The sequence below is a fragment of the Actinacidiphila sp. bgisy160 genome (assembly GCF_057707815.1).
The window spans coordinates 1-55,748 of record NZ_JBYIQW010000027.1; the positions used below are offsets into that span (position 1 = coordinate 1).

Here is a 55,748-nt window from a genome sequence, read left to right on the forward strand (position 1 = left end):
CCCGCCTTCCTCCGGAGAGTGGGGACATCACACCCCTCGGCGCGTAAATTGGGATGCGAAAGGTGCCAATCCGTGTGAACACGGAACGCGCGGAGGTGAGGGGAACCCGCATGGCCTCGGTGACCCGTAAGGCGCGGAGCGTCGAGCACACCGCGGAGAGCCTCCAGGAGGACCTGCTCCGTCTCGAGGCCCAGAGGCAGGCCCTGGAGAGGGAACTCGCGGCGGTCGTGGCGCACCTCGGTTCGGTGCAGCGGGCCCTCGGCGCGCTCCAGGCGGTCATGCGCACCCCCGCGCCCGCCGCCGCTCCCCCGGACGCCGCGGCCCTCTCGCACACCGGCAGGACGTACGGGCGGCTGACCGAGCAGATCATGGACTTCTTCGAGCGGACCGGTGACACCGAGGTGCGTGCCCGAGACGTCGCCGCGGCCCTCGGCCGTGACGGCGACAGCGGCAGCATCAACGCCGTCCGGAGCACACTGGACCGCCTCGTGGGCGCCTCGCGTCTCGACCGCGCGGGCCGTGGCCTGTACCGGGCGCACCGGTCCTGAGGCCGCGTCCCCGGCCGGGGTTCCACATTCTTCGAACATTCGGGTTATCGTGGGCGTATGGCGGACCAGCATTCCCAGGAGGCGGGCGAGATGAGCCTGCCCCGCGTCCTTTCCGCGCTCAGCGATCCGACGCGGATCGGGATCGTGCGGGTGCTGGCCGACGGCAGGGAACGCGGCTGGGGCCAGCTGCGGGCGCCCGTCGCCAAGTCCACGTTGAGCCACCATCTGAAGATCCTGCGCGAGGCCGGCATCACCCGCACCCGCCAGGAGGGGACCCGCTGCTACGTCACGCTGCGTCGAGCCGAGCTGGACGAACGGTTCCCCGACCTGACCCGCGCCCTGCTCGCGGCGGCCGACGCCGAGGACGTCGGCGAGGTCACCGTGGTCGAGCCGTAGTGCGGGGCACTCCGTTGTTGTTCCGCGTAGTCACCGCGTGTGTTCGCCGTACTAATCTGTGTGCGCGGACATTGGTCCCCAGCGGCCGGGAATGAGAGGACACATGGTCTCAGCAGCGCACACGACCGAGGATCTCCAGGTCACGGCCGGAGCTCTGCAGGGAGAACTGCAGCGCCTCGAGCTGCAGAAACAGGCGCTCGAACGGGAGCTGGCGGCGGTGGTCGCCCACCTGGGATCGGTGCGCAGGGCTCTCGGCGCCCTCAGCCACCTGGCGGTCGAGTCTCCCACCGCGCTGGACGCGGGCGGCCAGGCCGAGGGGCGGCAGCCCGCCGTCATGGAGGAGGGTGTGGCCGAGGAGACCGGACACGCGGACGAGGACGGCGCCGATGGCGGCACCGCGGAGCGGGCCGCCGCTTCCGTGGCGGCCGGTTACGGCAGGCTCACCGAGCAGATCCTGGAGTACCTGGCCACCATGGGTGGGTCCGAGGTGCGGGCCCGAGACGTCGCCGCGGCCCTCGGCCGGGACGAGAACGCCGGCAGCATCAACGCGGTGCGCAGCACGCTCGACCGGCTGGTGGGCGCCTCCAGGGTCCAGCGCGCCGGGCGCGGCCTGTACCGGGCCGCCGTCTGACGACTCGGGATCGCGTGACACCGGCGGATCGCTGTCACAATCGGGCCGGCTGACCTGTCGAGAGTGTGCTTGACCGGCGCACCGCGCCGGGTGGGCGGCCGCGGGAGGGGGTTTCCCCTGCCCTCCTCCTGCGGCCGCTCCCGTCTCGACCGGCAGATCCGCCTGGAAGGGCAACCATGCACCCGAACACCGATGGCGTCCCCGACGTGCGGGCGATCGTGACGTCCCTGGCCGCCGAGGCCGCATCCCTGGAGGCGCGCGTCCGCCGGCTGCGCGAGGAGATCACCGAGGTGAACGCCCGGCTGGCGGCCGTGGACGACACCCTTCGCCGGCTGCCCGGCCTCGCTCTCCCGAACGTGATCGACGAATGAAGCACCCTGGCGCCTCGTCCGTAGACTGACACTGTGAAACAACCTGTGAAGAGTGTGAACGCTTCCGTCGTACCCGCCATCCTCCCCCGCCCCGCCGACGGCGCCGGCGGGCCGCTCGCCCCGGGCACGCACACGATCACCGTCGACCACGAGGGCGCCGCCGCGGCACAGCGGTACCACGTCGCGGGCTCCGGCGGCCCGGTGTGCGTGGCCCACTCGGGCGGACCTGGCATCGGCTGGGAGTACCTGCGCATGCCGCTCCTGGAGCGCGTGCTGACGATGGTGTACGTGGAGCCCGTCGGCACCGGCGCGTCCGGACGCCTGCCCGACCCGCGCGACTACACCCTGGCGACGTACACGCACTTCCTGAACGGTGTGATCGAGCACCTCGCGCAGCCCGAGGTGACGCTGCTCGGCCATTCGCACGGCGGCTTCGTCGCCCAGCAGTACGCGCTGGAGCACCCGGGGCGCCTCGACTCGCTGGTCCTGTACGACACTTCCCCGGTGACCGGCGAGGAGTTCTGGGCGTCCGCCGTGGCCAACATGGAGGGGTTCGCCCGCCGGCACGCCGCGGAGCACCCCGAGGTGGCCACCTACGCCGAGAAGCTGACCACGCCGCTCGGCCGGCTCGACGACGACGGCGCGACCGACTGCCTCCGGACGATCATGCCGGCCTACGTCGTCGACTACTGGGGGCGCGAGGATGAGTTCGGGCCCGCGCGCGGGTCGCTGCGCATGTACGCCGAACCCTCGCTCGGAGAGGGCCCCGCCTTCGACGTCCGGGAGCGGCTGTCCACTGTCACGGTGCCCACGCTGGTGCTGGTCGGTGCGGACGACTTCATCTGCGGACCGCGGTGGGCGCGGATGATCCACGAGCGGATCCCCGGTGCGCGGCTCGCCGTCCTCGAGGAGACGGGCCACCTGGCGCACGTCGAGCGCCCCGGGCAATTCACGCAGGTGGTGGCCGACTTCGCGCTGGAGCACGCCGGCCGGTAGCGGCCCGGGGGCGATGACCGCCCGGTACCGCTCTGCAAAGGTCTCTTCGCGGGACCCGCCACCGCCACGCAGTTCGCCGGCCGCCTGGGCCGGGATTCCGCTGGGCGGCCTGCTCGGCGGCGCCGCCGTGGCGGGCGTGGGTCTCGGACCGGTGCTGGTGGCCACGGGTGTCGTGTACTTCCTCACGACCAATCTGGCGGGTCTGCGCCCGGAATGGCGTGAGATGGACCGCCACCGCGGCAAAGGACGCGCCGGACCGGTCCGTCCGGCCGCCCCGTCGGACGCTCCCCGGTCGGCCGCGTAGGAAGCGTTGTTCCGGTCACCTGCCGATGCGCGCGTGACGTGGCCGCCCCCGGCCGGCGATCCGGCCGGGGGCGCGGGAGGGCGTGGCCGCGCCCGGTTCAGCGCCGGGGCAGGTGATACGGCTCGTGCGTCGCCCGCACAGCCGGTACGACCAGGCCGTCCACGTACTGCCGGACCAGGCGCGGGCACTTCTCCTCGGTGGCCCGCCAGGTGGTTCCCGGGAGCGGGCGGCCGAGCTGCGACACGATGGCGAGGACGTCCTCGGCGGTCACATCGTCACGCACCCGCCCCGCCCGCTGGGCGCGGGACAGCAGTCGCCACGTCGCGGCGACCACACGGGCCCGGGGTCCGGCACCCGCCGCCTGCCCGACCGCGGCCCCTTCGGGCAGGCAGTACAGGGCGGCGGGCCGCGCGGACGCCAGGGTCTCCAGGAAACCGCGAAGCGCGACCAGGGAATCGCTCGTGGACAGCCGCGCCTCGGCGGCCGCGGCCACGGCCGCGATCTCCTCGGCGACGTCGGTCAGCAGTTCCTCACGACTGCCGTAGTGGCGGTAGAGCGTCGCGTTGCTGACCCCGGCCTGACGGGCTATGCGGTCCAGCGACACGCCCGCGCCCTGTTCGGCGAGCAGGTCACCGGCGGCCGTGCGGATCCTGCGGCGGTTGCGCGCCGCGTCCGCGCGCAGTCCTCCGAAGCGCGCTCCGCACTCCCGCGGGGCTCCGCCGTCCCGCGCCGGAGCGGTCACCCGCCGGTCCGCGACGGGCGCGGGGCGCGCAGGTGGGCGCGCCGGGCCAGTTCCTCGTCCTCGACCAGGGTGAGCATCGGCTGCCCGGGCGCGCACAGCATGGTCACGACGAACCGGGTCCGCGCGTCCGTCAGGGCGTTGCCGTCCTGGTAGTGGATCACGTCGCCGCCCGGTTCCCAGAAGGTCTCACCGGCCCCCACGATCCGCTCCGGCTCGCCTTCGAGCTCGAACCGGACCGCGCCTTCGAGCACGTACCCGAAGGCCGGTCCCGAGTGGCGGTGGGGCGGGGTCCCCGGGTCGCCGGGTGGCCACTCGACGGCGATCGTCATCCCTGAGGCGCCCTCGGGGATGAAGGGCGGCTTGGCGTCCTGCAGCATCGTCACCGCCGTCTTCCAGACCTCCGACCGCGGCCGCTCGTTGCTGCTGCCCTGTGTCTCCTTGTCCGACACTGCGCTGCACCTCCATGGTTATGCCCGAATTGAGAGGAAATGACGATAGGCCGCCGTCTCGCGCGGCCGATGTAGCGGCATCGAGCGCCGGTGGCCGGCGTCGCCTCTTCCGGGCGGACGTAGCTGCTCCCTCATACGACCGGACAGCACCCGCTTGTGTGACGTCCCCCTCGTTCCCGCCCCACCGCTCGGAAGGGGCGCCCGCCGGTGGTGTCACAACGACGGCACCGGCGCGGTCACAGCAGGTGGAGTGGCCGGCCACGCCGTCACGAGGACACCGCAGGGGTCGCCGGCCCCCGCGGGCGAAAGGTCCACTCGCCCACCGCCGGCCGCCGTCCGCAGGTCCTCCCCCGCGCCGGCCGCCCGGCCTTCCCCCACGCCCCGACAGAAAGGCCGCCATGAGTGATCCGGCGCAGGCCGCGCAGTCCCCCTCGACCAGCCGGCCCGACCGGTTGCCCGACCGTGACGCCGAGGAGACCGCGGAATGGCGGGAGTCGCTCGACGCCGTCATCCGGCACGCCGGGCCCGACCGCGCCGCCTACCTGCTCAACCGCGTCCACGAGTACGCCACGGCGTCCGGGGTGCCGGTCCCGGGGCTGCTGTCCACGGAACCCGTCAACACCGTCCCCGCCGCCGCTCAGCCGGACTTCCCGGGCGACCTCGCCATGGAGTCCCGGATCACCGCGCTCAACCGGTGGAACGCGGCGGCCATGGTCACCCGTGCCTCCCGTCTGGGTCTCGGGGGCCACATAGCGACGTACGCGTCGGCGGCCTGGCTCTACGAGGTCGGCTTCAACCACTTCTTCCTGGGCAAGGAGGGCCCCGGGGGAGGTTCCGGCGACCAGCTGTACGTGCAGGGGCACGCGTCTCCCGGCATCTACGCCCGCGCGTTCCTGGAGGGGCGGCTGGGCGAGGGGCAACTGGACGGCTACCGCCGCGAGGCCGACGGCCACGGTCTGCCGTCCTACCCGCACCCCCGGCGGCTGCCGTGGCTGTGGGAGTTCCCCACGGTCTCCATGGGGCTGGGCCCGCTCGCGGCCGTCCACCAGGCCAGGTTCAACCGCTATCTGCACGCCCGGGGCATCAAGGACACCTCCGGGTCGCGCGTGTGGGCGTTCCTCGGGGACGGCGAGGTGGACGAGCCCGAGTCGCTGGCCGCGCTGGCGCTCGCCGCGCGCGAGGGTCTGGACAACCTGACCTTCGTCGTCAACTGCAACCTGCAGCGCCTGGACGGGCCGGTGCGGTCGAACTCCAGCATCGTGCGGGAACTCGAGGGCCGGTTCCGCGGCGCGGGCTGGCACGTGGTGAAGTCCCTGTGGGGCGCGGCCTGGGACCCGGTGCTGGCGCAGGACGCCGAGGGGGCGCTGGTGCGGCGGCTCGGCGAGGTGCCCGACGCGCAGATGCAGACGTACGCGGCGCGGGACGCGGCGTACGTACGCGAGCACTTCTTCACCGGCGAGGCTCTGTCCCGCATCGCGGCCGGCCTGACCGACAGCCGGATCACCGAGCTGTTCACCGAGTCGCGGGGCGGTCACGAGCCGCTGAAGGTGTACGCGGCCTACCGAGCCGCCGCGGAGCACCGGGGCGCGCCGACCGTCGTCCTCGCCCAGACCGTCAAGGGGCACACCCTGGGCGCGGACTTCGAGTCGCGCAACGCCAACCACCAGATGAAGAAGCTGACGATGGCGCAGTTCCGCCGGATGCGCGACACGCTGGAACTGCCCATCCCGGACAGCGCGCTGAGCGGCGACCTGGTGCCCTACTGGCACCCCGGCGAGGACTCCGAGGAGGTGCGGTACCTGCGGGAGCGGCGGGGCGCCCCGGGCGGTCCGGCGCCGGTGCGGAAGGTGATCGCCAAGCCGCTGAAGCAGCCGCCCGCGGACGCCTTCGAGGCCCTGCGGAAGGGTTTCGGCAAGCAGGAGGTCGCCACCACCATGGCGCTCGTGCGGCTGGTCAAGGACCTGATGCGCGACCCGGACACAGGGCGGCGCTGGGTGCCGATCGTCCCCGACGAGGCGCGGACGTTCGGCATGGAGTCCCTCTTCCCGTCGGCCGGGATCTACTCGCCCGACGGCCAGACCTACGAGCCGGTCGACGCCGGCCAGTTGCTGCACTATCGCGAGGCCGAGAACGGGCAGCTGATCGACGAGGGGATCACCGAGGCCGGGTCGCTGGCGGAGTTCACGGCCGCCGCGACCTCGTACGCCACGCACGGCGAACCCATGATCCCGTTCTACATCTTCTACGCGATGTTCGGTTTCCAGCGGACGGGCGACCAGTTCTGGGCCCTGGCCGACCAGTTGGGGCGCGGCTTCGTCGTCGGCGCGACCGCGGGCCGGACGACGATGACGGGCGAGGGCCTGCAGCACGCCGACGGGCACTCGCACCTGCTGGCGTCCACCAACCCCGCCGCCGTGAGCTACGACCCCGCGTTCGCCTTCGAGATCGCGGTGATCGTCAGGGAGGGGCTGCGGCGGATGTACGGCGACCGGTCCGAGGACATCTTCTACTACCTGACGGTCTACAACGAGTCGAAGCGGCAGCCGGCCATGCCCGAGGGGCCGTCGGTCGAGGAGGGGATCCTGCGGGGCATCTACCGCTTCCGGCAGGCGGCGGATCCCGCTGCCGGGCCGCGGATCCAGCTGCTGGCCTCCGGCACCGCGATCCACTGGGCGCTGGAGGCTCAGGAGCTCCTCGCGTCCGAGTGGGGGGTACGGGCCGACGTCTGGTCGGTGACCTCCTGGACGGAGCTGCGCCGCGACGCGCTCGACGCCGACCGGCAGCGGCTGAGCGGTGAGGAGCGCGTCCCGTACGTGACGTCGGCGCTGTCGGGAGCGCCCGGGCCCGTCCTGGCGGTCAGCGACTGGATGCGGCAGGTGCCCGACCAGATCAGCCAGTGGGTCGAACAGGACTACTCGTCCCTCGGCACGGACGGCTTCGGCCTGTCGGACACCCGGGAGGCGGTGCGCCGCTACTTCCGGGTGGACGCCGGGTCGATCGTGGTGGCCGCCCTGGACCGGTTGGCGCGCACCGGAGCGGTCACCCCGCGGACGGTGGAACAGGCCCGCCGCCGATACGGCTGGCAGGACTGACGCGCCCACCGGGGGCGCGGACGTCTCCGTGCCCCCTCGGGCCCTCGGCGTGAACGTCGCCGAGGGCCCGCCCGGCGCGGGATCACTGCGGCTGTCCCGGCCAGTGCCGCCGCACGGCCCCGCGGGGCCGCGGCTGCCGGGACGACCGAGGCGACGACCGCGAGCACCGCGCATGCGCCCACGGCCGCGCCGACGGCCGTCCACGGCAGTTCGACAGGGCTGCTCACCGACAGCAGGGCCAGCGCGCACCGCATTCCGGCGAGGTTGACCGCGGCGACGGCCAGGCCCAGGAGCGCGCCGACCGCGACCACCGCCAGGGACTCGGCGCCGACCAGTCGCAGCACCTGGCGTTCCGTGGCCCCGGCCAGCCTCAGCACGGCCAGCTCGCGGACCCGGTCGGAGGTGGCCATCACCATGGTGTTGACCAGGGAGATGGCGGTGTAGAGCAGCGCGATGCCGAGGACGAGCAGGAGGCCGAGCCGGGTCGTGCGGTCGCTCTTCGGCCGCGCGGCGGCGAGCCACTCCTCCCTGGTGAGCACCCGGCCGCCGGCGGGCTCCACCGCCTCGCGCAGCGCGACGGCCACCGCGCCCAGGTCGGCGCCGTCCGCCAGGGCGACGTCCACCCGGTCGACGGGGGCGCCCGGGGCGTTGGCGGGGGTGACGTAGACGCCGTTGCCGCCCGTGCCGGTGGCCATCACCGCCGCGATGCGCAGCGTTCTGCTCGCGCCGTTTCCCAGCCATACCCGGACGCTCTGCCCGACGGAGTGCCGTTCCCATTCCTCGTTGACGACGATCGACCCGTCGTCGAGGTCGGTGACCTTGCCCGCGACGAGCGGCAGTGAGGTGGTGGCGGCCAGGGCCCCGGGGTCGGCGGCGTGCGCCTCGGATCTGATCAGTGCCGGACCGTCCTCCAGGGCGTACACCTGGCTCGACGCGCTCGGTGACACCTTTGTCCCGGCGATGCCGCGCAGCCGTTCCAGGGTCCGGGTGCCGAAACCCGTGCCGCCCGGTGCGGTGACCACGTAGGCGGCGGTGGTCCGTTCGCGCGCCTGCCCGGCCTCGGCCGCGTCGAGGGTGGCGCCTGCGCCGAGCAGCGAGCCCGTGAGGGCGACCATCACCAGTACGGGCGAGGCGACCGCGGCGGTACGGCGCACACTCGCCGCGGCGTTCTCACCCACGAGCATGCCGGCCGCGCCGGGCAACCGGCCGAGAGCCCGGGCGAGCATCCGGGTCAGCGGGCGCAGCAGGACGGGTGCGAGCAGCGCGGCAGCGGTGATCAGCAGCATCGGCCTGCTCACGTACGTCTTGCGGTGCAGCAGGTCGCCGGGGTCCCCGGCCAGCGAGAGGCCGAGGGTCACCACCGCGGTCAGCAGCAGCCCGGCGCCGGCCAGCCGACGGCCCCAGGTCATCGCCCCGCTGTCCACGGCGGCTTCGCGCAGCGCCTGCGCGGGGCCGGTGCGGCCGGCCCGCCACGAGGCCGCGGCAGCTCCGCCGAGGGCGACGAGCAGACCCGTCCAGAAGGCCACGTGGTAGGGCCAGGTGTGGTCACCGACGGTGAACCAGCCCGGTGCCAGTCCGCCGTCGACCACCGACGCGGCCAGCCACGGCGCGGCGTACCCGCCGAGCGCGCAGCCCGCCGCCGAGGCGAGGACGCCGACCAGCAGGGCCTCGGCCAGCACCATCCGGCGGAGCTGCCACGGGGTGGCGCCCGCGGTGCGCAGCAGCCCGAACTCGCGGCGGCGCTGGGCGACCGCGAAGGCGAACGTGGACGCCACGACGAACACCGACACGAAGGCGGCGACGCCGCCGGCGGTGCCGAACAGGGCGTTCAGCGCGGTCACCGCCTCGGCGTCCCGGCCCGGGTCGGCGTCGGCGTACCTGCGGTCGTTGCCGGTGAGGACCCGGGCGCCACTGCCGCGGACGGTGTCCCGCACCGCCGAGGCGTCCGCGTCGACCCCCAACTGCGTGCTGACGGGGCACAGCCGGGCGGCGCGCGCGTCGGTGTAGAACACGGCGTGCTCGAACCCGCGGTCCGCCACGGTGCCCACGACGCGGACGGTGCCCCGGTCGGTACGGACGCGCTCGCCCGGCGCGGCCCAGCCGCCGGTCACGACGACCTCGTCGGCGGCACGGGGCCCGCGTCCCGCGGTGAGCCCGTACGAGGCGAGTGCGGCCGTGGACCAGGGGTGCCCGACGAGGCCACCCGGTCCGCCCTCGGCGCGTACGGGGAAGGCACGGTCCTCGACGACCCTGCCGAGCGCCCGCAGCCCGGCCACGGTCGCGGCGGGCACGGCACGCGGCCGGGCGAGCGGCTGCGTCCGCTCGCCCTTGGTCGTGGGCACGCGCAGGGTGTCCTGACCGCGGACCACGACGGGCGCCGCCGCGAAGCGCTCAGGCCCGCGCTCGGGCGCGTCCTGGGTGGAGGCGAGGACCAGGCCCATGACGGCCAGCAGTGCGACCCCCAGCGACAGCGCGACGAAGCTGCCGGCGAGGGCGACCCAGCGGGTGCGCAGGGTGTGCAGGGCGACGGTCAGCACGGCACGCCCTCCAGCCCGGTCATGCGCGCCGCGATGTCGTCGGCGCCCGCCCCGGCCAGTTCGCCGTTGACGCGGCCGTCGACAAGGAACACGACACGGTCGGCGTAGGAGGCGGCCACCGGGTCGTGGGTGACCATCACGACGGTCTGGCCCTCGCGGTCGACCATGCCGCGCAGCAGGGTCAGCACCTCGCGGCTGGTCCGGGAGTCCAGGGCGCCGGTCGGTTCGTCGCCGAACAGCACCTCGGGGCGGGTGATCAGCGCGCGGGCCAGGGCGACGCGCTGCTGCTGTCCACCGGACATCTGCGACGGCCGGTGCCCGGCCCGGTCGCCGAGGCCGACCTGCCGTAGCACCTCGCGGACCCGTGCCCGGGAGGGCCGGCGGCCGGCCAGTCGCAGGGGCAGGGCGGCGTTCTGCTCGGCGGTCAGCGACGGCAGCAGGTTGAACGCCTGGAAGACGAAGCCGATGCGGTCGCGGCGCAGCAGGGTCAGCCGGGTCTCGCCGAGCGTGGTCAGGTCGGTGTCGCCGAGCAGGACCGATCCCGAAGTGGGCCGGTCCAGGCCCGCGGCGCACTGCAGCAGGGTGGACTTGCCCGAGCCGGAGGGCCCCATGACGGCGGTGAAGGAGCCCCTGGGGAAGGCGAGGGAGACCTCGTCCAGGGCTGTCACGGCGTTGTCGCCGCAGCCGTGCCGCCTGGTGACGGAGCACAATCGGATGGCGTCGTCGTTCATCTGTCCCCACTCGTTCGGTGCCGTTTCTCCCCCGCGCCCGGCGGGGCGGAGCGCTCCGGGACGCGGCGCATCCCGGACGACTCCACGAAATCCCGTGAGGCGGCCCCGGCGCAGTGGGGCAGGGGCGAGAGTCGGGGTAGGGCCAGGCATACCCCCGGTCCTCCCCCTGGGCGGATGGTCCGGGCCCGCGCCGGGGTCCTACGGTGATCCGCATGCATCCCAGGAATGTGTGGCAGGCGTTGTCCGGACGCGGCTTCCTGCTGTCCGCGTGGCCGTGGCGCTCGCTGGCGTACCTGCTGACCGGGGTGGTCGCGGGCGCCGTCACCCTCGTGGGGATCGTGACCGCGGCGGCCGCCGGGGCGGCCCTCACCGTCGTCCTGGTGGGCCTGCCGCTGCTCGTCCTCACCGCGCTCGCGGGTCTTCCCGTCGCGCTGCTGGAGCGGGCCCGCCTGCGCCTGGTCGACGGGGATCCCGCGCCGGGGCTTCATGTGCCGCCCGTCAGGGGAGGGCTGTGGGTCTGGCTGACCACCCGGCTGCGGGAGCGGGCGACCTGGCGGGAGCTCGGTCACGCCCTGCTGTTCGCGGGCCTGCTGTGGCCGGTGGACGCCCTGGTCGTCACCGTCGCGCTGGCGGTGCCGCTCTCCCTGGCCGCCACTCCGGTGCTGATGGCCACCGTCGGGAAGGGCCACGAGGCGAAGGTGCTCAAGCAGTGGACGGTCACCACCTGGCCGGCGGCGTGGGGCACGGCCGTCCTGGGGCTGCTGCTGCTCGTGCTCGGCGCCTACGTCCTGGGCGTCGCCGCGGGCGCCCGGGCCGGGCTCACCCGGCTCCTCATCGCTCCTCACCACCGCGACCCGGGCGCCCGCATCCTCGAACTCGCCCGCTCCCGCGTGCGACTGGTGGACGCGTTCGAGGCGGAGCGGCGCAGGATCGAGCGGGACCTGCACGACGGGGCGCAGCAACGCCTGGTCGCGCTGACCGTGGCCCTGGGGCTGGCCCGCCTGGACGCGCCGCCCGGCCCCCTGGCCGACCAGCTCGCCAAGGCCCACGAGGAGGCGGGCAGGGCGCTGGAGGAACTGCGCGAACTCATCCACGGCATCCACCCAAGGGTCCTGGCCGACTACGGCCTGGCGGCGGCCGTCGCCGACGCCGCCGACCGCTCGGCCGTCCCCGTCGACGTGCATCTGGACCTGCCGGGGCGGCTGCCCCGGGCGGTCGAGGCCGCCGCGTACTTCGTGGTCCGTGAGGCTCTCGCCAACGTGGCCCGGCACAGCGCCGCCGACCGTGCGGAGGTGAACGGCGGGCACCGGGACGGGCGGCTCTTCCTGCAGGTGCGCGACGACGGCCGGGGCGGCGCCGAGCCCGGGGCGGGCAGCGGGCTGACCGGGCTCGCCGACCGGGTGTCGGTGCTGGATGGCAGACTCTCCCTGTCCAGCCCCGTGGGCGGACCGACCCTGCTGCGTGTGGAGATTCCTTGCGAGTGGACCGAGCGCTCCGCGTAGTGCTGGCCGAGGACAGCGTGCTGCTGCGGGACGGGCTGACCGGCCTGCTCGAGCGCTGCGGGCACCGGGTCGTGGCCGCCGTGGGCGACGCCGGCGCGCTGGTCGCGGCCGTCGACGAGCACTCCCCCGACGTGGTGGTGACCGATGTCCGCATGCCGCCCGGTTTCCAGGACGAGGGTCTGCGGGCCGCGGTGCGGCTGCGCCGGGAACGGCCCGCCCTGCCCGTCCTCGTCCTCAGCCAGTACGTGCAGCGCGCCTACGCCGCCGACCTGCTGGACTCCGGCGACGGAACGGGCCTCGGCTACCTGCTGAAGGACCGGGTCGGCCAGGTCGAGGAGTTCGTCGAGGCGCTGTGCGAGGTCGCGGCCGGCGGTACGGTCGTCGACCCCGAGGTCGTACGGCAGTTGCTGCGCCACCGCCGCGACCCGCTGGAGCGGCTCACCCCGCGCGAGCGGGAGGTGCTGGCGCTCGTCGCGGAGGGGAGGTCGAACGGCGCGATCGCCCGCCAACTGGTCGTCTCCGAGGCGGCCGTCGGCAAGCACATCGGCAGCATCCTCACCAAGCTCGATCTCCCCCCGGCCGACGAGACCCACCGCCGGGTCCTGGCCGTGCTGGCCTACCTGCGGGCCTGAGCACCGGGACGGGCAGACCCGTCGTCAGGCTCCGGCCGGCTCAGCCGCGGCGCGTGGCGGCGGGCGCCGGGGTGGTGAGGATCAGGGCTGGGGTGAGGGCGGTGGCCGCGACGAACAGGGCTGCGCGGGTTGGCCTCATGGGTGTGTCGCCTCCGGGGTCGAGCTGTCCGTCCCCGGATTCTCACCGCCTCGCGTCACCGCGATCACCTTCAGGCGTCGGCGGACTTCGCCGCCCGGTGGTTGCCGTGACGGCCGGTACCCGCGCGCGCGGAGGCCAGGTCCAGTTCGGCCCAGACGACCTTGCCGTCGGCCGCCGAACGGGACCCCCAGCGGCGGGAGAGCTGGCCGACCAGGAAGAGGCCGCGGCCGTTCTCGTCCATGTTGCGCGCGCCGCGCATGCGCGGTGCGCAGTGTTCGGCGTCGAAGACCTCGCAGGTGAGGACCTGGTGCTGGATCAGGCGCAGGCCGATCGGGCCGGCGCCGTGGCGGACGGCGTTGGTGACCAGTTCGCTGACGATCAGCCGCACGGAGTGCTCGAGCCCGCCCAGGCTCCACGCGTCCAGTTGACCGGCCGCCAGCTGCCGGGCGCGGCGGACGGCGCTCTCGTCGGCGGGCAGCGTCCAGGAGGCGACCTGGGCCGCGTTGAGCGACCGGGTCCGTACCAGGAGCAGAGTGACGTCGTCCGAGGGTGCCTGCGCCGGAAAGCTCGCCGTCGCACGCGTGCAGAGCTCCTCCAGGGACCGCCCCGGTTCGGCGAGGGCGGCGCCCAGGCGGTACATCCCGTCCTCGATGTCGCCGTCGCGGCTCTCGATCAGGCCGTCGGTGTAGAGGGCGACGAGGCTTCCCTCGGGCAGTTCCAGTTCCACCTCCTCGAAGGGATCCCCGAGGCCGATTCCCAGCGGCGCTCCGGTGGGGAGCTCGGGGAAGGTGACCCGGCCCTCGTCGTCGACGATGGCGGGCGGGGGATGCCCGGCCCGGGCCATGGTGCACACGCGGGTGGCCGGGTCGTAGACGGCGTACAGGCAGGTGGCGCCCACGACGGCGGGCGTCTGGTCCGTGGGGTCGGCGTCCTCCTCGACCAGTCGCTGGACGGTGTCGTCGAGGCGGGCCAGCAGTTCGGCGGGAGGCAGTTCCATGTCGGCCAGCGTGCGCACGGCGGCGCGGAGCGTGCCCATGGTCGCGGCGGCGTGCAGACCGTGACCGACCACGTCCCCGACGACGAGGGCGACCCGGGCGCCGGAAAGCGGGATGACGTCGAACCAGTCGCCGCCCACGCCGTGGTCCATGTCTGCGGGCAGGTAGCGCGAGGCGGTCTCGACGGCCGTGCCGCCCTTCAGGCGGCGCGGGAGCAGGTTGCGCTGGAGGGTGAGGGCCGCGGTGTGCTCGCGCGCGTACTGGCGCGCGTTGTCCAGTGCCACCGCGGCGCGCGCGACGAGTTCCTCGGCCAGCAGCAGGTCGACCTCCTGGAACGGCTCCGGGTCCTCGGTGCGGATGAACAGGGCCACGCCCAGCAGGGCACGCCGGGCGCGGATCGGGACGACCATCAGCGAGTGGACGCCGTTCCTGCGGATCCTCGCGGCCAGGGTCGGGTCGTCGTCGATCCAGATCCCCGGAGCGGTGTCCAGGATCGGCTCCAGGTGGGACCTGCCCGTGCTCAGGACGGCGGCGAACGGTGAGCGGGGCGGCACGGGGACCGGCTCGCCGCGCACCCACGCGGATTCCGGGACACCGTGGTGGATCGAGGCCAGACCGGCACGTCGCAGCACGGGAAAGCGCCTACCCGCCGGGTCGACGCGCGCCGCCGGCCCCTCGCTGAAGGGCACCGACTGCTCCAGGTCCACGGCGACGTAGTCGGCGAGCAGAGGCACGGCGAGGTCGGCCAGTTCCTGGCTGGTCTGCATCACGTCCAGGGTGCTGCCGAGCCGCGCACTGGCCTCGCCCACGGCTGCCAGGCGCTCACGCGCCAGCCTGCTCTCGACGACGTCGGCGCTGATGACGCACACACCGAGGGATGTGCCGTCGGCTCCCTGCAGGCAGTGGAACGACGCCGCGAACGGGTGCTTCCGGCCCTTGCTCACCGGCAGCCACGTCCGGTATTCGTGCACCTTGGTGGTGCCGCTCTTCAGCACCTGCCGCATCACCGCTTCGAGCGCGCCGGCCTTGGGCCCGGCCAGCACGTCGACGAACCGCCGTCCCAGTCGCCGGTCGCACGGGACTCCGTCGTGTTCCTCCATCACCTCGTTGACGAAGACGCAGCGCAGCTGCTGGTCACGGATGACGACTCCGATGGGCGCGCGGGCGAGGAGTGGCCCCCATGCCGACCCGCTCATCGCGTCCCCGGGCAGCGCGCCGGTGTCGGTCAGGGTCGCGAGCCAGCGCGTCGCCCCGTCCTGCCCCTGCAGCATCGTGATCCGCAGGCAGACCTCGATCACACGGCCGTCCCGGTGGGACACCGCCGCCGTGCCCGGCCAGCCGTTCCGGGCACGGCACTGTTTGACGAAGGCCGACATCGACGGAGCCTCCCCGAAGGACGGCAGCACAAGTACGGCGGGCAGGCCGACCACGTCCCCGGCGGTGTATCCGACCAGGCTCTCCGCGGCCGGCGTCCAGGCGGCCACGGTCCCCCGCTCGTCGAAGACCGCGAACGCCGAGTCGGATATCCCGGGCGTGTTCACATGCTTACCAAGTGCCACCGCATCTGTGCAGGTCATAGAAGTCCCGTCCTCAGGCAGGCCGGGCGAAATGCCCGATTTGCTTCTTCCGGGGTTCTGACAGGACAACGTCCGGATCTGTGACAGCGCCGCACTCGTCACAGCCCCAGGCGCCGCACGCGGCGCCTGTCATCACACGTCGGCGGGAACCCCCGCGGACGCTATGTCGCCGGTCTGCGCCCAGACGGTCGTCGCGCCGTCCTCGTGCACGGTGCGGATCGGCACTGAGGTGTGCGACAGGATGGCGGAGATCCTCCCGTCACCGGGCAGGACGAGGCCGTAGACCTCCTTCCACCCGGCACTGACGGCCCGGTGCCCCAGGTCGCGCAGAAGGCGGCTGCCGAGCCCGCTGTTCTGCCAGGCGTCCTCCACGAGCAGGGCCGCCTCCGCGTTCCCCCGGTCGGGCATCAGGTGCCCCACGGCCACGATGTCGCCTGCCGGTTTCTGTACGCCCAGGTGCACGGCCCCCGGCTTGGCCAGCAGGGCGCTCAGGTAGGACCGGGGATCGCCCATCGCCCTGTGGTAGCGGTTCCACAGGGTATCGGCCGAACATCTGAGGTGCATGGCCACGGCGCGTTCGAGGTCCTGGGGACCGAGTTCCACGACTCGGGGCCCGTCCCCCCGGGCCGTCACAGCGGGAACCACAGGCCGGCCTCCTCGGCCTCCTCCTTGCCGATGGCGAAGACAGCGATGTCCTTCTTGCGGGCTCCGCCCTGCGGAGGCAACCCCGCCACCAAGGGGTGGTCCCCGTCGCCGACCAGCGGCCTGCCGTGTCCGCCGGAGCCCGAAACGGACTCAAAGTACTCGGCGTTGACCTCCGTGTACCGCGCCCACTCCTGAGGGAGGTCGTCCTCGTGGAAGATCGCCTCGACCGGGCACACCGGCTCGCACGCCCGGCAGTCCACGCATTCGGCGGGGTTGATGTAGAGCGTCCGGCCGCCCTCGTAGATGCAGTCCACCGGGCACTCGGCGACGCAGGCCCGGTCCTTGACGTCGATGCAGGGCTGCGCGATGACGTAGGTCACCTTCTGCTCCTTGGCCGCGGCGGGGACGACGACCGGCGGTCGGCTGCCCCGGGCGTCCTTCGGTCAGCGGTATGACCGGAACTGCCCTGACGTTGTGACAACGACGCCTGCCGGGCGGCCGGGCGACACGACGGCTGTGTCACACAACGGGGTGTCCCGCGGTCAGATGGTTGACTCTCCGTACATGGTTCGCAGCATGCGACATCGAGATGAGGTGCATCGTGTCCCCTGAGAACACGTTCGTGATCGTCGGAGGCGGTCTGGCCGCGGGCAAGGCGGCGGAAGCGCTGCGGGAGAACGGCTACGACGGCCGGCTCGTCCTCATCGGCGACGAACAGGACAGGCCCTACACTCGCCCGCCACTGTCCAAGGGCTATCTGCTCGGCAAGGAGACACGCGACTCGATCTTCGTCCACCCCGACGACTGGTACGACAAACACGAGGTCGACCTGCGGCTGGGCACGACGGTGACCGGGCTCGACGCGGGGGCCAAGGAGGTGGAGCTCGACGGCGGGCGCCGCATGCCGTACACGAAGCTGCTCCTGGCCACCGGCTCCACCCCGCGCCGCCTGCCCGTCCCCGGGGCGGACCTGGACAACGTGCTCTATCTGCGCCGCGTGGGCGACAGCGAGCGGCTCAAGGCCGCGTTCACCGCGGGCGCCCGGATCGTCGTCATCGGCGGCGGGTGGATCGGCCTGGAGACCGCCGCGGCCGCCAGGCAGGCCGGGGCGGAGGTGACGGTTCTGGAGGCCGAGGAACTGCCGCTGCTCAGGGTCCTCGGGCGCGAGGCCGCCCAGGTGTTCGCGACCCTGCACACCGACCACGGCGTGGTCCTGCGGCACGGCGTGCAGGTGGAGCGCATCACCGGCGGCGACGGCCGCGCCGACGGCGTGCGGCTCGCCGACGGAACCCACCTCCCCGCGGACGCCGTGGTCGTGGGCGTCGGCATCACCCCGAACGTACAGCTCGCCGAGGGCGCCGGCCTGGAGGTGCGGAACGGCATCGTCACCGACGCGCACCTGCGAACCTCCGCGCCGGACGTCTTCGCCGCGGGTGATGTCGCCAACGCCTACCACCCGTTCCTCGACCGTCACATCCGCGTCGAGCACTGGGCCAACGCGCTGAACCAGCCGGCCACGGCAGCGCAGGGCATGCTCGGCAAGGACGCCGTCTACGACCGGCTGCCGTACTTCTACACCGACCAGTACGACCTCGGCATGGAGTACACCGGATACGTGGAGCCCGGGGGCTACGACCGCGTCGTCTTCCGCGGGGACAAGGCGGCTCGGGAGTTCGTCGCCTTCTGGATGTCGGGCAACCGCATCCTGGCCGGCATGAACGTCAACGTGTGGGACGTCATCGAGCCGGTCCGCGACCTGATCACCTCGCGCGCCGCGATCGACGACGCGCGCCTCGCGGACCCGGACGTGCCACTGGACCGCGTCACCGCCTGACGGCCCGGCCGCACGCGCGTGGGACGAGCGTGGGACGACCGGACGACCCGGTCGTCCGACGGTCTTCTCCGTTCCCTGTCTGCCCCTTCCGCCCCGTCACGCGGTCACCGGAAGGAGGGCGGACGGTGTGTCACAGATGGCTTGATCGCGCGGTCGTACTGAATGACAACCAAGGCGATCGGAGCGGACCGTGGCCCTCACTGAACAACACATTTCCACCATGGTGCTGGTGATCGGCACCGGAGGCGCAGGACTGCGAGCGGCGATCGAACTGGCGGAGGCCGGTGTCGACGTCCTCGCGGTCGGTAAGCGGCCCAAGGACGACGCCCACACCGCGCTGGCCGCCGGGGGCATCAACGCCGCGCTCGCCACCATGGACCCCGAGGACAGCTGGCAGCAGCACGCCGCGGACACGCTCAAGGAGAGCTACCTGCTGGCCGACCCCCGCACCGTGGAGATCGTCACCCAGGGCGCGGCCCTGGGCATCGACGACCTGGAGCGGTACGGCATGGCCTTCGCCAGGGAGGAGGACGGCCGGATCTCGCAGCGCTTCTTCGGCGCGCACAAGTACCGCCGCACCGCCTTCGCCGGCGACTACACCGGTCTGGAGATCCAGCGCACCCTCGTCCGGCGGGCCGAGCAGCTCGGCATCCCGGTGCTCGACGGGGTCTACATCACCCGCATCCTGGAACACGACGGCGCCGTGTTCGGCGCGTACGGCTTCGACCTCACGGACGGCAGGCGCTACCTCATCCACGCCGACGCCGTCATCCTCGCGGCCGGCGGCCACACCCGGATCTGGCGGCGCACCTCCTCCCGGCGCGACGAGAACACCGGTGACTCGTTCCGCCTGGCCGTGGAGGCGGGCGCGCGGCTGCGCGACGCCGAGCTCGTCCAGTTCCACCCCTCCGGCATCATCGAGCCGGAGAACGCGGCCGGCACCCTCGTCAGCGAGGCGGCCCGCGGTGAGGGCGGCATCCTGCGCAACGCGCTCGGCGAGCGGTTCATGAGCCGCTACGACCCCGAGCGGATGGAGCTGTCCACCCGTGACCGCGTGGCCCTCGCCTCGTACACGGAGATCAAGGAGGGCCGCGGCACCCCCAAGGGCGCCGTGTGGCTGGACGTCTCCCACCTGCCGCGGCAGACCATCATGAAGCGGCTGCCCCGGGTCTACCAGACGCTGCTGGACCTGCAGATGCTGGACATCACCCGCGACCCGATCGAGATCGCGCCGACGGCGCACTACTCGATGGGCGGCGTCTGGGTGCGGCCCGAGGACCACAGCACCGACGTCGGCGGCCTGTACGCGATCGGCGAGGCCTCCAGCGGTCTGCACGGCGCGAACCGCCTCGGTGGCAACAGCCTCATCGAGCTCCTGGTCTTCGGCCGCATCACCGGTCAGGCGGCCGCCGCCTACTCGCTGGGACTGACCTCGCAGCCGCGCTCGGCGGCCGCGGTGGCACAGGCCCGCGCCGAGGTCGACGACCTCCTGGCGGCGGACGGGCCGGAGAACGTCCGCGCCCTGCAGCGCGCCATCCGCAACACCATGACCGAGCACGCGGGCGTCGTCCGCGACGAGCAGGGCCTGCGCGCGGGCCTGGCGGAACTCGACGTCATCGAGAAGCGGATGGAGTCCGTCGGTGTCCACCCCGACATCGCCGGCTTCCAGGACCTCGCGCACGCGTTCGACCTGAAGTCCGCGGCCCTGGCGGCGCGCGCCACGCTGGAATCGGCGCTGGAGCGGCGGGAGACCCGCGGCTGCCACAACCGCAGCGACTATCCCGAATCGGACCCCGCGCTGCAGGTCAACCTCGTCTGGTCGCCGAAGACCGGCGTCACCCGCGAGAGCATCCCGGCCATCCCCGAGGAGATCGCCGCCCTGATGCAGGATGTCTCCACCGAGGGCAAGCTCGTCGAGTAGCGCCCCTCCGCACCTTGCGAGAAAACGGGGCCCGCCACGCGGGGTCCCCGTCACGCAGGGCCCCTGTCACAAACCGCTCCGCCGCCCGGTCTTCCCTGCGAACACACACGGGCCGGTGCCGGTGGGCGGCTGACCGCACCGTGCGCCCCGCGCACGAGAACACCCGAGAGGACTCCATCATGAAGGTCGTAGTCATCGGCGGAACCGGGCTGATCGGCTCGAAGGTCGTCAGCAAGCTCAACGCGGACGGGCACGAGGCCGTCGCGGCCTCCCCCAACACGGGCGTCAACGCCCTCACGGGCGAGGGCCTCGCCGAGGTCCTCCAAGGCGCCCAGGTCGTGGTCGACGTCTCGAACTCGCCCGCGTGGGAGGACGAGGCCGTGATGAACTTCTTCCGCACCTGCACCAGCAACCTCGTGAAGGCGAACGCCGAAGCCGGCGTCACCCACTACGTCGCGCTCTCCATCGTCGGCACCGACCGGCTCCCGGACAACGGCTACTTCCGCGCCAAGCTGGCCCAGGAGGAGCTGATCAAGGCATCGGGCCTGCCCTACTCCATCGTCCACGCCACGCAGTTCTTCGAGTTCGCGAACGGCATCGCGGACGCGGCGACCGAGGGCGACACGGTGCGCATCCCGCCCGTCAAGTTCCAGCCCATCTACTCCGACGACGTGGCCACGGCCGTCGCCCGCACCGCGGTCGGCACGCCTCTGAACGGCGTGCTGGAGATCGCCGGCCCTGACGTGTTCCGGTTCGACGAGCTGATCCGTGACGTGCTGACCGCGCAGAACGACCCCCGCAAGGTCGTCACGGACCCGCACGGCCGGTACTACGGGTCCGAGCTGCAGGAGGACTCCCTCGTCCCCGGCCCCGGGGCGCAGCTCGCCGCGACCCGCTTCGCCGACTGGTTCGCCCAGCAGCGGTAACCCCCGCGGGTGGCCCCTGCCCCCCACCAGGGGCCACCGCAGCCTCCCGCGACCCACCCGCACGAACAGGTCTCCCCACCATGCCCAGTAATCGCGCGGTAAGCACCGTCCCCGGAGCCCGTCCGCGGGAAGAACCGACCGGCGCGTACGTCATCGACCCGGTCCACAGCGCGGTCGGCTTCTCCGTCCGCCACGGGATGGTCAGCAACGTGCGGGGCCGATTCACGGCGTTCGAGGGGTTCCTCCGGCTCGACGCGCTCCGGCCGGCCCGTTCCGAGGCCCACGTGAGCGTGCAGACCGGCAGCCTGGTCACGGGCGTCCGGGCGCGCGACTACCACCTCACCGGCCCCGACTTCCTGGACTCGGCGTCGTTCCCCCTCATGGTCTTCCGCTCCACCGCGGTCGTCCCCCTGGGAGAGGACCGCTTCCGCATGACGGGAAACCTCCGGCTCAAGGACGTCGAACTGCCCCTGCACCTCGACCTCGAACACGGCGGCACCACCCGCGACGCCGACGGGCGGCGGCGGATCGGCTTCGAGGGCTCGGCCACCCTCCGGCGTTCCGACTGGGGCCTCGACTGGAACGTCCTCCTGCGGAGCGGGGGCGTACTGCTCGGCGACAAGGTGCGGCTCGGACTCAGCGTCTCCGCGCTGCGACTCGGACCGGAGGCCCCGTGATGACCCGACCGACCGGCCACCGACGCGACGTCTCGGCCACCGCCCTGACCCTCACCGCCCAGGCCGTCGCCCTGGAACTGCGCGTCATCGAACTGCGCCGCGAACTCGCGGACGTCGCCGACCGCATGACCGCCGTCGCCGAGGCCCTCCACGACCTCCTCCCGCAGCAGGACGCGCGCGAGCAACCCTGAGGACCGAGGGGCCGCCCGTCACGGTCGGAGGCGGTTCTGCCGGGGGCCGAAGCAGACCGGCCCCATCGAGTCCGCGAGCGCCGCGGCATGGGCGGACGCCTCCTCCTCCAGGACGGTGATCGGGCCGCCCGGCACCACAGGCCAACTCCCGCTTCGATCCAGCAGCCTTCGCGGCCCCCCGCAGAACCGCTCCCGGCGCCAGACCGGTGCCCAGGCCGATCAGAGTGCCGGACACTCTACTGGGGGCCACGGGGGCCGCGGCGTGGTCGCCCCGGCCGTCGTGCTGTCGTGCCGTCGGGCGGAGCCGCGCGTCAGGCGCCCACGTAGGAGGCCAGGTGCTGTCCGGTGAGGGTGGTGCGGTCGGCGACGAGGTCCGCCGGGGTGCCCTCGAAGACGATCCGGCCGCCGTCGTGGCCGGCGCCGGGGCCGAGGTCGATGATCCAGTCGGCGTGCGCCATGACCGCCTGGTGGTGCTCGACGACGATGACGGACTTGCCGGAGTCGACGAGGCGGTCCAGGAGCCCGAGCAGTTGCTCGACGTCGGCGAGGTGGAGGCCGGCGGTCGGCTCGTCGAGGACGTAGACGCCGCCCTTGTCGGCCATGTGCGTGGCCAGCTTCAGCCGCTGCCGCTCGCCGCCGGAGAGCGTGGTGAGGGGCTGGCCGAGGCTGAGGTAGCCGAGTCCGACGTCGGCGAGCCGGCCCAGGATGCGGTGCGCGGCGGGGGTGTGCGCATCGCCGGCGCCGAAGAACTCCTCCGCTTCGGTGACCGACATCGCGAGCACCTCGCTGATGTCGCGCCCGCCGAGGTGGTACTCCAGCACGGACGCCTGGAACCGCTTGCCCTCGCACTCCTCGCAGGTGCTGGCGACGCCGGCCATCATCGCCAGGTCCGTGTAGACCACGCCGGCGCCGTTGCAAGTGGCGCAGGCGCCCTCGGAGTTCGCGCTGAACAGGGCGGGCTTCACGTCGTTGGCCTTGGCGAACGCCTTGCGGATCGGGTCGAGCAGTCCGGTGTACGTCGCCGGGTTGCTGCGGCGCGAGCCGCGGATGGGGCTCTGATCCACGGACACGACGCCGGCACCCGCGGGAACGGATCCGTGCACGAGGGAGCTCTTGCCGGAGCCCGCGACGCCGGTGATGACGGTGAGCACCCCGAGCGGGATGTCGACGTCGACGTCACGCAGGTTGTGCGCCGTGGCGCCGCGGACCTCCAGGTGGCCGGTGGGCTTGCGCACCGTCTCCTTCAGGCAGGCGCGGTCGTCGAAGTGGCGGCCGGTGATGGTGCCGCTGGAGCGCAGCCCTTGGATGTCACCCTCGAAGCAGACGGTGCCGCCAGCCGTGCCGGCGCCGGGGCCGAGGTCGACGACGTGGTCGGCGATGGCGATCGTCTCCGGCTTGTGCTCCACGACGAGCACGGTGTTGCCCTTGTCGCGCAGGCGCAGCAGCAGGCCGTTCATCCGCTGGATGTCGTGCGGGTGCAGTCCGGTGGTGGGCTCGTCGAAGACGTACGTGGTGTCGGTGAGCGAGGACCCGAGGTGGCGGATCATCTTGACGCGCTGCGCCTCGCCGCCCGAGAGCGTGCCCGCGGGCCGCTCCAGCGAGAGGTAGCCGAGGCCGATCTCCACGAACGACTCGAGGGTGTGCTGCAACTTGGTGAGCAGTGGGGCGACCGAGGGCTCGTCCAGGCCGCGCACCCACTCGACCAGGTCGCTGATCTGCATCGCGCAGGCGTCGGCGATGCTGGTCCCGGCGATCCTCGACTCCCGGGCGCCCTCGCTGAGCCGCGTTCCGTCGCACTCGGGGCAGGTGGTGAAGGCGACCGCGCGGTCCACGAACTCGCGGATATGCGGCTGCATCGCCTCCTTGTCCTTGGAGAGCATCGACTTCTGGACCCGCGGGATCAGCCCTTCGTAGGTCATGTTGATGCCGGCGATCTTCATCCGGGTCGGCTCGCGGTGCAGGAAGTCGTGCAGCTCCTGCTTGGTGAACCCGCTGATCGGCTTGTCCGGGTCGAAGAACCCGGACTCGGCGTAGAGCCGGGAGTTCCAGCCGCCGCCCTTGTAGCCGGGGACGGTGATCGCGCCCTCGTTGAGCGACTTGGTCTCGTCGTAGAGCCGGCCCAGGTCGATGTCGGAGACCGTGCCGCGGCCCTCGCAGCGCGGGCACATGCCGCCGGTGCGGGTGAAGGTGACCTTCTCGGCCTTGCTCGCGCCGCGCTCGACGGTGATCGCACCGCTGGCCCGGACGGAAGGGACGTTGAAGGCGTACGCGCTGGGCGGGCCGATGTGCGGGGTGCCGAGCCGGCTGAAGAGGATGCGCAGCATGGCGTTGGCGTCGGTGACGGTGCCGACGGTGGAGCGGGGGTCGGCCCCCAGCCGCTGCTGGTCGACGGTGATCGCGGTCGTAAGGCCGTCGAGGACGTCGACCTCGGGCCGGGCCAGGGTCGGCATGAAGCCCTGCACGAAGGCGCTGTAGGTCTCGTTGATCAGCCGCTGCGACTCCGCGGCGATCGTGTTGAAGACCAGGGAGCTCTTTCCCGAGCCGGAGACGCCGGTGAACACCGTAAGGCGGCGCTTCGGGATCTCGATGCTGACGTCCTTGAGGTTGTTCTCGCGCGCCCCGTGCACGCGGATCAGATCGTGACTGTCGGCAACGTGCGGCGCAAGCGACTGCGCGTCCGCCTTCTTGGCCATGCTTATCGTCTCTCCATCCGTCTGGTGCGTGCCGGACCGCCCCCGCGGTCCCCGGCGGCGTCGCCTGAGTGGACCCGACCGGCTTCGGGCAAGTATGTCCTGTGCCCCCTCGGCGACGCGGTCACGGCCACGGTAGCCGTCCGCCGGACCGCCCCCGCGCCCGCTTCGGACCGGCCGCGTCGAACGGTCCGGGGCTGCGGGCGGGTTCCTGATCCACGGGCGGGGCGGGCGCGGGAGCGGGTTTCGGGCGCGGTCAGCGGATCTCGTTGAAGCGGATCATGTTGCCGGCGGGGTCCCGGAAGGCGCAGTCGCGGATCCCGTACGGCTGCTCGGTCGGTTCCTGGACGACCTCGACGCCGGCGGCCACCAGGCGTTCGAAGACACCGTCGAGGTCGGGCGTGGCCAGGACGAGGCGGGCGTAGGTGCCCTTGGTCATCATCTCGGAGATGGTGCGGCGCTCCTCGTCGGTGATGCCCGGGTCGGCGGCCGGCGGCTCCAGGACGATCGACGTGCCCGGCTGATCGGCGGGGCCGACGGTGATCCAGCGCATGTCGCCGTAGCCGACGTCGTTGCGGACCTTGAAGCCGAGGGTGTCGCGGTAGAAGGCCAGCGTGGCCTCGGGGTCGGTGTGCGGGAGGAAGGTCCAGTGAATGGTGATGTCCATGGCCGTCACGCTAGCCGTGGCCCGCTCGCGGTGGCTTCTCCATTCCTGACCGATCCGGGCCGCCGCTCACGGAGCGGGGTCCGCCACGCGGGGACGCCGCCGGCCGGCCGGCAACGCGATAACGCCCGGCAGCGGGTGCCCGCGGCGGTGCGGCCGGACGACGGACGGGCGGGGCGGCGCGTGGTGCGCCGCCCCGCCCGTCACCGGGCCGTCGCTCAGCGGACGGAACGCGCGGCTTCCTCGATGATGCGCGCGGACTCCTTCGGGTGGGACACGCTCACCGCGTGGGAGGACCGGACCTCCTCCACGTGGGACTCGGCGCGCTCGGCCATGAAGACCTGGAGCTCGCGGGGGATGTTCCGGTCGTTGGAGGCCACCAGGACCCAGGAGGGGATGGTCTTCCACGCGGGCTCGCCGGAGGGCTCGTACAGCGCGCCGCCGGCCACGGGCCGCTGGGTGGCCGCCATGATCTCCGCGGTGTGCGCCGGGACGTCCGCGGCGAACTGGTGGTGGAACTTGGCCTGGTCGATGTAGAGGTCGACGCCCTTGGAACCGTCGGCCATCGTGACCGGCACCTGCTTGAGCGCGTCGCCGAGCGTGCTGCCGTCGAACTTCAGCGACAGGTCGAAGGCGTTCTCGCCCTTGTCGGGCATGAAGGCGGCCAGGTAGACGAGGGCCTTGACCTTGTCGGAGCCGCGGGCGGCGTTGGAGATCACGGCACCGCCATAGGAGTGGCCGGCCAGGACCACGGGGCCGTCGATGCTGTCCACCAGCTCACGGACGTAGGCGGCGTCACCGGCCAGCCCGCGCAGCGGGTTGGCCGCGGCCACCACGGGGTAGCCGTCGTGCTTCAGCTTCTTGACGACGTCGTTCCAGCTGGAGGAGTCGGCGAAGGCGCCGTGGACGAGGACGACGGTCGGCTTGCGGTGCCGCGAGGGGGTGTCGCCGCCCTTGGTGGCGCTGGCGGGACCCACGGTGGCGGCGAGCAGACCGGCGGCGACGGTCACCGTGGCCATGACGGTGAGGGAGGTGCGGAGGGTCCCGTAACGGGCATGACGGTGCACAGTATTGGCCCTTTCGAGGCAGGTGTTGGTTGTGCCACCCGGCTCCGGGACGGAGGCCGGCGGCGGGTACGGCAGTTGGTGCCGTACGTCTGGAAGAGGTGGCTCGCGGCCGCCGAACGGGGACGTACGCGGGTCCGGGCCACCTGGGCTCACCGGTGCGGGGCAGGCGCGGCGTAGCGGCCCGGGCCCGTGATCCGGCTGTGGGGGGAGATCAGTTGGTGTGCAGCGCGGTGTGCAGCGCGCGGGTCGCCTGCTCCATCGCGGCGGTGGTCGCCTGCGTGGAGCGGACGGGGTTGAGCATCATGAAGTCGTGCAGCGTGCCGTTGTAGCGGACGCTGACGGTGGGGACGCCGGCCTGGGTCAGCTTGCGGGCGTAGGCCTCGCCCTCGTCGCGCAGCACGTCGTTCTCGTCGGTGATGACCAGCGCCGGCGGCAGCCCCTCGAGGTCCTCCAGGCTCGCCCGCAGCGGCGAGGCGGTGATGTGCGCCCGCTCCGCCGGGTCGGCGGTGTAGCAGTCCCAGAACCAGGCCATGGCCTTCGCCGTCAGGTGCGGGCCGTCCGCGAACTCGCGGTAGCTGTCGGTGTCCTGGGCCGCGTCGGTCACCGGGTAGTAGAGCGACTGGTGGACGAAGGTCACGTCGCCGCGCTGCTTGGCCATGATGGTCAGGGCCGCGGCCATGTTGCCGCCGACGGAGTCGCCGGCGACGGCCATGCGGGCGGCGTCCAGGCCCTCGTCCGCGCCCTTCGCGGTGACCCAGCGGGCCGTCGCGTAGGCCTGCTCGATGGCGACCGGGTACCGGACCTCCGGCGAGCGGTCGTACTCCACGAAGACCACCGCGGCGTGCGCCAGTACGGCCAGTTCGCGCACGAGACGGTCGTGCGTACCCGCGTTGCCGAGCACCCAGCCGCCGCCGTGCACGTACAACACGACGGGCAGGACCTCCTCCGCGCCCACGGGCTTGACGACGCGCACCCGCACGTCGCCCACTTCGGCCGGCACGGTGATCCACTTTTCCCGGACGTCGTACTTCTCGACCGGCGCCGCCTGGATGTCGTCGAGGACCTTGCGGGCGCCCTCCGGACCGAGCTCATAGAGGAAAGGCGGCTTCGCCGTCGCGTCCGCTATTCCCTGAGCCGCGGACTCGAGAACGGGCTTGCTCATTGTCGAACTCCCAAGTTCGGCACTCTCGTGCGTTTTCCTTCGCCCTTTGGACAGGGCAGCCGGGGAATATGTGACACCTCAGCGGAAAACGTGGTCCTCGCCGTGGTCGTGGGAGATCTCCTCGTATTCCCGCACCGTGGGTTTGGGAATCTGCGTCCCCTTCCCGTACAGGCCCCGGCTGAGCAGGGCCCGCAGTCGCTCGGCACGGCCGGCCCTGCCGTCCGGGGAGAGCCGGATGGGCACGTACTGCTCGTGCTGTGTGAGGAGGTGGAGCCTCTCCCGGCCCAGCGGCTCGTGCACCTCGATGTACTCGCCGTCCGGCATGCGCTTGATGGTCCCGGTCTCACGGCCGTGCAGCACCTCGTCGCGGTCGGCGCGTTGGAGGGCGAGCGCCCATCGTTTCGTCACGACGTAGACGACGAAGGGCACGACGAACAGGCCGGCGCGGACGGCCCACGTCACGGCGTTGACCGACATGTGCAGCCGGAGGGCGACCAGGTCGTTGGCCGCGCCCAGCAACGCCACCGCGTAGACACTGACCCATGCCGCGCCGAGGGCCGTGCGCACCGGCCGGTTGCGCGGCCTGTCGAGGAGGTGGTGGTCCCGTTGGCCGTCCTTGGTCACCCAGGCCTCGACGAAGGGATAGGCGCCCAGGGCGAGGAAGAGCCCGGCACCCGCCAGCAGCGGCACGAGGTTGTCCAGGGCCAGGGTGTGGCCCCGGAAGGCGACCTCCCAGCCGGGCATCACGCGCAGAAGTCCGTCGAGGACGCCCATGTACCAGTCGGGTTGCGATCCCGCGGTGACCTGGTCGGGACGGTAGGGGCCGTACAGCCAGACGGGGTTGATCTGCGCGACCGAGGCGATCATGAAGACGACGCCGGTGACCAGGAGGAGGTACGCCCCCGACTTCACGGCGTAGACGCGGAAGGGCAGGCCGACGATGTTCCGCTCGGTCCGCCCGGGTCCCGGGTACTGGGTGTGCCGGTGCCGGCGCGCGACGACCAGGTGGGCGACGAGGATGCCCGCCATGAGGGCCGGGATCACCACGACGTGGAGCGTGTTGAAGTGCGCGATCAGGTCCTTGCCCGGGTACGCGCCGCCGAAGAGGAACATCGACAGGTAGGTCCCGACGACCGGGACGGAGAGGATGGTCCCGTTCACGACCATGAGCCCGGTCCCGGACAGCAGGTCGTCCGGGAGGTCGTAGCCCGTCAGGCCCTCGAACATGCCCAGGACCAGCAGTGAGAAGCCGAGCACCCAGTTGAGCTCGCGCGGCTTGCGGAACGCGCCGGTGAAGAACACCCGCAGCATGTGGGCGAACATGCTGGCGACGAAGATCAGCGCCGCCCAGTGGTGGGCCTGGCGGATCAGCAGACCACCGCGCACGTCGAAGGAGATGCGCATCGTCGAGTCGAAGGCCTCGGACACCGTTTGGCCCTGCAGCGGTGCGTAACTGCCGTGATATTCCACCGGCGTCATCGACGGGTGGAAGTACAGCGACAGATACACTCCCGTGAGGACGAGGACGAGGAAACTGTACAGGGATATCTCGCCCAGCATGAATGACCAGTGGCTGGGGAACACCTTTCGCCTCCCGTCCGGTCTCGCACGATTGTCGGCGCCCAGTCGCTCGCCGACCCAGTCGGCGAATTTCGTGCCCTTGCCCGGCTGTTGCGAGTCGGCGGGCCGGCTGCCGCTGCTCATGTTCCTGTCACCATTCAAGTTTCATCCATGGCGGGTCGCAGGTCGGCACTGTCGTGCACCTTCCACCCATATGACCGATCACGCGGCGAAAGTGTGACGTGCACCGCCTGCGAGGCCTTGCGGGACCGGGGGCGTGAGGGAGGAATGTCACACGATCCGCGCCCGCCCGGTCTCACCACTGGGACAGGAAGCACGGTGCCGTGTCCTTGTGCTGTGCGAGGAGGTCAGGGGCCATGGATTTCTCCGATGACGCGGTGCCGATCGCGGAGCTGCTGGATGAGCGCCGGCATCTGCTGGACGTGGCGATGTGGATGGTGGGCGGCAGGGCGGAAGCCGAGTCGGTCGTCGACGAGGCCTACCGGCAGTGGTTCGAACTGCCGGAGGCGGCCCGCGGGGTGATCGAGTCGCCCGGAGCGTGGCTCGTGAGGACGGTGGGCGGGATCTGTCTGGCCCGCCTGACCACGTCCGCGGGGGGAACCGGACCGGCCGTGGCGAGTCCGGCGCGGCCGGTGGTGGGGCTCGAGCTGGAGCAGGAGATCGGTGAGGTTCTGCTGACCGCCCTGGACGCCTTGTCCCCCGCGGAGCGCGCGGCTTTCGTGCTCAACGGTTGCTTCGGGCTGTCGTTGGGCGCGGTGGCGGACGTGGTGGGGCGTTCCGAGCCGGAGTGCGCGGAACTCGCCGAGCGTGCGCGACGCACGATCAGCGCCTGCCGGTCGCACCCCGTCACGCCAGAGGAGCACGACGCGGTGGCGCGCGCGGTGGGCGCGGCCTGCGTGAGTGGCGACGCGGTACGGCTGTCGTCGCTGATGTGCCCGGATGTGACGGCGTTCTTCGACGGCGGCGGAAAGCTGCGGGCGCTGGTCCGGCCCGTGCATGGCGCCGAGCCGGTCGCGCGCAGTCTGATGACGCTGCTGGCGCACCACCAGCGGGTGACCCTGTCCACCCACTCCGTCAACGGCCGCACCGGTCTGGTGGCCCGCTACGAGGGCCAGGTGGTGGCGGTCGTCAGTCTGGACGTCGCCGACGGACGCGTGTCGCAGGCCTGGATCGTCCTCAACCCCGACAAGCTGCGGCCCTGGAACCACCCCGCACGCACCGGGCGCCGGATCATCGGCTCCTGACAGGGCCGACGTGTGAAGCGCCGGCGCGTGTCCCGCCGGCGCTTCACGCGTGTGCGTCCGTCGTCCGCGACGAACCGGGCAGGTCGCCGCGTTCGCGCAGACGGCCGGACACGTCCGGGGCGAGTACGGCTTCCAGCGGGGCGAGGTCCCCGGTACGGGCCGCCGCGACGAAGGCCTCCAGGAGGCGCCGGTGCTCCGCGGCGTCCACGGTCTCGCGGGGCTTGGTCAGCACGTGCTTGCGGGCCCGGCTGACGATCTTGCGCACGTTGACGAGGCTGATCTGGAGTATCTCGGCGATCTCCGGATAGGCGTAGTCGAACGCCTCCCGCAGGACGTAGGCCGCGCGTTCCGCGGGGTTCAGCCGCTCCAGCACCAGCAGCAGGGCGAGCTCCACCGCCTCCGCCCGCTGGGCGCCCACCTCGGGATCCGCGCTCGTGTCGACGGGCTCGGGCAGCCAGGGCCCGATGTAGGCCTCCCGGCGTACCCGGGCGGACTGTGCGACGTTGATGGCCAGGCGGGTCGTCGTGGTGGAGAGGAAGGCGGCCGGGCTGAGCACGGCGGAACGGTCGGTCCGCTGCCAGCGCAGCCACACCTCCTGCACCACGTCCTCGGCCTCGACCGCGCTTCCGAGCACGCGGTAGGCGATGCCGAACAGACGGGGTTGGAGCTCCATGAAGACGCAGGCGGCCTCGTCGAGGTTGTGTGCGGAGGGGGACGGCCCGGCGTCCGCGTTCTCCTTGGCTCCGCCTGCCCACGCGGCCTCACCGTCGCCGGGCGGCCGATGGGCACAGACGTCACCCATCCGGTCAGAGGCCATTTACGGGCAGCCCCCAGCCGCATGACACACGTGTGTCACACGATGTTCTACCTGGGTGGTTACCCCACGAGCCTCGGTCACCAAGCGTCACATTCTCTCCCCTCACGTCCACCGAATAGACCGCCGGACACCCGGTCCTGTGACAGATGAGGGTGAGAGAAAAAACATCTTCAACCGCCGGAGCAAGCACACGAGCCGTCACTGACCGACATCATATGCTGAGCGAAAGACGCAAAACGGATGCAGATTCCGGCATTTGCGCAGAAATCGCACACAATCGATCTCGATCGCTGTGGAAAGTGGTGACACGTTATTCATCCGTGGCTGAAGCTGTGCCTACGGAGATGCCAACGTTACGGAAAGTGAACAACCGTGCGGCGCCTTGACGGTGGAGCCGGTCCCAGCCTGCTCCACCGCCCGGTCGACGTCATGTGACCTCCGGCGTTCCCGGCGCTCACACCCCTGCGTGGTCGCCCGCCTGCCGATCCGCGCGGCGGCCGGGAGTGGCGCTGGTGACGAACGCGTCCCGCGGGTGCTGCACGGAGGCGAGGGAGACCAGGTCCCGGCCGAACAGAGCCGCGGTGAGCCAGACGGTGAGCACCCGGACCTTCCGCTCCCAGGTGGGCACGGCGAGCACGTGGTAGCCGCGGTGCATCAGCCAGGCCGGGAAGCCCTTGACGACGATGGCCTTGTACTGGAAGATGCCGCGTCCCAGGCCCAGCGTGGCGACCACGCCGAGGCTGCTGTGACGGTAGTCCCGGACCCTGCCGCCGCGCAGGCTCGCGACGATGTTCTTGGCCAGGCGCTTGCCCTGCCGGACCGCGTGCTGGGCGTTGGGCACCGTGCGCGCCCCCGGAACGGGCGATGCCAGGTCGGGCACCGCCGCGTCGTCCCCGGCCGCCCACACGTCCGGCACCGGCTCGGCGTCCGTACCCACCCGCAGGTCGGGCCGCACGACGAGCAGGCCGCGCTCGTCGACCGGCAGGTCGGTGTGGTTGTGCACGACGGGGTTCGAGGCGTTGCCCGCGGTCCAGACGATGAGTTCCGAGTCGAACTCCTCCCCGCTGGACAGCAGGACGTGGCCGTCCTCGGCGGACACCAGCTGGGTGTTCAGGTGCACATGCGCGCCGCGGCGCTCCAGGTGGCGCACCACCCAGGCTCCGGGCTCGTCACTCACCTCGGGCAGGATGCGGCCACGCGCCTCGACCAGGTGGAACGACAGCTCCCCCAGGCTCAGTTCCGGGTAGGACCTGAGCATCGCGGTCGCCAGCGACAGCAGTTCGCCGAAGCCCTCGACACCGGAGAACCCGCCACCCACGAAGGTGACGGTGAGCAGCTTGCGCCGTTCCGGCCCGGGCGGCAGCGAGGCCGCCTGGTCGAACGCCGTCAGCAGCCGGTCGCGGATGGCGACCGCCTCCTCGACGTGCTTCAGGCCGATGGCATGCCGGGCCAGGCCCGGGATGGGGAAGGTGCGGGTCACGGCGCCGGCGGTGACGACGAGCGTGTCGTAGCGGAGTTCGTACTCCTCCCCGTTCACGGGCCGGACGGTCACCGTCCGGTCGGCGTGGCGGATCTCGGTCACGCTGCCCGCGATGAGGCGGGACTTGTGCAGGTGGCGCCGCATCGACACGGCGGCGTGGCGTGCCTCCACCGAACCCGCGGTGACCTCCGGCAGGAACGGCTGGTAGGTCATGTAGGGACGCGGGTCGACGACGGTGACCCGCGCCTCCCCGGGCCGCAACGTCTTCTCAAGGCCCCAGGCCGTGTAGAAGCCGGCGTAGCCGCCGCCGACGATCAGGATCTCGCGCATGATTCCCTCTGTTTCTCTCCGTCACGAGTAAGACAGCGCGGCCCCTGTCGGTGTGACAGCGCATGCCCGCTCAGTGAGCGAGCACTGTGATCACGGGACGCCCCTGATCGCCGGCGACGGCCTTGTGTCGCGGTGCGGTCTGCTCGGCACCCTTCACCTTCGTGCCGACGTCTCCTGCGGTACGACCGACTTCGGCGACGTGCGCTTCCACTGCACCGGCGAAGCCGGCGGTACGTGCCCGAGGACCCGTTCCGTTACGCTGGAGAACATCGACGGAACGCCGTTCAGGCTGGTGGCCGTCAGCGGATCGGAGCCCAGTGAGAGACACGAGACCGTCTCCCGCGCGCTGCCCACCGGGGCCCGGCAGGTCCTCACGACCCGCGCTGCCTCTACGACATCTCCTGCATGCGGACAACGGCCTGGCGGCGGTGGGCGTCGTCGCCGTCCCCTGGCACCCGGGGCTGTCACACGCGCGCGGGGAACGCGGTCTACACCGTGAGGGGCGTGGTCATGGACGGCCGGCCGCAGGGACCGGCTTACACGCCCGAGCGGTGCGCCGCGGCGCACGCGAAGCGACCCGAGCAAGGGATGGTAGGCATGTCGTACCCAAAGCAGGTGTACTTCGGGGATACCGGCGAGGTCAACGCGAACTTCCGCCCGGCGAGCACCCCGCCGAACGTCGGCCAGGCCGGAGACGGCATCCACTATCTGGCGACCACGGACATGACGCGGGGCGAGTACGGGCTCTACCGCGTCATGATGAGGGCGAACGCCGGTGGTCCCAAGACGCATTTCCACCGGACCATCTCGGAGTCCTTCTTCATCCTCAACGGAACCGTCCGCCTCTACGACGGGGAGAAGTGGGTCGAGGCGCAGGAGGGTGACTTCCTGCACGTCCCGCAGGGCGGGCTGCACGCCTTCCGCAACGACTCCGACGCGCCGGCCGAGATGCTGTTGCTCTTCACCCCGGGCGCTCCGCGTGAGGAGTACTTCGAGAAGCTGTCGCAGATGGGCGACGCCACGGCGGAGGAGCGCGCCGCGTTCCTCGACAAGCACGACTCGTACTTCGTCGACTGACGCCTGCGCCGTCCCCCGGCGCCGCGGTGGTGCCGGGGGACGGCGGGCTCACGCGTCCAGGACCGCGAGTTTCGCCGGGTTCATCATCCACATCACGCGGTCGATGCCCTCCGGGGTGACGCTCACCGTGACGACGGCGAAGACGGCGCCGTCGCGGGACAGCTTCATGGCGGGCCGGCCGTTCACCTGCAGCGGCTCCACCGTTGCGGCGACCCAGAACCGGTCGGCGAAGGCGTGGATGTACTTGGCCACCCGCTGACGGCCGACGACGATGAACTTCGACGCCCGCACCTCGCCTCCGCCGTCGGAGTACGAGACGACGTCCTCGGCGAACATGTTCTCCAGGACGCCGATGTCCCCCGCCTGGGCGGCCGCCACGAACGCCGTCAGGAACCGCTGGTGGTCCGCTGCCACGACGCCGGCTCGCTTCTCCGCCGCCAGGTGCCTGCGCGCCCTGCTCACCAGTTGGCGCGCGTTGGCGTTGGACTGCCCGACGACCTCCGCGATCCGCGCGTACGGGTACTCGAAGGCCTCCCGGAGTACGTAGGCCGCGCGTTCGGTGGGCGTGAGCTTCTCCAGGAGCATCAGCACGGCGACTTCCAGCGCCTCGCCGTTCAGGGCGCCCAGCGCGGGGTCGCTCCCGGTGTCCACCGGCTCCGGCAGCCAGGGCCCGACGTAGGTCTCCCGGCGGGCCCTGGCCGACTTCAGCACGTTGATCGCGAGCCTCGTCACCGTCGTGGCGAGGAACGCCCGCGGGTTCTCCACCTTGGAACGGTCGTAGGTCTGCCGGCGGATCCAGGCGTCCTGCAGGACGTCCTCGGCCTCGCTCACGCTGCCGAGCATCCGGTAGGCGATGCCGAACAGGCAGCCGCGGGCGGCCTGGAACTCCTCCTGCGCTTCCTGGAGGTCCTCGGCTTCATCCACTGCGTCGTCCTCGGTCGGGACGCGCCGGTAGTTCAGGAGAGCCAGTCCCTGTAGTGGGTGGGGGCGATGCGGGCGTCGCTTCCGCCGGTGAGGACGTCGCCCCTGACGACGGCGAACATGCCCGCGGTGTCGTCGACGACGACGGAACGGCCGTCGCCCTTGGCCTCGATGGTGATCCGGCCGATCTCCTCGAGTGGGAAGACATCGGGCCCGGCGATGTTCACGGTCCCGTTGAGCGGGGGGCCGGAGGCGACCTCGGCGACCATCCTCGCGACGTCGGCGGCGGCGATCGGCTGGAGCGGGGTCCGCGGCAGCCGTACGGTCTCGCCGTCGGTGGTCCAGGACATCGTCGCTTCCATGAACTCCATGAACTGGGTGGCGCGGACGATGGAGTAGGGGATCGAACTCGCCTTGAGGATGTTCTCCTGCAGCACCTTCGCCCGGTAGTAGTCCAGTTCCGGTACCTGGTCCGCGCCCACGATCGAGAGGATGACCATGTGGCCGACGCCGCCCTTCTCGCTCGCGGCGACCAGGTTGTCCATCGACGTCCGGAAGAAGGCGGGCGAGGCCTCGTCGAAGGTCGGCGAGTTCGTGAGGTTGACGACGACGTCGGCACCCGCGACGGCCTCCGCGACACCCTCTCCGCTCAGGAGGTCCACGCCCGTGGACAGCGAGTGCGGCACGGCTTCGTGACCGGCCGCTTCAAGGTCCTTCACGACCCGCGAGCCGATGAGCCCGGTTCCGCCGATGACTGCGATTCTCATGGCCTTGCCATCTCCCGACGCTGATGACCGGTGAATGCCCATACGTGCTCAACGTACCTTCGCGGTGGTCGACGCGCCTGGGCTGCCGCGCGTGGCCTGCCAGGGGGCGAGGACGGGGCGCCAGCGGGCCGGGGGGCACACCGCGTCCGGGATGCCCATGCACTGAGCAGGACATATGTGACATGGATCCCCATGGTCGCCACCACGCTCCCCGCCCCACTGCTCTATATTGTTCGATGTACAACGAACATCGAACAAGGACCAGGGAACGTCATGACCAGTTCTGCAGACCTGCGCTTCTCGGGGCGCGCCGCGATCGTCACGGGTGCCGGCTCCGGCATCGGCCGGGCCACCGCCATCGCCCTGGCGGAGTCAGGCGCGCGAGTCCTGGGGGTGGGGCGGCGCAAGGACGCGCTGGAGGAGACCGCCCGGGCGCACTCCGGGATCGCGGTCCTGCCGCTCGACATCTGCGCGGACGGCGCCGCCGGCACCGCCGTCACCGCCGCCGTGGAGCGGTGGGGACGCCTCGACGTGCTGGTGAACAACGCCGGCGCCACGGGCGTCATGCCTTTGGAGGAGACGGACCGTTCGGTGATCGAGCGGCTGTTCGCGCTCAACGTGACCGCGCCGAGCCTGCTCGCCCATGCGGCCCTGCCGCACCTGCGGGCGTCCTCGGGCTCCATCGTCAACGTGTCCAGCACCTACGGTCACCGCCCGCTGCCGGGCGGCGGGTACTACGCCGCGACCAAGAGCGCGCTGGAACAGTTGACGCGCACCTGGGCCCTGGAGCTCGCGCCGGTCGGGGTCCGGGTGAACGCGATCGCCCCCGGCCCGACCGACACGGACGTCATGGTCGCCGCGGGGCTCTCCCCGGAGGAGATCGAGTCGATGCTCGGCCAGGAACGCGACCGCATCCCGATGGGCCGCCTCGCCGAACCCAGGGACGTGGCGGAGTGGATCCTGCGTGTCGCCGAGCCGGTGCGGACGCACATGACCGGTCAGGTCGTCACGGTCGACGGCGGGCTGGAACTCGTCTGATCCGGATCAGGTGGTCGCCTGCCGCGCCTTCCGCCAGCGCTCGACGTAGTCGCGCCGCTGGATCGTGCGCCGTTCCTCTTCCGTGGTGCCGCCCCATATCCCGTCCAGGCGGCCGGCCGCCAGCGCCCACCGCAGGCACTGGGCCGTGACGGGACACCGCAGGCACACGGCCTTGGCCCGCTCGATCTGCGCCATGCCCGGGCCACTGCCGCTGATGGGGAAGAACAGCTCCGGATCCTCCTCGCGGCACGCCGCGTCGTATCGCCAGTTCATGAAACCTCCTCGCAGGGACTCCAATGGAGACCAGCGGACCGACGGGGGTGTGACGCCCGATATGCCGGGTCCGGGCACCCGGCATGCCCCTTTGGGGCCAAGCTCCGGAGTCGCCGGGCGAGTTCACCGGGATTCCGCCGCCCGTCGGGTCACACACGGATCACCTGACCGGTCAGAGTCGGTGATCAGGTCCGGGCCTCTCCCCGGGATGACGAAGGGCAGAGCATGCAGATCACCGTCATGAACGGCAGGGGGCCCGCACGGACCGGGAGCCTTGCGGCGGGCCGGAATCCCTCCCGTCGAGAGGTCCTCCGGTGAGCGAGCCGACCAGATGGCCGGGCCTTTCCACCGCGAAGGACTTCGACGGCCCCGTCTTCTCGCCCATCTACGCGACGACCGTGACGGTCAGCGGCGGCGAGGCGAGTCACGGACGGGCTTCGGGGCGGGCCCGCTCGGCCGACGGCACGCTGGACCTCACGCTGCGGCTCCCCGCCGAACTGGGTGGTGACGGCGGTGGCACGAACCCGGAACAGCTGTTCGCCGCGGGCCTCGCCGCCTGCTTCCACGGCGCCCTCAGCCTGGTCGCCCGCCAGGCCGGGCGGAACCCCGCGCTGATCGCGGTGGAGGCGTCCGTGGCCTTCGGCCGCGACCCCCGCGACGGCGGTTACCTGGTGCAGGCGGACCTGGTGGTCACCTGGCCGGGGACGGACGCGGCGACCGCCGCTCCCCTGCTGAGGCAGGCGGACGCCCTCTGCCCCTACACCAAGATGCTGGCCCAGGGGACACCGGCGACGCTCACGCTCGCGCCCGAGCCTCAGGCGTAGCGGACATCGCCGATGCCGATCGAGGCGAGCAGCGTGTCGCGGCGCGGGCTGCCGTCGTCGACGTGGCTCCTCCGCCAGGGTCGTCCCGGGCGAGTCCGGCACTCCCGCGAGGTTCGGGCTGGGCCATCCGCACCAGGACCGGACCCTGGGAGCTCCTGAGGAGGCGCTCGCGACGGCACCGGAATAGGCGGCGGTGCCCCGGGTACCCGATGGGCGATCGGCGCCGAGTAGCCGCAGCCCTGCAGGCAAGCATGGAGCCGTCGGTGGACCGGATCGCACACCCGTGGGGCAGTCGTACGCCCTACGCCCGGAGCGAGCCGTGGCCCACGCGGGTGGACGCGTTCCTGGCCGAGGGGATCGAACCGGAGAAGGTGGAGCGGTGGGTGCAGGCCGCCTCGATCCTGCACTCGGACGGCGACGCCATGGACATCGCCGTCCTCGGTGACCGCATCGTGGGCGTACGGGGCCGGGCCGTCGATCGCGTGAACCGGGGTCGGCTCGGCCCCAAGGACCTCTTCGGCTGGCAGGCCGACAACGCACCGGACCGGTTGACCCGGCCGCTGATCCGTCGCGACGGTCAACTGGTGGAGTGCGACTGGGACACCGCCATGGAGCGCGTCGTATCCCGGTCCCAAACCCTGCTGGACGAACGGGGGCCTGGCTCGATCGGCTTCTACACCTGGTCAGCTCTTCCTGGAGGAGTACTACACGCTCGCCGTCCTGACGCGGGCCGGTATCGGCACCAACCACCTGGACGGCAACACCCGTCTGTGCACGGCGACCGCCGGGGAGGCACTCACGGAATCGTTCGGCTGCGACGGTCAGCCGGGTTGCTACGACGACTTCGACCACGCGGACGTCATCGCCCTGTTCGGGCACAACATCGCCGAGACCCAGCCGGTGCAATGGATGCGCGTCCTCGACCGTCTCGACGGCGCCGACCCGCCCCGCCTGGTCTGCGTCGACCCACGCCCCACACCGCCGGCCGGCCGGTCCGCCGTCCATCTCGCCCCGCGCGTCGGCACGAACGTGGCACTGGTGAACGCCCTTCTGCACGAGGTCATCCGCACAGACCGCGTCGACCACGACCACATCGCGGCCCACACGGTCGGCTACGAGGAACTGACCGAGCAGGTACGCGACTGCACCCCTGAATGGGCCGCCGGGATCTGTGCCGTACCGGCGGCGCGCATCGCCGAGGCGGCGGAACTCCTCGGCAGCGCGGACCGGCTGACGTCGACCGTGCTGCAGGGCTTCTACCAGTCCCACCAGGCGACCGCGGCCGCCGTTCAGGTCAACAACCTGCATCTGATCCGCGGCATGCTCGGCCGGCCCGGGGCCGGGGTGCTGCAGATGAACGGACAGCCCACCGCGGAGAACACGCGCGAATGCGGCGCCGACGGCGACCTGCCCGGCTTCCGCAACTGGGAGAACGACGCCCATGTCGCCGACCCCGGCGGGCCCCGAAACGTGAAGGAGGGCTGAATCCGGTGAACGGCATCCAGGACCTGCTGCGCGCACTGCACGGCGGAGAGCAGCACCTGGCGAGGCAACTCGTGACCGTGGCCGACCGCCATCGCACGGAGCACGAGGTCCACCACGTCGCCATCGACCTGGCCGCATGGTCCCGGGAGCACACCCAGCGGATAGCGGACGCCGCCCTGACCTACGACCTCGACCTCGACCCGCCGGACGAGCCGCACACCGGTCTGCTGTCGACGATCAGCAGGAAGGCCGCCGAGGCGGTCGGGCGCCACCCCGAACCCGCCCTCCTGCTCCTGCGGGATCTTCGCGAGCTCCACCTCGCCGCGTCGGGAAACTCCCTGTACTGGGAGATGCTGGCCCAGGCGGGACAGGCCACGAGGGACGAGCGGCTGCTCGGCCTCGCGACGCGGTGCCATCCTCGGACGCTGCGGCAGATGCGCTGGACCAACACCATGATCAAGAACCTGTCTCCCCAGGCACTGGCGAGCCTGCGCCGACCGCTTCTTCGACGGCGACGTCAGCGGGGCCGGGAGTGGCGGTTCTCGGACGGGTCGGCGCGGCCGCCCGCGCCGAGCAGGCCTGTGTCGGTGATGTCGCCGCGCTGTTCCAGGGCGCCCATGGTGTGCCGGGCCCGCCAGGAGACCAGGCCCGGCAGGAGGGTGCGCACGGCCTGGACGCCACGCAGCCACGGCTGTACATAGACGGCGGACGCGCGGTGCTCGATGCCGCGTACGAGCCGTTGCGCCGTCGCCTCGGTGGTGTAGGTACGACTCGCGGGCCAGGGCATGAGGGCGCGCAGTTCGCGCATGGTCGGGTGGCACTCGGCGTCGCGGATCATCTCGGTGTCCGTCCAGCTCATGTAGGCGACCGCGACGTCGACGCCGCGATGTGCCACCTCGGCGCGCAGGGAGTGCGTGAAGGCCTCCACCCCTGACTTGGAGGCGCAGTACGCGGACATCAACGGGGCGGCACCCATGGCGGCGAGCGAGGAGACCTGCAGGTAGTAGCCGCGGGTGGCCAGCAGGTGCGGGAGGAAGGTACGGGCGGTCAAGGCGCTTCCGACGAGATTGACCTCGACGATCCTGCGCCAGGTCGCCATGGAGGACTCCGTGAACGGTCCTCCGGCGGCGATGCCGGCGTTCGCCACGACCACGGAGGCCGCGCCGAACCGCTCCGCCACTTCGTCGGCCGTTCGGCGCAATGCGGCTTCGTCCGTGACGTCGACGCACCAGGCCCGCGCCGGACCGGGGGTGGTGGCCGCGGCCGACTCCAGTTCCTCCGGTTCCAGTCCGAGCAGTGCGACACGGGCGCCGCGTGCCACGAGCAGGTGCGCCACCGCCCTCCCTATGCCCCGGGCGGCGCCGGTGACCACAGCCGTACGTCCCTCCAAAGGGTGGGAGCCGGTCATCTCTGGCCTCCAGGATCCTCCAGCCCCGATGAAGAAATTTCGCAAACCACCTATAACGACCGTAACCGAGGGCAGGAGAACAGGCGGCCGGGAAGCACCGAGCGGTCACCGGAGGAACTCATGGCAGTACGGCACCGGCTGGTGCGGGGCACACGGGAGGACGTCTGGGCCGTCCTGGCGGACGGCACTCTCTACGGCGACTGGGTCGTGGGCCCGTCCTCGTCACGGCACAGCGACGGCGACTGGCCGGCGGTCGGCTCGAGCATCGAGTACACCGTGCGACTGGGGCCCGTGAAGCTTACGGGCGAGACGATCGTCCGGATCTGCCGGCCTCCGGAGCAACTGGAGCTGGAAGCCCTCAGCGGACGCCTGGGCACCGCGCGGATCGCCTTCGAACTGCGTCCTTGGGGACAGGACACGCTGGTCATCGTGGACGAGCATCCGCTGCGCGGCCCCGGCGGACTGGCACACAACGCGGCGCTGGACGCACTCCTCCAGCTGCGGCACCGCAGCATGCTCGGCCGGCTGGCCAGGGCCGTGGAGGCGCACGGAGAAAGCGACCGCAGGGACAGCGGGCCGCCGGCGTGCGCACCGCGGGCCCCGGCACCACACGGCTGAAGGACGCCGGCGACGGGAGGCACCGATGGCGGACGCGGTGGTGATCGGCGCGGGCCCGAACGGCCTGGTCGCCGCCAACCTGCTGGCCGACGCGGGATGGAGTGTCGAGGTCCTGGAGGCGCAGGACGAGCCCGGCGGCGGGGTCCGCTCCGCGCGGGACGTCCATCCCGACTTCGTGCACGACCTCTTCAGCTCCTTCTATCCCCTCGCGGCCGCCTCGCCGGTCATCCGCGGGCTCGGACTGCATCGCGAAGGGCTGCGGTGGAGCCACGCGCCGGCCGTCGTCGCCCATCCGCTGCTCGACGGCCGCTGCGCGGTGCTGCACCGGCGCGCCATCGACACCGCCGCGGTCCTCGACGCGGACACAGGCGGCGACGGGGCTGCGTGGCTCCGGCTCTGCACGGCCTGGGAGCGCCTCGGTGACGACGTCATCGGCGCGCTGTTCACCCCCTTCCCCCCTGTGCGGCCGGGCCTGCGGCTCGCCGCACGGCTGCGCGCCGGCGGGGGGCTGCGCATGGCGCGTACCCTCGTGCTTCCCGTGCGCCGCTTGGGCGAGGAGGAGTTCCGGGGCGAGCTGGGTGGCCTGTTGCTGGCGGGTAGCGCGCTGCACGCCGATCTGGCGCCGGAGGCCGCGGGAAGCGGAGGGTTCGGCTGGCTCATGGCCATGCTGGGGCAGACCTATGGGTTCCCGGTCCCTGTCGGCGGCGCCGGAGCGCTCACCGCCGCCCTCGTCGGCCGTCTGCTCGGACGGGGTGGGACGCTGCGCTGCGGGGCACGGGTGACCTCGGTCGTCGTGCGCTCCGGGCGGGCGGTGGGCGTCCGCACAGCCGACGGGGACGCGGTGGCGGCACGCCGCGCCGTGCTGGCGGACGTGTCCGTGCCCACGCTGTACGGGCAGCTGGTGAGCCGGGACGACCTCCCGCCCCGTGTTCTGGAGGACCTGCGCCGCTTCCAGTGGGACTTCGCGACGTTCAAGGTGGACTGGGCCCTGGAGGGCGCGGTGCCGTGGTCGGCGCCCGCGGCCGCGCGGGCCGGCACGGTGCACCTGGCCGAAGGAGTCGACGCGCTGACGCAGTTCGCCGCGCAGATCGCGATGGGACAGGTGCCCGAACGGCCCTTCCTCCTGTTCGGGCAGATGACCACGGCCGACGGTTCGCGCTCTCCTTCCGGAACGCAGTCCGCGTGGGCGTACACCCACCTCCCCCACCGCGTCCGCGGCGACGCGGCCGGTGCGGGCATCGCCGGGACCTGGGACCGGACGGACCAGGAGCTGATGGCCGAACGGGTGGAGGCGCAGGTCGAGCGGTACGCTCCCGGCTTCCGTTCCCTCGTCACCGCCCGCCGGATACTCGCCCCGCCGCAACTGGAGGCGTACGACGCCAACCTCCACGGGGGTGCCATCAACGGCGGCACCGCGGCCATGCACCAGCAACTGGTCTTCCGTCCTCTGCCGGGCACCGGACGCCCGGAGACACCGATCGCCGGACTCTTCCTGGCGTCCGCCGGGGCCCATCCGGGCGGCGGGGTCCACGGCGCGCCGGGCGCCAACGCCGCTCATGCCGCGCTCCGTTCCCGTTCCCCCAGCCGCGTGCTGAGCAGGGCACAACGTGCCCTCACCCGCCGCGGCCGCCTCGGTCACCGCGCCTGAGAGCCGCCGTGGCCGTCACACTTGCGTGATACGGACGCAGGCCGCGGTGACCTCGCGGAGGTCGCCGGTGCGGCGGAGCAGGTCGCGCTGGACGCGGGCGCCGTTGCCGGCCTTGAGGACCGCGGCGAGGGCGTCCTGCGCGGGGATCAGGTCGCCGTTGTCCTCCAGGGCGTCACGCACCAGCTCGAACAGGGTGCCTCGAACACCTCACCGCTCACGGTGGAATCACGACGCGCCGCCGCCAGCACCGCCGTCGACAGCGCCCGCGGCTCCCCGGACTCCGCGTCGAGCAGCAGGAGCTCCTCCTCCACACCGACCGTCCGCATCGCGCCACTCCGTTTCCAAGACCACAGGGGTGACCCCGGGTGACGCCACGCGTGGGAGGCGAGGGGCCGGAGCCCGCGGCATCCGTGGCACCACCAGTACGCCAGGCATCACTTCTGCTTCCCCGACGGCGGGGGTCGATGCGCCCGCGCCGCTTGTCGCGGTCACCGGTACCGGCACAGGCCCGGACATCGCCGAGGTGATCACGCTCGGTGGCATCCGGACACCCTCCGCAGCGACGGCCGCGGTGAGCCGTCCGCATCAAGGGCCGCTACCGCGGCGCGGCAATGGAGATTTCAAACGACATCGCGGCGCTCGATATGCTGGAAAAATGGCGAAGGGGAAGAACGACGACTGGCTGACCGACGACGAGCAGCGGGCCTGGCGCACCTACCTGGACGTCGGCACCCTGCTGATCAACCAGCTCGGCCGCGACCTGGAGCCGTTCGACCTGACCATCAACGACTACGAGATCCTGGTGAACCTCTCGGAGTCGCCCGAGCACCGCATGCGGATGAGCGACCTGGCCCGCGCCACCCTGCAGTCCAAGAGCCGGCTGTCGCACCAGATCAGCCGCATGGAGACCGCGGGCCTGGTCCGCCGCGAGAACTGCGAGTCCGACCGGCGCGGGCTGTTCGCCGTCCTCACCGAGCACGGCTGGGAGACCATGCGCAAGGTCGCCCCGCACCACGTCGCCGCCGTACGGGAGCACTTCATCGACCTGCTCCCCGCCGAGGACCAGGAAGCCCTGCGCAGCGCGCTCACCCCGATCGCCGAGCACCTGCGCGCGGAGCGCGGCACGATCTGAGAGCCCCCTGACGCCTCACGCGGCGAATGCCGCGAACCGCGAATACGGCGTTTTGAAGACAGGGCCCAGGGCAGGCGTCCGCGTGAGGGGGGTTCGCCTGAGTGCTAGGGAGCCGGCCCATGTCAACAGGGACACTTCTGGCGATCATCATCCCCGTGGTGGTGGTACTCGCCCTCGTCGCGGTCGCATCGACCCTCTTCGTCCGCCACCGGCGTCTCAAGGACCGTTTCGGCCCGGAGTACGACCGGACGGTGGAAGGCGTCGGCAGCCGCAGGGATGCCGAGCGCGACCTCGCCGCACGAGCCAAGCGGCACGACTCGCTGGACATCAAGCCGCTGCCCAGTGGTGTCCGTGACCGCTACGCGCGGGAGTGGACCAGCGTCCAGGAGGAGTTCGTCGACCGGCCCGAGGACGCCGTCCACGACGCCGACAGCCTCGTGGCCTCCCTGATGCGCGACCGCGGCTACCCGACCGAGGACTTCGACCAGCGGATCAAGGACCTGTCGGTGGAGCACGGCCGGACCCTGGACCACTACCGGGCGGCCCACGAGGTCAACGACCTCAGTACCCGGCACGAGGCGACCACGGAACAGCTGCGTGGCGCGATGGTGCACTACCGCGCCCTGTTCGACGAGCTGCTCACCGACGGCGGTGGGCGGCGCCACGCCCGGGCCTGACGCAGGGCTCCCGCAACACAGCCTGAAAGGCGGAAACCATGGAACGCGAGCGCGTCTCCCGCGGAAGCGGGCTGGCCACCGAAGACCTCGCCGAGACCCACGCCCCCTCCGGCCCCCCGCAGGAGCGCTCGGACGCGGCCTCCAGGGCACCGGAGTACCCGGGTGAGAGCACCGGAGCCCGGGGCGAACCGCCCCCGGACGACACTGTCGGCGCTCCGACCCCGGACACCTCCGCGGATGAGGTCCCGGAGCTGCTGGGTCCGGAGGACGAGGAGAACTTCCGCGCCCGTTGGCAGCGGATCCAGAGCGAGTTCGTCGATGATCCGCGCGATGCCGTGCACGCCGCCGACGAGTTGGTCGCCGACGTCATGCAGAAGTTGGCGTCGACGTTCGCTCAGCACAAGCAGGGCCTCGAAGGCCAGTGGACGCGCGGCGAAGAGGTGAACACCGAAGAGCTGCGTACCGCGCTCCGGCGCTACCGCTCCTTCTTCAATCGTCTGCTGTCCGCGTGAGTCAGCGGGCGTGCTGGGGTGCCCCCGGAGCGGGTGGCGCCCCAGCTGCCTGCTGTCCGTTCCGGTATGAGCCGCTGTGGGTGGCCGCGACCCCATGGGTCGTCACGCTGCTGACGGCCACCTGTCCGGTCACGGGCCGCACCCGGACCGGGCGGCGCGGACACGTCGGGTGAGGGGCCTCAGCCACCGAGGGGTGTCCGGGGTGCGAGGGCGGCGAGGGCCACGGCGGCGGTCACCCCGGCCCAGGCGACGGGACCGAGCGGGGTGCAGCCGAAGAACTGGCTCACGCCGGGAGTCTGTATGACCGCGATCAGCGCGGCCGCGGAGCCGAGCACCGTGAGCCATACCAGGGGGCTGTGACGACGGCCGGTCACGGTCTGCGTCAGCTGGGCGCCCACCACTCCGCACAGCGCCATGGTGCTGGTGCGCCGGGCGCTGCCGGGAGTCACGGTACCCGCCAGCCAGGCGGTCGCGGCGCCCAGGGTGGTGACGATTCCGCGGTGGCGGATCTGCCGGCCCAGGGGCGCCCCCAGAGTCCCCAGGCCCAGCGGGGCGCTGCCGGTCCGCGCTGCTCCCGATTCCCTGTCCGTGTCCGCTGCGGTGTCCGCCGTGGCGCCCTGGGGGGTCACGGCGACCGCCATGGCCGGGAACATGTCGGTCAGCAGATTGACCAGCAAGAGCTGACGGGTGGAGAGCGGAGACGCACCGGAGACCAAGGTCCCGAACAGGGAGAAGCCGATCTCGCCGGCATTGCCACCGATCAGTACGGTGAGCGCGTCGGCGACGCTGTGCCACAGGGCGCGGCCCTCGGCGACCGCCTCGATCAGCGCCGAGAGTTCGTCGTTGACGATGACAAGGTCGGCGGCATTGCGCGCGGCCGCGGAGCCCCGCACGGCGATGCCGACACCGACGTCCGCGGCCCGGATGGCGGCCGCGTCGTTGGAGCCGTCACCGACCATGCCGACGACCCGCTTGGATTCCCTGAGGGCCTCGATGACCTGGAGTTTCTGTTCCGGTGCGACGCGGGCGACGACGCCGCAGTCACGGACGAGCGCCGCCCGGCCCGTTCGGTCGCGGGTGGCGAGTTCGTCGCCCGTCACGACGGTGACGTCCTCGGGCCAGCCGAGTGCGACGGCGACCGTCCGGGCGGTCTCGGGGTGGTCACCGGTGAGCATCACCGGTCGCACGCCCGCCTGGCGGAGCCCCGAGATCAACGGCGCCGCGTCGGGACGAGGGGTGTCGGCCAGGGCGATGAAGCCGGTCAGCCGCAACCGGTAGTCCTCCAGGGGGCTTTCGAGTGCCCCCCCGAACTCACCGGTTTGCAGACGGTGTTCCGCGACGGCCAGCACACGCAGCCCCTCGGCCGCCAGCGCCCGGGCCGTCTCCGTCGCGGAGGCGTCCGCCTCGGGGCAGAGCGGAAGCACCACTTCGGGAGCACCCTTGACCACCAGCAATGGGGTGTCCTCCGCGTCGTGGCCGGTGGCCGAGGCATAGCCACGGGAGGCCTGGAAGGGCTGGGTGTCACCGGGCGTCCACTGCTGGTCGTCGCCGGCCGCCTCCAGGACGGCCCCGTCGGTGGCGTGGGCGTGGACTCCGTGGTTGTCGCCGACCTGAGGGCAGGTCCGGGCGGCCTGCCGCAGGATCGCGAGGCCCTCCGGGGAGCCGGCTTCATGGTCGCCGCCGTCGGGGGCGGCGGTACGTACCACACGCAGCCGGTTCTCGGTGAGTGTGCCGGTCTTGTCGAAGCAGACGGTGTCCATCCGGCCGAGCGCCTCCAGGGTGCGCGGGGTGCGCACCAGCACGCCGTGCTCGGTCAGCCGTCGGGCGGCGGCCAGTTGGGCGACGGTCGCGGTGAGCGGCAGCCCTTCCGGCACGGCCGCAACGGCGACGGCCAGCCCTCCGGCCACGGCTTGCCGCACGGGAGTGCCCCGGAGCAGCGACAGCCCGGTCACCGCGGCCCCACCGGCGAGGGTCAGCGGCAACACCGTGGACGTCAGTTCACGAAGCCGGGCCTGCACCCCCGGCGCGGGCGGCATCCTTGCGGCAAGATGGGCGGCGCGCCCCGCCTCGGTGTCGTCCCCCGTGTCGACCACCACCGCGCGCCCCTGGCCCGCGACCACGGTGGCGCCCTGGAAGACCATGCAGTGCCGGTCGGGAACCGGCACCCGCGGCGTGGCCTCGACCCGCTTGAGGGTGGGCAAGGACTCGCCGGTCAGAGAGGACTCGTCGACTTCCAGGTCCTCGACTTGCAGCAGCCGCGCGTCGGCGGGTACCACGTCGCCGGTGTGGAGTTCGATGATCTCCCCGGGGTTGAGCCGTCCGGCCTCGACGGTGCGGGTGTCCCCGGTGTCCGGGTCGACGACTCTGCGTGCCTGCTGACGCTGGGTCACAGCCAATGAGGACAGGGCCTGTTCGGCACGGAGTCGCTGGATGCCGCCGACGAGGGCGTTGATGCCCATCGCGCCGGTCACCAGCAGGGCGTCCACTGCCGAGCCCAGCAGGGCCGAGGCGGTCGCGCCGACGGCGAGCACCGGGGTGAGGGGGTCGTCCAGTTCGGCGCGCACCGCGCCGACAAGACGCCCCGTCAGCCGCAGGGGCACGGCGACGGGTGACGTGGCCACGCTCTGGCCGATGCGCCCGGCTGCCGACCTCGCGCGGGCCGCCTCCTCGTGAACGGCGCGTTCCGTCTCGCGCAGCCGGTCGAGGGCCTCATGGGGCTCCAGGGCGTGCCAGGGTACGTGCGGCCGGGGCGTCGGCATGCCGTGGCGCAGTGCCCGCCGCGCGCCGCGCCAGCCGTCGACGAGGGACGCCGCCGCGGCGGCGTTGACCGGGCTCAGTCGCAGGCCCACCCGCCACGCGGCGCGTCGGCCCCGCGATCCCCGGGTGAGCACCATGAGTTCGGACAGTGCCGCACCGGCCTCGGCGAGGACCTTGGCGTGCCGGGCCGCCGCGCGGGAGCCCGGCACGGCCGTCAGCAGCCGCCAGACACCGGAGAGGTCGTCCAGGACGAGGGCGTCCGCCGCCCACAGCACGGCGCTGCCCGGGTCGACGACGGTCACTGCCACGTCGCTGCTCATCAGTCCCGTGGGCACGTCGTCGTCGGGTCCTGTCCCGGCCGGCACACGGGCGACGGTGAGCACGATCCTTCCGGATCGGCGGAGTTGGCACACCAGTGCGCTCAATGATTCCCCGGCGGGAGCTAGTTGGTCCGCGAGCGCGCCGAACTCGCTCAGGGTGCCGTCGTCGGCCACGACCACGTGCAGGCCCGCCCGGCGCGCCGCGTCGAGTACCGCCTCCGCCAGGGGGTCGACCTCCCGGCCGACGAAGACGTTACCCACCTCGCGATTGTCCTCGTCCAGGACGGTCATCGGCCCGGTGTGAGTGCCGGGTGCGCTGCCGGGCACGGGCCGCAGGCGCACTTCCCGGCCGTCCGGCCGCTCTTCGTCATGGGCCCGTAGCGAGGCCGCCGTGGCGTGCCAGAGCCGGTCATGGTCCCAGTCGTCGCCGCGGGGACGGACCTCCAGGAGCGTGCGCCTTCGTCCGCTGAGCACGGAGTGATGCAGCACGATGGTGTCCACCAGCTCCAACTGCCGGATCCGTTCCGGGTCGCGTACGAGTACCTTGCGACGGGCCAGGCCGGTGCCGAGGGTGGCGGTGAACGCGACGGGCCCGTAGCGGGCGGCGCGGGGCGAGGCGGCCAGGACCGCCTCGGCGGCCTCGGCGCTGTCACGCGTGAAGGCGAGAGTCGCCGCGGCCCCCAGCAGCCCTCCGGTGACGGCCTGGTCGGCGTACTGCTGCGCCGGCAGGACGTGCGGGCGCGGCCGCCGGATCCGGGGTGCGGGCAGGCTGTGCCGGGAGGGCGTGCACAGCCGGTCGTGGACCTCGTCGAACAGCGCGGCCCGGGTGACCGATTCGACGAGCAGACCGGCGCGCAGCGCCGCGTCCAGCACAAGGGCGGTCGGCGACTGTCCGAAGCCGTGCGCCGCGGCGTACGCGGCGGACAGGACCGCATCGGCGGCCGGTGCACCGAGCCCGCGGCGGAGCCAGGCACGTGACCTCGAGTCCTCGCGCAGCGCTGTGACGGCCGCGGTCACCATGCGCGGGGAACGCTTCAGCCGCAGCAACCGCCCGGTCGTCGCGGTGACGATGCCCGCCACGTCGCAGCACAGGGCGGCGGCGTGCGCCCGGGCGCCGGGAACCTGCCCCGGATGTCCGGGATCCGGTCCGGGTTCCCCGGGCTGCTCCAATCGCTGCGAATCGGCGAGTTCGGCCGCCCGCGCCGCCACCTTGTCGGCGACCGCGTCCTGTGCCAGCCGCACCACCAGCGACTCCAAACCGCCGTCCCAGTAGGCCGCAAGTACGTCGGGATGCTCGGCCAGTGACACCGCGACCTTCCTGGCCGCCGCCTCCAGCTGCCGTCGGTCGGGGGCGGCACCACCGCGTGGGCGCAGGGGTACGTGCAGGCGTCGCCCGCCGACCCAGCAGCGTCCGGGGGTGAGCGCCTGTTGCGTGGCCCGTCCCAGTCGCAGGGCGCCGCGGGCGGCCGCGGCACCGCGCACCGCAGCCCGCGCACCGGCGCCCGCCAGGGGAACGCATTGCCGCGCAACGCCGATGGGCGCGGTCGCCGCGAGTCGCAGGCTTGCCGCCGGTAGTGCGGTCAGCAGCCCCAACCCGGTCGGCGGCCTCATGTGGTGGAGGCCTTCGCCTTCTTGCCTTCCTTCGCCTTGATCTTGGCCTTGCTCGGTCCGCCCTCGGGGACCGGCAGATCACCGGGCCCGGCCATCGCACCCGGTCCCTTCTCGGCCGTGGGTGCCTCATGCGTCCGCGCTGCGGACATGTGCCCTTGCGCGTGCGGCGCGGCCGGTATCCGTGTCTCAGGCGGAATCATCGTGTCCTGCGCCTCCGAGGCCTCATGCTCGCCCTGGTCCTGGTCCTGGACCGGGGTCTGCGCGCGCGCACCGGACCGCTGCTGCGTCAGCCATACCGCGGCCGCTCCGGCGGCCGCCACCGGCCACTCGACGACTCCGGCCACGCCCAAGAGGCCCGCCCCGGTGTACGCGGCCACCCGCCGGGTCCGCGGTGAGACCACTCCCACCGTGTCCAGCACGCCGTCGAACGCCCCCTTGACCTTCCCGGCCCCCGGCAGCCGCTGTGCGGTCGCCTTCACCGTGTCCAGGGGGTGCGTCACGGCCTCCCTCACAGCCGAGGACGAATTGCGACCAGTTTCATCCATTTTTATCACCTCATATAGGTGCTGCCCAGAAATGCGGAGCTGAACAATCCGCACCCGGCGAGGACCGACGGCGACGCACGATGGAGGGACAGGCACGACCATCGCTCCGGAGGCGCTCATGGTGGCCCCGAACCGTATCCGCGTGATCGTCTTCGACGTCAACGAAACCCTCAGTGATCTGGGACCCCTGGGTGACCGGTTCGAGGACATCGACGTGCCCTCGGACGCGCTGCCCACCTGGTTCACCGCGGTGCTGCGCGACGGTTTCGCCCTGACGGCCGCCGGGGGGTACGCGGACTTCGCAGAAGTGGCGGCCGAGAACGTGCGCGTGCTGCTCGCCCGGTTTCCCGGCTGGAGCGGCGACGCGGAGGAGGCCGCGCGCCATGTGGTCGAGGGATTCGCCGCGCTCTCGGTGCACCCGGACGTACCCGGCGGCGTACGGGCCCTACGGGCCGCCGGTTACCGGTTGCTGACCATGACCAACGGCTCCGCGGCGGCGACCCGGCGCCTGCTGGACGGCGCCGGCCTGCTGGAGCACTTCGAGGCCCTGCTGGACGTCTCGGGGCCCCGCTGCTGGAAGCCGGCACCGGCCGCCTACCGTTACGCCACCGATCAGGCGGGCGTGCGGCCCGAGGAGGCGCTGCTGGTCGCCGTACACCCCTGGGACGTCGACGGTGCGCGGCGCGCCGGTCTCGCGGGCGCCTGGCTTCGGCGGCACCGGTCCCACTACCCCGGTGTCATGCTGCGCCCGGACTGGGAAGCGCCGAGCTTGCCGGATCTCGCCCGTGACCTCGGCGTGGCAGCCCGCTGACGTACCGGCAAGGGTCCGCTCAGGAGCCTGCCCCGGCGACCTCCTCGACCACGTGACGGTCCAGTGCCGCCCGCACGAGGGCCGCGGCGAAGACGGCGTAGGCGGCCTGTGGCACCAGGCCGGCCAGATCCTGCGGCCGCGCCGGGAGTCCGAGCCGCTCGGCGCCCTTGAGCGCCTTGTCGTCGAAGAGCGGGCCGGTCTCCGGCCAGACCGCCTGCACCTCCCGCAGGAAGATCTCCACGCCGACCGGCCCCAGCCCGGGAACCTGGCGCAAGGCGCGACGGATCTCGTCCGGGTCGCCGTCCGCCTCGTCCCGCAGGCGCCGCAGATCGCCTCCGTAACGGTCGAGGAGCAGCTCCGCGCCGTCCCCGAGTTGCGTCGCCGTCCGCTCGTCGTAGCGCCGGTAGTGTCCCCTGCCGAGCGCGTCGACCCGCTGCTGCCAGGTGGCGTCGCGCATCTTGCGGGGGTCCCGCATTCCGGCGGCGAACAGCTCGTGCGCAGCGGCGATGGCCACGGACGCCTTGATCCGGGCGCTGAGCAGGCACGCCGCCACCAGTACCTGGTAGAGCGGTTGCGGGGTGTTCTTCAGCTTGATGCCGGCGTCCTCGGCGTAGGTGTGGCCTTCCTTCTCCAGCAGGGCCTTGACCGTCGCCTTGTCCTTGGCGGTGTCCCGCTGTCCGGTGGTCCCGGCCATCTCACATCACCTTCTCGGGAAACACGGGGGCCTGCGTCCACTCTGCTACCCGGCATGGAGCCGGTAGACGGCGAACGCGCGGTCGATCACGGGCTGCGCCACATTGCGGACGCGCACGCCTCCTGCCGTCATGCCCCGCTCGACGCCCCGGTGCGCCATCCTTCAGGTACGCGTTGACGTCGGCGCCGCTCACGTCCCGCCACATGGGACGCTCCCCGTGGGCCTTGCGGGCGTAACCGGGGTCAGCGGGCCGACTGTGGTAGAGGCGCAAGGAAACCGCCAGAGAACCGTCGTGTCGCGGACCGAGGCGAAACTCGCGTCAGCGTTCACTACGGCGCGAGCGCCGAGCCTCCTGGATCTCGGCTGCCCGGGCACCTCGTTCTCCAGTCCCGACCGGGCCGTTCTCCCCGGACGACCGGGTCATGAGTCGTCCTCGCGCTTCTCGGGTCGTTGCGTCTCCAGTCCCTCGATGGGGTTGCCGGCCAGGGTGCCGTGCGCGGCGGAATAGCCTTCCGCCCCGCCGGCGGATCCGCGTACCACCCGCTCGTGTGCCCGGTCCTCCTTGCCGCTTCCCGCCCCGGGCTCCTTGGCGGCGAATTCCGCCGTGTCCTTCTCCCGCTTCTTTCCCATGGTCGTCGAACTCCTCGCTTCGTCGTCGCCTCTTTCCGCGACGACCGGCAAGGGCGAACCTGCCCGAGGCCGAAATGACCAAACACCGCCGCGTCTCATCGCCGCCGCACCTTCCTCACCACATGCGGAACGAACGGGGACGAACGACCGATCGGCAGTGGCGCGTAGAGCGCCTCCCTGGGGACGGAGCCGCCCCCGTACAGGAGAGGAGTCGCGGCCCTGGTCCGCTGCGGCGGAGAGGTCGCGGCCGCGTAACGCATTTCGGGCGGCTTGTGTTCGGAAGGCTGTCCCATGTCTGGCCTCCGGGAGACGCGCCAACACGTGGAAAGAATAACAAGAAACAAAGGGCGCGCCGTTCGAGCACTACAAGGGCCGGCAGGCCGGACCCACGTCGGGATGTTTTTCCGGCTCTTTATGGGCAAGGCGTTGAGTGCCACTGGGGAGTGTCGCCGCCGGCCGCCGGGAAGGCAGAAAGGCGTCCGCCGGGAACGGTGGTCGGCGGCCGCCCGCAGGGCGCACATCATCCACGCACCCATTTCGTCGGCCGAAGTGGGCGGGCACGCGAAGCCACCAAGGGAGTGATCACAGATGCCCGCAGGGTCGAGTCGCAAGCGTGAGCGGCAGTACGAGCACATCAAGGAGAGCGCCAAGGACCGGGGCGAGAGCGAGAAGCGGGCGAAGGAGATCGCCGCCCGCACGGTCAACAAGGAACGCGCCCGGGCGGGCGAGTCCAAGACCGCCAGCCGCAGTTCCATCGAGGACATGTCCTCCGGCGAGCGCGGCGGACAGCGCTCCGGCAAGGGCTCCCAGGGACCCACCTACGACCAGCTCTACGCCGAGGCCAAGCGCCGCAACGTGGACGGCCGTTCCCACATGAACAAGGCGGAACTCCAACGCGCCCTCGGCCGCGACTGAACACCCCTCCAGGGAGGTGGTCCCCATGCCCCTACGCGAGGAGGTCGGCCGGGCCGCGGCCGAGACGGAGCAGGAGTACGCGGGCGACGCCGACCGGTCGCTCGGCGCGTTCAGCGCGCTGATGGGCGCCTACGGCGGCGCGCTGGGCGCGATCGCGGGGCTGGCCCGGCCCACCGGTCGGACGGTGCCCGAACCCACGCCATGGGACGTGGTCCTGTGCACGGGTGCCACGCACCGCCTGTCCCGGCTGATCACGAAGGATCCGGTCACCAGCCCGCTGCGCGCGCCGTTCAGCCGGTTCGAAGGCACTTCGGGCCCTTCCGAGCTGGACGAGGAGGTCCGCGGCCGCGGCGTCCGCAAGGCGGTGGGTGAACTCGTCACGTGCCCGTTCTGCACCGGCCTGTGGATCTCGACGGGCTTGTCGGCGGGACTGGTGTTCACCCTCCGCGCCACCCGCCTGGCGGCCGGCGCACCCGCCGCGCTCACGCTCTCCGACCTGCTGCACTTCGCCCGGGCAGGGGCCCAGCACGCCGCCGGGGAGTGACGCCGCGGTTTCCGCCGCCGCCCCTCTTCACTCGCGGAGGTACGACGTATGTGCACGCCACCCACGTCACCGTCGGATGCGCAGGCCGGACCCCTGGCATGCCGCGTGATCGTCTATCCACCGTCGGAGACCGGCGGCCGTCATGTGCGCGTCGACGGGGAGATCCTCGGCGTCGCTTACGACATGCGTGATTTCGTGGAGTTCCTCCGGCGGGCCGGGGTCGATCCGCTCAGAGTCTGCGTGACCGACACCGACTTCGTCGAGTGGCGCGGTGCCGGGCCGTCGGTGTGGCGCTGCGGTCACGAGGGGCCGCGCGGGCCCGTTGCCGGAGCAGGCTCAGGGCCGGAGGAGGACTTCCTCCCACCACCGCACGCCGACATGGTCGATGTGACCCTCGACGGCCCGCCCGAGCAGGTCTCGCGCATCCGGGCCTTGATCGAGAGCCGCGCGGCGATCGGCAGCAGCATGCTCCTGGAGTTGCCCGAAGGCAGGGTGCGCTGCCGGATCCACCTCATCGCCACGGATGACTGACGCGGTCCGGCGTGGCGCGGCTGCGCCGAACCGCCGGTCGGCCTTGCGCCCGTCCGACCGTCAGGCCGGAACGGTGGAGTCGTCGTGCGGGCGGGCGCCGGGATCAAGGCGGCGTCGAGCGCCGGGATCAGGGCGGCGTCGACGTCGCTGGTGCCGGTGGCCACGCACAGCGTGTCAGGGCAGCGGGGTGCCGCCGGTGGCGTTGACGACCTCAGCGGTGATGTAGCCGGCCCGCTGCGACGCGAGGAAGACGTATGCCGGGGCCATCTCGGCAGGCTGGGCGGGGCGGCCCATCGGGGACTGCTTGCCGAACTCGGTCGTGTCGGGGAGGGTCGCGGGGATGAGGGGCGTCCACACCGGGCCCGGGGCCACCGCGTTCACCCGGATGCCCTTGGAGGCGACCATCTGCGCCAGCCCCTGGGTGAAGTTGACGATGGCCGCCTTGGTCATCGCGTAGTCCAGCAGGTGCGGGCTGGGTTTGTAGGCCTGTACGGAACTGGTGTTGATGATGGAGCCACCGGCCGGAAGATGCTCGAGCGCCATCTTCGACAGCCAGAACATCGCGTACAGGTTGGTCTTGAGCACCCTGTCGAACTGCTCGGTCGTGATCGCGCCGATGCCGTCGGGCTGGGACATCTGGTAGGCGGCATTGTTGACCAGGATGTCGAGCCGCCCGAACTGGGCGAGCGCCAGGTCGATCACCTCACGGCACTGGTCCTCGTCGCGGACGTCACAGGAGAGGGCGACGCCCTTGCGTCCGGCGTCCACCACGAGCCCCACGGTGGTGTCGGCGTCCTCCCTCTCCTCCGGCAGATGGGTGATGAGAACGTCCGCGCCTTCGCGGGCGAAGGCGAGCGCGACAGCCCGGCCGATCCCGGAGTCGCCGCCCGTGATCACCGCGGCCTTGCCCTCCAGTTGGCCGCTGCCCTCGTACGAGTCCTCTCCGTGGTCGGGGGGCGGGTCCATCGGTCCGGTCCAGCCCGGGTGCGGCTGGTCCTGTGCGGGGAAGTCGGGTCGCGGGTGGCGGGTTACCGGGTCCTCGTTGTGGGAGGTCATGTGGGGTTCCTCCGTCATTCCTTATCCATCGCGACGCGGATGGTGTGCACCTGCTGGTCGGCCGCGTCGGGGACGACCATGCC

The 55,748-nt window shown here is 72.1% G+C and carries 49 protein-coding genes and 8 pseudogenes (1 of these 57 running past the window's edge); 29 read left to right on the plus strand and 28 right to left on the minus strand.

Going from position 1 to position 55,748, the window contains the following annotated elements; all coding sequences use genetic code 11:
* The first annotated feature begins 110 nt into the window (after positions 1-110).
* The 6 genes and pseudogenes from AC3EUJ_RS21295 to AC3EUJ_RS21320 all read left to right on the plus strand — a co-directional run.
* Complete coding sequence (locus AC3EUJ_RS21295; RefSeq protein WP_431963829.1) at positions 111-548, plus strand: hypothetical protein; 438 nt, start codon at positions 111-113, stop codon at positions 546-548.
* A gap of 57 nt (positions 549-605) precedes the next feature.
* Positions 606-944: an ArsR/SmtB family transcription factor gene (locus tag AC3EUJ_RS21300; RefSeq protein ID WP_431963666.1), complete on the plus strand. Its 339-nt coding sequence runs from the start codon at positions 606-608 to the stop codon at positions 942-944.
* A gap of 103 nt (positions 945-1,047) precedes the next feature.
* Positions 1,048-1,575, plus strand: coding sequence for a hypothetical protein (locus AC3EUJ_RS21305; RefSeq protein ID WP_431963668.1), 528 nt, complete (start codon positions 1,048-1,050; stop codon positions 1,573-1,575).
* 176 nt (positions 1,576-1,751) lie between these two features.
* On the plus strand, positions 1,752-1,946 hold the full coding sequence (locus tag AC3EUJ_RS21310; RefSeq protein ID WP_431963670.1) for a hypothetical protein: 195 nt from the start codon (positions 1,752-1,754) through the stop codon (positions 1,944-1,946).
* 33 nt (positions 1,947-1,979) lie between these two features.
* Complete coding sequence (locus AC3EUJ_RS21315) at positions 1,980-2,942, plus strand: alpha/beta fold hydrolase (protein ID WP_431963672.1); 963 nt, start codon at positions 1,980-1,982, stop codon at positions 2,940-2,942.
* A gap of 82 nt (positions 2,943-3,024) precedes the next feature.
* Positions 3,025-3,246 (plus strand): annotated as a pseudogene (locus tag AC3EUJ_RS21320) (MFS transporter); the annotation flags it as partial.
* Positions 3,247-3,343: 97 nt separating this feature from the next.
* Here the strand turns inward: AC3EUJ_RS21320 and AC3EUJ_RS21325 are convergent.
* Positions 3,344-3,988: a TetR/AcrR family transcriptional regulator gene (locus AC3EUJ_RS21325; protein ID WP_431963674.1), complete on the minus strand. Its 645-nt coding sequence runs from the start codon at positions 3,986-3,988 to the stop codon at positions 3,344-3,346.
* Positions 3,985-4,365, minus strand: coding sequence for a cupin domain-containing protein (locus tag AC3EUJ_RS21330; RefSeq protein ID WP_431963830.1), 381 nt, complete (start codon positions 4,363-4,365; stop codon positions 3,985-3,987). Before AC3EUJ_RS21330 ends, AC3EUJ_RS21325 begins: the two co-directional genes overlap by 4 nt.
* A gap of 470 nt (positions 4,366-4,835) precedes the next feature.
* On the opposite strand from AC3EUJ_RS21330, the gene aceE reads away from it, so the two are divergent.
* Entirely contained in the window at positions 4,836-7,529 is a 2,694-nt protein-coding gene (gene aceE / locus AC3EUJ_RS21335) for a pyruvate dehydrogenase (acetyl-transferring), homodimeric type (protein WP_431963676.1), read from the plus strand.
* 95 nt (positions 7,530-7,624) lie between these two features.
* Here the strand turns inward: aceE and AC3EUJ_RS21340 are convergent.
* Together AC3EUJ_RS21340 and AC3EUJ_RS21345 are read right to left on the minus strand one after the other, a co-directional pair.
* Positions 7,625-10,066 (minus strand): annotated as a pseudogene (locus AC3EUJ_RS21340) (ABC transporter permease); the annotation flags it as partial.
* Positions 10,060-10,797, minus strand: coding sequence for an ABC transporter ATP-binding protein (locus tag AC3EUJ_RS21345; protein WP_431963678.1), 738 nt, complete (start codon positions 10,795-10,797; stop codon positions 10,060-10,062). The pseudogene AC3EUJ_RS21340 and the gene AC3EUJ_RS21345, both read right to left, overlap by 7 nt.
* Before the next feature lie 212 nt (positions 10,798-11,009).
* Between AC3EUJ_RS21345 and AC3EUJ_RS21350 the strand changes: the two genes are divergently transcribed.
* Together AC3EUJ_RS21350 and AC3EUJ_RS21355 are read left to right on the plus strand one after the other, a co-directional pair.
* A complete protein-coding gene (locus AC3EUJ_RS21350; protein WP_431963680.1) occupies positions 11,010-12,299 on the plus strand; it encodes a sensor histidine kinase in 1,290 nt (429 codons plus the stop codon).
* Positions 12,299-12,931 (plus strand): response regulator, encoded by a 633-nt coding sequence (locus AC3EUJ_RS21355; RefSeq protein ID WP_431963832.1) that lies wholly within the window; start codon positions 12,299-12,301, stop codon positions 12,929-12,931. The genes AC3EUJ_RS21350 and AC3EUJ_RS21355 overlap by 1 nt, the downstream gene beginning before the upstream one ends.
* Positions 12,932-13,140: 209 nt before the next feature.
* Here AC3EUJ_RS21355 and AC3EUJ_RS21360 read toward each other — a convergent pair whose 3' ends face one another.
* The 3 genes and pseudogenes from AC3EUJ_RS21360 to fdxA all read right to left on the minus strand — a co-directional run.
* Positions 13,141-15,642, minus strand: coding sequence for a SpoIIE family protein phosphatase (locus tag AC3EUJ_RS21360; RefSeq protein WP_431963682.1), 2,502 nt, complete (start codon positions 15,640-15,642; stop codon positions 13,141-13,143).
* Between the two features lie 132 nt (positions 15,643-15,774).
* Positions 15,775-16,155, minus strand: coding sequence for a GNAT family N-acetyltransferase (locus AC3EUJ_RS21365; RefSeq protein ID WP_431963684.1), 381 nt, complete (start codon positions 16,153-16,155; stop codon positions 15,775-15,777).
* Positions 16,156-16,355: 200 nt separating this feature from the next.
* Positions 16,356-16,667 (minus strand): annotated as a pseudogene (gene fdxA, locus AC3EUJ_RS21370) (ferredoxin); the annotation flags it as partial.
* Between the two features lie 221 nt (positions 16,668-16,888).
* Between fdxA and AC3EUJ_RS21375 the strand changes: the two are divergent.
* From AC3EUJ_RS21375 to AC3EUJ_RS21395, 5 genes are all read left to right on the plus strand, one after another.
* Positions 16,889-18,121, plus strand: a complete 1,233-nt coding sequence (locus AC3EUJ_RS21375) for an NAD(P)/FAD-dependent oxidoreductase (protein WP_431963686.1) — start codon at positions 16,889-16,891, stop codon at positions 18,119-18,121.
* Between the two features lie 220 nt (positions 18,122-18,341).
* Positions 18,342-20,042: an L-aspartate oxidase gene (locus tag AC3EUJ_RS21380; protein WP_431963688.1), complete on the plus strand. Its 1,701-nt coding sequence runs from the start codon at positions 18,342-18,344 to the stop codon at positions 20,040-20,042.
* A gap of 179 nt (positions 20,043-20,221) precedes the next feature.
* A complete protein-coding gene (locus AC3EUJ_RS21385) occupies positions 20,222-20,968 on the plus strand; it encodes an SDR family oxidoreductase (RefSeq protein WP_431963690.1) in 747 nt (248 codons plus the stop codon).
* Positions 20,969-21,048: 80 nt separating this feature from the next.
* Positions 21,049-21,645, plus strand: coding sequence for a YceI family protein (locus tag AC3EUJ_RS21390; protein WP_431963692.1), 597 nt, complete (start codon positions 21,049-21,051; stop codon positions 21,643-21,645).
* Complete coding sequence (locus AC3EUJ_RS21395) at positions 21,645-21,836, plus strand: hypothetical protein (protein WP_431963694.1); 192 nt, start codon at positions 21,645-21,647, stop codon at positions 21,834-21,836. Before AC3EUJ_RS21390 ends, AC3EUJ_RS21395 begins: the two co-directional genes overlap by 1 nt.
* A gap of 311 nt (positions 21,837-22,147) precedes the next feature.
* Here the strand turns inward: AC3EUJ_RS21395 and AC3EUJ_RS21400 are convergent, their stop codons facing one another.
* The 5 genes from AC3EUJ_RS21400 to qcrB all read right to left on the minus strand — a co-directional run bounded on the left by AC3EUJ_RS21400 (position 22,148) and on the right by qcrB (position 29,123).
* Complete coding sequence (locus tag AC3EUJ_RS21400; protein ID WP_431963696.1) at positions 22,148-24,529, minus strand: ATP-binding cassette domain-containing protein; 2,382 nt, start codon at positions 24,527-24,529, stop codon at positions 22,148-22,150.
* Between the two features lie 253 nt (positions 24,530-24,782).
* Complete coding sequence (locus AC3EUJ_RS21405; protein WP_431963698.1) at positions 24,783-25,193, minus strand: VOC family protein; 411 nt, start codon at positions 25,191-25,193, stop codon at positions 24,783-24,785.
* A 215-nt stretch (positions 25,194-25,408) separates the two neighbouring features.
* Positions 25,409-26,209 (minus strand): alpha/beta fold hydrolase, encoded by an 801-nt coding sequence (locus AC3EUJ_RS21410; protein WP_431963700.1) that lies wholly within the window; start codon positions 26,207-26,209, stop codon positions 25,409-25,411.
* A 259-nt stretch (positions 26,210-26,468) separates the two neighbouring features.
* Positions 26,469-27,419: an alpha/beta hydrolase gene (locus tag AC3EUJ_RS21415; protein WP_431963702.1), complete on the minus strand. Its 951-nt coding sequence runs from the start codon at positions 27,417-27,419 to the stop codon at positions 26,469-26,471.
* 78 nt (positions 27,420-27,497) lie between these two features.
* The gene (qcrB, locus tag AC3EUJ_RS21420; protein WP_431963704.1) at positions 27,498-29,123 is read right to left on the minus strand and encodes a cytochrome bc1 complex cytochrome b subunit; all 1,626 of its coding nucleotides are present in this window, start codon (positions 29,121-29,123) and stop codon (positions 27,498-27,500) included.
* A gap of 233 nt (positions 29,124-29,356) precedes the next feature.
* Between qcrB and AC3EUJ_RS21425 the strand changes: the two genes are divergently transcribed.
* Complete coding sequence (locus tag AC3EUJ_RS21425) at positions 29,357-30,244, plus strand: sigma factor-like helix-turn-helix DNA-binding protein (RefSeq protein ID WP_431963706.1); 888 nt, start codon at positions 29,357-29,359, stop codon at positions 30,242-30,244.
* A gap of 64 nt (positions 30,245-30,308) precedes the next feature.
* On the opposite strand, the pseudogene AC3EUJ_RS21430 reads toward AC3EUJ_RS21425, so the two are convergent.
* Both AC3EUJ_RS21430 and AC3EUJ_RS21435 read right to left on the minus strand, forming a co-directional pair.
* Positions 30,309-30,917: pseudogene (locus tag AC3EUJ_RS21430) on the minus strand (sigma-70 family RNA polymerase sigma factor); the annotation flags it as partial.
* Positions 30,918-31,515: 598 nt separating this feature from the next.
* Positions 31,516-32,871 (minus strand): NAD(P)/FAD-dependent oxidoreductase, encoded by a 1,356-nt coding sequence (locus tag AC3EUJ_RS21435; RefSeq protein WP_431963708.1) that lies wholly within the window; start codon positions 32,869-32,871, stop codon positions 31,516-31,518.
* A 597-nt stretch (positions 32,872-33,468) separates the two neighbouring features.
* On the opposite strand from AC3EUJ_RS21435, the gene AC3EUJ_RS21440 reads away from it, so the two are divergent.
* On the plus strand, positions 33,469-33,948 hold the full coding sequence (locus AC3EUJ_RS21440; protein ID WP_431963710.1) for a cupin domain-containing protein: 480 nt from the start codon (positions 33,469-33,471) through the stop codon (positions 33,946-33,948).
* A gap of 48 nt (positions 33,949-33,996) precedes the next feature.
* Here AC3EUJ_RS21440 and AC3EUJ_RS21445 read toward each other — a convergent pair whose 3' ends face one another.
* Together AC3EUJ_RS21445 and AC3EUJ_RS21450 are read right to left on the minus strand one after the other, a co-directional pair.
* Positions 33,997-34,872: an RNA polymerase sigma-70 factor gene (locus AC3EUJ_RS21445; RefSeq protein ID WP_431963712.1), complete on the minus strand. Its 876-nt coding sequence runs from the start codon at positions 34,870-34,872 to the stop codon at positions 33,997-33,999.
* Positions 34,873-34,904: 32 nt separating this feature from the next.
* Entirely contained in the window at positions 34,905-35,636 is a 732-nt protein-coding gene (locus AC3EUJ_RS21450; RefSeq protein WP_431963714.1) for an SDR family oxidoreductase, read from the minus strand.
* A 273-nt stretch (positions 35,637-35,909) separates the two neighbouring features.
* Here AC3EUJ_RS21450 and AC3EUJ_RS21455 point away from each other — a divergent pair, with 273 nt between their 5' ends.
* Positions 35,910-36,674, plus strand: coding sequence for an SDR family NAD(P)-dependent oxidoreductase (locus AC3EUJ_RS21455; RefSeq protein WP_431963716.1), 765 nt, complete (start codon positions 35,910-35,912; stop codon positions 36,672-36,674).
* A 6-nt stretch (positions 36,675-36,680) separates the two neighbouring features.
* Here the strand turns inward: AC3EUJ_RS21455 and AC3EUJ_RS21460 are convergent, their stop codons facing one another.
* Complete coding sequence (locus tag AC3EUJ_RS21460) at positions 36,681-36,947, minus strand: WhiB family transcriptional regulator (RefSeq protein WP_431963718.1); 267 nt, start codon at positions 36,945-36,947, stop codon at positions 36,681-36,683.
* A gap of 314 nt (positions 36,948-37,261) precedes the next feature.
* Between AC3EUJ_RS21460 and AC3EUJ_RS21465 the strand changes: the two genes are divergently transcribed.
* Complete coding sequence (locus AC3EUJ_RS21465; protein ID WP_431963720.1) at positions 37,262-37,771, plus strand: Ohr family peroxiredoxin; 510 nt, start codon at positions 37,262-37,264, stop codon at positions 37,769-37,771.
* Positions 37,772-38,072: 301 nt separating this feature from the next.
* Here the strand turns inward: AC3EUJ_RS21465 and AC3EUJ_RS21470 are convergent, their stop codons facing one another.
* Positions 38,073-38,195: a hypothetical protein gene (locus AC3EUJ_RS21470; RefSeq protein WP_431963838.1), complete on the minus strand. Its 123-nt coding sequence runs from the start codon at positions 38,193-38,195 to the stop codon at positions 38,073-38,075.
* On the opposite strand from AC3EUJ_RS21470, the pseudogene AC3EUJ_RS21475 reads away from it, so the two are divergent.
* Positions 38,155-39,247 (plus strand): annotated as a pseudogene (locus AC3EUJ_RS21475) (molybdopterin-dependent oxidoreductase); the annotation flags it as partial. The gene AC3EUJ_RS21470 and the pseudogene AC3EUJ_RS21475 overlap by 41 nt on opposite strands.
* A gap of 14 nt (positions 39,248-39,261) precedes the next feature.
* Positions 39,262-39,747, plus strand: a pseudogene (locus AC3EUJ_RS21480) (hypothetical protein); the annotation flags it as partial.
* Positions 39,748-39,773: 26 nt separating this feature from the next.
* Here the strand turns inward: AC3EUJ_RS21480 and AC3EUJ_RS21485 are convergent.
* A complete protein-coding gene (locus tag AC3EUJ_RS21485) occupies positions 39,774-40,664 on the minus strand; it encodes an SDR family oxidoreductase (protein WP_431963722.1) in 891 nt (296 codons plus the stop codon).
* 120 nt (positions 40,665-40,784) lie between these two features.
* Between AC3EUJ_RS21485 and AC3EUJ_RS21490 the strand changes: the two genes are divergently transcribed.
* Complete coding sequence (locus AC3EUJ_RS21490; protein WP_431963724.1) at positions 40,785-41,282, plus strand: SRPBCC family protein; 498 nt, start codon at positions 40,785-40,787, stop codon at positions 41,280-41,282.
* 25 nt (positions 41,283-41,307) lie between these two features.
* The gene (locus AC3EUJ_RS21495) at positions 41,308-42,930 is read left to right on the plus strand and encodes a phytoene desaturase family protein (protein WP_431963726.1); all 1,623 of its coding nucleotides are present in this window, start codon (positions 41,308-41,310) and stop codon (positions 42,928-42,930) included.
* A 15-nt stretch (positions 42,931-42,945) separates the two neighbouring features.
* Here AC3EUJ_RS21495 and AC3EUJ_RS21500 read toward each other — a convergent pair whose 3' ends face one another.
* The gene (locus tag AC3EUJ_RS21500) at positions 42,946-43,110 is read right to left on the minus strand and encodes a hypothetical protein (protein WP_431963728.1); all 165 of its coding nucleotides are present in this window, start codon (positions 43,108-43,110) and stop codon (positions 42,946-42,948) included.
* A 17-nt stretch (positions 43,111-43,127) separates the two neighbouring features.
* Positions 43,128-43,256: pseudogene (locus AC3EUJ_RS21505) on the minus strand (carboxylate--amine ligase); the annotation flags it as partial.
* Between the two features lie 329 nt (positions 43,257-43,585).
* Here AC3EUJ_RS21505 and AC3EUJ_RS21510 point away from each other — a divergent pair.
* From AC3EUJ_RS21510 to AC3EUJ_RS21520, 3 genes are all read left to right on the plus strand, one after another.
* Positions 43,586-44,062 carry a MarR family winged helix-turn-helix transcriptional regulator gene (locus AC3EUJ_RS21510; protein ID WP_431963730.1) on the plus strand — a complete coding sequence of 159 codons (477 nt, stop codon included), beginning with the start codon at positions 43,586-43,588 and terminating at the stop codon, positions 44,060-44,062.
* A 119-nt stretch (positions 44,063-44,181) separates the two neighbouring features.
* On the plus strand, positions 44,182-44,739 hold the full coding sequence (locus tag AC3EUJ_RS21515; RefSeq protein WP_431963732.1) for a hypothetical protein: 558 nt from the start codon (positions 44,182-44,184) through the stop codon (positions 44,737-44,739).
* 38 nt (positions 44,740-44,777) lie between these two features.
* Positions 44,778-45,251: a hypothetical protein gene (locus AC3EUJ_RS21520; protein WP_431963733.1), complete on the plus strand. Its 474-nt coding sequence runs from the start codon at positions 44,778-44,780 to the stop codon at positions 45,249-45,251.
* Positions 45,252-45,430: 179 nt separating this feature from the next.
* On the opposite strand, the gene AC3EUJ_RS21525 is transcribed toward AC3EUJ_RS21520, so the two are convergent.
* On the minus strand, positions 45,431-49,939 hold the full coding sequence (locus AC3EUJ_RS21525; RefSeq protein WP_431963735.1) for a cation-translocating P-type ATPase: 4,509 nt from the start codon (positions 49,937-49,939) through the stop codon (positions 45,431-45,433).
* Positions 49,936-50,439 (minus strand): hypothetical protein, encoded by a 504-nt coding sequence (locus AC3EUJ_RS21530; protein ID WP_431963737.1) that lies wholly within the window; start codon positions 50,437-50,439, stop codon positions 49,936-49,938. The genes AC3EUJ_RS21525 and AC3EUJ_RS21530 overlap by 4 nt, the downstream gene beginning before the upstream one ends.
* Positions 50,440-50,602: 163 nt before the next feature.
* Here AC3EUJ_RS21530 and AC3EUJ_RS21535 point away from each other — a divergent pair, with 163 nt between their 5' ends.
* Complete coding sequence (locus AC3EUJ_RS21535) at positions 50,603-51,295, plus strand: haloacid dehalogenase type II (protein WP_431963739.1); 693 nt, start codon at positions 50,603-50,605, stop codon at positions 51,293-51,295.
* A 19-nt stretch (positions 51,296-51,314) separates the two neighbouring features.
* On the opposite strand, the gene AC3EUJ_RS21540 is transcribed toward AC3EUJ_RS21535, so the two are convergent.
* The 3 genes and pseudogenes from AC3EUJ_RS21540 to AC3EUJ_RS21550 all read right to left on the minus strand — a co-directional run bounded on the left by AC3EUJ_RS21540 (position 51,315) and on the right by AC3EUJ_RS21550 (position 52,619).
* A complete protein-coding gene (locus tag AC3EUJ_RS21540; RefSeq protein WP_431963741.1) occupies positions 51,315-51,989 on the minus strand; it encodes an HhH-GDP family DNA glycosylase in 675 nt (224 codons plus the stop codon).
* 45 nt (positions 51,990-52,034) lie between these two features.
* A pseudogene (locus AC3EUJ_RS21545) lies at positions 52,035-52,145 on the minus strand (metallophosphoesterase); the annotation flags it as partial.
* 264 nt (positions 52,146-52,409) lie between these two features.
* Positions 52,410-52,619 (minus strand): hypothetical protein, encoded by a 210-nt coding sequence (locus AC3EUJ_RS21550; RefSeq protein ID WP_431963743.1) that lies wholly within the window; start codon positions 52,617-52,619, stop codon positions 52,410-52,412.
* Between the two features lie 588 nt (positions 52,620-53,207).
* On the opposite strand from AC3EUJ_RS21550, the gene AC3EUJ_RS21555 reads away from it, so the two are divergent.
* The 3 genes from AC3EUJ_RS21555 (at position 53,208) to AC3EUJ_RS21565 (ending at position 54,609) form a co-directional block, all read left to right on the plus strand.
* A complete protein-coding gene (locus AC3EUJ_RS21555; RefSeq protein WP_431963745.1) occupies positions 53,208-53,534 on the plus strand; it encodes a plasmid stabilization protein in 327 nt (108 codons plus the stop codon).
* Between the two features lie 25 nt (positions 53,535-53,559).
* On the plus strand, positions 53,560-54,078 hold the full coding sequence (locus AC3EUJ_RS21560; protein ID WP_431963747.1) for a DUF1360 domain-containing protein: 519 nt from the start codon (positions 53,560-53,562) through the stop codon (positions 54,076-54,078).
* 105 nt (positions 54,079-54,183) lie between these two features.
* Complete coding sequence (locus AC3EUJ_RS21565) at positions 54,184-54,609, plus strand: hypothetical protein (protein WP_431963748.1); 426 nt, start codon at positions 54,184-54,186, stop codon at positions 54,607-54,609.
* A gap of 174 nt (positions 54,610-54,783) precedes the next feature.
* Here the strand turns inward: AC3EUJ_RS21565 and AC3EUJ_RS21570 are convergent, their stop codons facing one another.
* Positions 54,784-55,665 carry an SDR family oxidoreductase gene (locus AC3EUJ_RS21570; protein ID WP_431963750.1) on the minus strand — a complete coding sequence of 294 codons (882 nt, stop codon included), beginning with the start codon at positions 55,663-55,665 and terminating at the stop codon, positions 54,784-54,786.
* Between the two features lie 14 nt (positions 55,666-55,679).
* A protein-coding gene (locus tag AC3EUJ_RS21575) for an aminotransferase class I/II-fold pyridoxal phosphate-dependent enzyme (protein ID WP_431963752.1) crosses the window boundary here: on the minus strand, positions 55,680-55,748 show its end. It continues 1,401 nt past the right edge of the window; 69 of the gene's 1,470 nt are visible here — the last part of the coding sequence; the start codon falls outside the window, past its right edge; its stop codon occupies positions 55,680-55,682.

Coding starts and splice junctions, on each gene's coding strand:
- AC3EUJ_RS21295 (WP_431963829.1), top strand. CDS start 111: ATGGCCTCGGTGACCCGTAAGGCGCGGAGCGTCGAGCACACCGCGGAG.
- AC3EUJ_RS21300 (WP_431963666.1), top strand. CDS start 606: ATGGCGGACCAGCATTCCCAGGAGGCGGGCGAGATGAGCCTGCCCCGC.
- AC3EUJ_RS21305 (WP_431963668.1), top strand. CDS start 1,048: ATGGTCTCAGCAGCGCACACGACCGAGGATCTCCAGGTCACGGCCGGA.
- AC3EUJ_RS21310 (WP_431963670.1), top strand. CDS start 1,752: ATGCACCCGAACACCGATGGCGTCCCCGACGTGCGGGCGATCGTGACG.
- AC3EUJ_RS21330 (WP_431963830.1), bottom strand. CDS start 4,365: ATGCTGCAGGACGCCAAGCCGCCCTTCATCCCCGAGGGCGCCTCAGGG.
- aceE (WP_431963676.1), top strand. CDS start 4,836: ATGAGTGATCCGGCGCAGGCCGCGCAGTCCCCCTCGACCAGCCGGCCC.
- AC3EUJ_RS21345 (WP_431963678.1), bottom strand. CDS start 10,797: ATGAACGACGACGCCATCCGATTGTGCTCCGTCACCAGGCGGCACGGC.
- AC3EUJ_RS21350 (WP_431963680.1), top strand. CDS start 11,010: ATGCATCCCAGGAATGTGTGGCAGGCGTTGTCCGGACGCGGCTTCCTG.
- AC3EUJ_RS21360 (WP_431963682.1), bottom strand. CDS start 15,642: ATGACCTGCACAGATGCGGTGGCACTTGGTAAGCATGTGAACACGCCC.
- AC3EUJ_RS21365 (WP_431963684.1), bottom strand. CDS start 16,155: ATGGGCGATCCCCGGTCCTACCTGAGCGCCCTGCTGGCCAAGCCGGGG.
- AC3EUJ_RS21380 (WP_431963688.1), top strand. CDS start 18,342: ATGGTGCTGGTGATCGGCACCGGAGGCGCAGGACTGCGAGCGGCGATC.
- AC3EUJ_RS21385 (WP_431963690.1), top strand. CDS start 20,222: ATGAAGGTCGTAGTCATCGGCGGAACCGGGCTGATCGGCTCGAAGGTC.
- AC3EUJ_RS21390 (WP_431963692.1), top strand. CDS start 21,049: ATGCCCAGTAATCGCGCGGTAAGCACCGTCCCCGGAGCCCGTCCGCGG.
- AC3EUJ_RS21395 (WP_431963694.1), top strand. CDS start 21,645: ATGACCCGACCGACCGGCCACCGACGCGACGTCTCGGCCACCGCCCTG.
- AC3EUJ_RS21400 (WP_431963696.1), bottom strand. CDS start 24,529: ATGGCCAAGAAGGCGGACGCGCAGTCGCTTGCGCCGCACGTTGCCGAC.
- AC3EUJ_RS21405 (WP_431963698.1), bottom strand. CDS start 25,193: ATGGACATCACCATTCACTGGACCTTCCTCCCGCACACCGACCCCGAG.
- AC3EUJ_RS21410 (WP_431963700.1), bottom strand. CDS start 26,209: ATGGCCACGGTGACCGTCGCCGCCGGTCTGCTCGCCGCCACCGTGGGT.
- AC3EUJ_RS21415 (WP_431963702.1), bottom strand. CDS start 27,419: ATGAGCAAGCCCGTTCTCGAGTCCGCGGCTCAGGGAATAGCGGACGCG.
- qcrB (WP_431963704.1), bottom strand. CDS start 29,123: ATGAGCAGCGGCAGCCGGCCCGCCGACTCGCAACAGCCGGGCAAGGGC.
- AC3EUJ_RS21425 (WP_431963706.1), top strand. CDS start 29,357: ATGGATTTCTCCGATGACGCGGTGCCGATCGCGGAGCTGCTGGATGAG.
- AC3EUJ_RS21435 (WP_431963708.1), bottom strand. CDS start 32,871: ATGCGCGAGATCCTGATCGTCGGCGGCGGCTACGCCGGCTTCTACACG.
- AC3EUJ_RS21440 (WP_431963710.1), top strand. CDS start 33,469: ATGTCGTACCCAAAGCAGGTGTACTTCGGGGATACCGGCGAGGTCAAC.
- AC3EUJ_RS21450 (WP_431963714.1), bottom strand. CDS start 35,636: ATGAGAATCGCAGTCATCGGCGGAACCGGGCTCATCGGCTCGCGGGTC.
- AC3EUJ_RS21455 (WP_431963716.1), top strand. CDS start 35,910: ATGACCAGTTCTGCAGACCTGCGCTTCTCGGGGCGCGCCGCGATCGTC.
- AC3EUJ_RS21460 (WP_431963718.1), bottom strand. CDS start 36,947: ATGAACTGGCGATACGACGCGGCGTGCCGCGAGGAGGATCCGGAGCTG.
- AC3EUJ_RS21470 (WP_431963838.1), bottom strand. CDS start 38,195: ATGGCGTCGCCGTCCGAGTGCAGGATCGAGGCGGCCTGCACCCACCGC.
- AC3EUJ_RS21485 (WP_431963722.1), bottom strand. CDS start 40,664: ATGACCGGCTCCCACCCTTTGGAGGGACGTACGGCTGTGGTCACCGGC.
- AC3EUJ_RS21490 (WP_431963724.1), top strand. CDS start 40,785: ATGGCAGTACGGCACCGGCTGGTGCGGGGCACACGGGAGGACGTCTGG.
- AC3EUJ_RS21495 (WP_431963726.1), top strand. CDS start 41,308: ATGGCGGACGCGGTGGTGATCGGCGCGGGCCCGAACGGCCTGGTCGCC.
- AC3EUJ_RS21510 (WP_431963730.1), top strand. CDS start 43,586: ATGGCGAAGGGGAAGAACGACGACTGGCTGACCGACGACGAGCAGCGG.
- AC3EUJ_RS21515 (WP_431963732.1), top strand. CDS start 44,182: ATGTCAACAGGGACACTTCTGGCGATCATCATCCCCGTGGTGGTGGTA.
- AC3EUJ_RS21520 (WP_431963733.1), top strand. CDS start 44,778: ATGGAACGCGAGCGCGTCTCCCGCGGAAGCGGGCTGGCCACCGAAGAC.
- AC3EUJ_RS21525 (WP_431963735.1), bottom strand. CDS start 49,939: ATGAGGCCGCCGACCGGGTTGGGGCTGCTGACCGCACTACCGGCGGCA.
- AC3EUJ_RS21535 (WP_431963739.1), top strand. CDS start 50,603: ATGGTGGCCCCGAACCGTATCCGCGTGATCGTCTTCGACGTCAACGAA.
- AC3EUJ_RS21540 (WP_431963741.1), bottom strand. CDS start 51,989: ATGGCCGGGACCACCGGACAGCGGGACACCGCCAAGGACAAGGCGACG.
- AC3EUJ_RS21550 (WP_431963743.1), bottom strand. CDS start 52,619: ATGGGAAAGAAGCGGGAGAAGGACACGGCGGAATTCGCCGCCAAGGAG.
- AC3EUJ_RS21555 (WP_431963745.1), top strand. CDS start 53,208: ATGCCCGCAGGGTCGAGTCGCAAGCGTGAGCGGCAGTACGAGCACATC.
- AC3EUJ_RS21560 (WP_431963747.1), top strand. CDS start 53,560: ATGCCCCTACGCGAGGAGGTCGGCCGGGCCGCGGCCGAGACGGAGCAG.
- AC3EUJ_RS21570 (WP_431963750.1), bottom strand. CDS start 55,665: ATGACCTCCCACAACGAGGACCCGGTAACCCGCCACCCGCGACCCGAC.